The following is a 57,671-nucleotide window of genomic DNA, read 5'->3' on the forward strand; positions in this document are numbered from 1 at the left end:
TTGCTGAGGAAGCAGCTGCTTGGTCAGCTTTCACACAATCAATTGCGATAACTAGTGAAATAATCATAATCTCCATATCTTCTTTTAATACTTCAACCTTATAGCTATCTCCCCAGGTGAACCATTCCTTTTTTACATTACCAACTACTTCACCATGTTGTAACACCTGAAAATCCATATCCCACCAGTTTCCATGTACTTCAATACCTGCCGTATCAATTGTATAGTGAGCTTTAAAGAAGGAAAACTCCTTCTTTATAGTTAATACCTCTCGACCATTTACCTCAACGAAAAACTTCGGTAGAAAGCTAAACACCTTTTTCGTAATAAGTGCAACTTCTTCCCTTGTTCTATTCATAATGGAGAAAGTCTTTGGGATTTGCATAAAACTTCCCTCTACGTAATAAACATCATTCTCCTGCTGATCCTTTACCGTAAATTTGCCACTTAGACTAAACACCTTCTGTTTTATATAAAACTGCTTCATCCTACACCTCCTTTGATATAATATACTCCTAAATTGATTATATAGATATCTTTCAATTCTATTTTGTTTGATCAATTACAGTAACAAAAGATTTTGATAGGTTTTATACCTTAAATTATTTCATCAAGCTTACCTCACATCTTTCATAACCTTAATATATCTTAATTAAAACTCATATCATAATATCTACTAATTTGTTCTTCTAAATGAAGAAAATCTACATTTCTTCCTATTCTTAAGGTTTCTTTACCCTCAATATACAACAACATAATTGGTAACAAAAAAACTTGATATTTAGCTGAAAGCTCAATGCTTTTTTCACCATTTATTTCACACCTAGCTATTTATGGAAATTTACTTAACATATTATTAATTCTGATTTTAATTACCTCACAAGCTCCACAGGTGGTTCCACTAAAATAAACTACTGTAATAATATTTTTATTGATTAATTCGTCTAATTCACCTTGCGTCTTTATTAAATTCATAAATATATTCTCCTCATATATAAAAATCATATGCTATTAATCCAATTTTAATAAGAACCTCACTTACTTGCTCAATATACTCATAACCCCATTTTCCATTATTTCATTTATAAGAGAAATTAACTTTTCATTAGATATAACTTTATCTTGTTTAAACCAGTAACTCATAATACCAATCATAGCAGAAAGTATATACTCCAAAATAAAATCAAGTTCTTTTTCACTAATCTTTACCTGATACTTTAGTGCTTCTTGTAACATTGGCTTTATAGAGTTTTTTAGTTTACTTGCAAAGGCAGCATCACCATTATCTCCAAGTAGCACAGAATAATATTTATGATTTTTCTCATATAACTCCATAAAAATATCTAAGGGCATGCCTAAATTTCCTTCTAACATAGCTATTGGAGGTAGCTCATTAACATTAGGGATAATGGAAGTTTCAATTTGTTCAAGAACATCATAAATATCAATAAAGTATTCATAGAAAGTACTGCGATTATATCCAGCTTTTTGTGTTATCTCTTTTACAGTAATTTTCTCTATTCGTTTTTCACAATAAAGTGTCCAAAATGCATCAATTAAATCTTGTTTTGTTTTAGTCATAACTTTAGGGTTCTTTTTCATTTCCTACCTCGATAAATCCGACACTAAGCATTTCATTGTCGGTTGATGATTAACATTATACTGCTTACAATATTAATATACGACACGTTGTTGGATTTCACAAGGAGAGTGAGAGAATTATGATAACAATAATATGCGCAGGTTCAAGAGGAGACTTTCAGCCATACATAGCTTTGGCTCAGCAATTAAAAAAGTTAGGTAAAGATGTTAAAATTTCTGGCTCAAGTGAAGTTGAAAGCCTTGTGAGAAGTTATGGAATAGAATACTTTCCAGTTGAGGTTGATTTTGAAAAGTTAGGTGTTGACCCAAATATAATAAAGGAATCACAATCAGCGGATAATCCCCTAAAAATGCTTCTTACATTTAATAAAATGAAAAAGTATGGAATTAAAATAGCTGAAGAAACCTATGCTTCTTTGGAAGGTAGTGAATTAATTGTTTATCATCCAGGGTGTACCATGGGGTACTTTGCAGCTCAAGAAATGGGAATACCATCAGTACTGGCTACACCATTTCCTATGCACAAAACCGATGAGTATCTTTCAGTTGTTACTTATGGAAAAGCTAAGCCTACAAAGTTAAATAAAAAGATAAGCTACAAAATGGTGCAAAGTATGCTTTGGCTTGCCTCAAGTAGCACTGTGAAAGGACATTGGAAGAAGCATTTCAAAAGACTTCCAAAAGACTTTAGTAGTCCATATGAAAGAATAAGTACAGAGCATCCAGCAGTTGTATCCTGTAGTAATTTTGTATTCCCTAGACCAAAGGACTGGAATGAAAACATCCACCAAAATGGATATTGGTTTGTAGAAGAAAATATAGAATATATACCATCAAAGGAACTTTTAGATTTTCTCAGTAAAGGTGAAAAGCCAGTTTACATTGGATTTGGAAGTGTATTTAATAGCGAACAAAAAGATGAGTTAGTTAGCCTTATAATAGATGCAATGAAAAAATGCAAAAAGCGTGGAATTATTTCTGGTATGGGTAAGATAGACAACCTTCCCGATAACCTTATCGCTGTAGATAGTATTCCTCATACGTGGCTATTTAACAATGTGTCTGTTGTTTGTCATCATGGTGGAGCTGGAACAACAGCAGCAGGATTTAGAGCAGGAGTACCAAGTGTAATTATTCCATTCTCCAATGACCAATTTGCTTGGGCACATAGAGCATATGATTTAGGTGTTGGTGCAAAACCTATTTATAAAAAAGACTTAACCTCAAATAAATTAGCTGAAGGAATAAAATTTGCATTAACTAAAGAGATTGTAAATAATGCAAAGGTATTAGCCCAAAATATTGCAACAGAAAATGGAGCTATATATTGTGCCAAGGTAATTGCTAGCATGATTAATAAGTAGTTTATAAAATTTCTATCTGTCCACATTTTAAAGATATTTTACTTTTCTCAACATATTTTATTAATGTATCATTACTTATGATACGGTTCGCCATAACGGGTATAAGTGATGTTTTTTATACCAATATTTAATCTCAAAAATTCATAACTAATTTACCCGTTTAGCAACTATCATATTTTCATATCACTACAAGTTATTCTCACAATCTTTAGCTTTTAAGTCTCTCTTTGATAGGGAGAAGTCCATTATTACTTTACTACATCCTATTTTCATCAAAAATAATTTTGACCTCCAATGTAAAATATATAGATATAAATGTAAAATGCTTTCTATGATATTTTTTATTTTATCATAAGAAAGCATTTTTTACAGACTTTTCTTCACAGTCTCTTATCATATAAAGTATATTTTTCAAATATTTTTTCGTATTCTTTTTATTTTTATTGTAATACATCTAATAAAAATAAATGAATTCCTATACTCTACTCACATTTTATCTACTTTATCATATTAATTTTCAGCAGCTTAATCTCTGGGGTCTTTTATCAAAGCTATAACCTTATCACTAGAATATTCCTTGTTTATTATTTCTCATATCATTTCAATATTCTTCAAAATCATTTTCTTGCAATTTATATCTTCTAGTTTTACAACATATGATATATTAAATTACGTACACCTGAACAGGAACTCATTAGGTTCATATTATACTCTCTTTTTATATTTGCTTAATAACTAGTTACATTAATCGATCTCTGTAACCGATACTTCTTCTATTGTAGCATTTCGCATTTGTTGAAATTTATTGAAGTTATTTTCAGTAATCTTATTACCATTATATGATGCTCCTATTAATAGTTTATAATCAAAAATAGCATTATCAAAGACAACATTAACTAATTTTGCATTATTAAAGCTTACTTCTTGTAATTCAGCCCCAACAAATTTTACATTCTTCAACACTGCATCACTGAAATCAGCTTTCCGGAATGTTGATTTTGTAAAGTCGACATTCATTATATATGATGAAGAAAAATCTGCATTTATAAACTTTGCATTTTTTGCATTAACTTTATCCATTGTACATGTATGAAATGAAGAAAAAATAAAATTAGATTTATTTAAATTACAATTATAAAATTCAGCCAAGAGCATATTTGACATTTTAAGTTTTGACTCCCTGATATTTAATCCCTGAAAACTTACTCTACAAAAATCTCTAGCATCAAGTATAATTCCATCTAAATCCATATTAACAAAACATCTAGATATTAGTCTGTTTTTTGGACCTATACGTTGCCCTTGTACTCTAGCCAAAAGTTCTCCAAAAGACGTAGGAGATGGGTGAGTAATTTTTGTTCTAACATTTCCTAAATCAGCACATTTGCAAATGACTAAAAGTAGAGATTCAATTGAATTTTGTTCTTGTTTCATTTCATCTTTATAATTGGGTCTATTATGAAGTATTTCAAATGGCAACCCGTTTTTAAGAGAATATGATAATAGTCTTAATAATGTCTTATGCCACCCTTTTATTTTTTTGGTATTAATTAGTTTCATTTCACCTTCGATAAAACTAAATACATATTCATCCATTGTTGTTGAACCGCATAATTGAATCCAGTTTTTTAAGGCTTCCTTTTCATCCCAACCATAATCAGGATTTTTTTGCTTTTTTTCAATATGTCCGCTAATTATGTCTATGCCCAATATAATTCTTTTGGCAGTTAAGTATTCTCCAAAACTTTTGTGAGTAAATTCAAATGTTTTATCGTTGTTCATTTGATTATTAGATTGCCTAAAGTAAAAAGCTGTAAGCAAGCGCGTAACTCCTTTGGATGCACCTTCTTGAAATGCTAATAACAAGGATTTAAGACCACTACTGTCACAATGCTCTTCAATTTCTTTTACTGTAGTAGTCCTCCCATCACCATGCCAAGTTGCAAGTGCTATTTCCTCAAGTACTCTAACAAATTGATCATATGTAACATTCTGTAATGATCGATGAATTCCTGAGTCCCAGTCCCTATCATATACATTTTTTATTAAGTCTCCATAAATTTCATTAAGGTTGCTTTGTATTGTAAAGTCTATTTGCTTTCTTTCGTAACTTAATGCCACTAAATAGTTTAATAATGGCTGAGAAGTTATCTCATCAAGCTTATTTAATGATAATTCTTTTGGCATTTGCGTATAACCTTTACCAGTTAAACTTCCATATTTTCTCCACCATTCATGTCGCAGGTCTTTCTTCAATAATGCCTTATCATCAACATAAGTATAGCCTTCTTTATGTAAGGTATACTTTTTTTCCATTTTCTTATGTGAAATATAATATGGAAGTATATGTAGTACCTGCCTATCCTTCCTAATATTACATTGATTACTTTGTATAATTAAATCCCTTCCGGTTATAATTATTTGTAATCGCAATTGCTTCATGTTAAAGTTATACAACTTTTGTTGTACTTCTTGAATAAATTGTTGAGATGCTTCCATTCCAAATTTCCCTTGTAACGCAAGCTCATCCAATCCATCAAATATAATTAGTAACCTTTTTTCTCCATTATCAATATCCAGAGGTTTGTGCTTTAATATACCTTCATATAAAATAAATGAATTTACAGCATCAACTAAATCATCTTTTAACTCAAAATGATGTAATGGTATAAATAAGACCTGGAGATCTGATTTTGATGATTGAACAGATGCAATTTTTTTTGCAAAAGTAGATTTTCCACATCCTGGGCCCCCACAAATAACCCTTAATGCATCTTCCTTTTCACTATTTTCTATCCAATTATCAATTTCTTCTTCTAAATCAACCACTACTCTTTCATATACTTCAGTTTCTGTATAAACTAAACTTAACCTTTTATTTTGCTCTACAGCCACTTTATTTCTATAATATCCATTAAGTGGTACATAAATTTGCATTAGGCTAAATGCTTCTAAAAAAAGTGGCTCATCTAATTCCTTATTAAGTTGAGAATAATAATATGCCCAGTTTTTTTCTATTTCAGCTTGTAATGAAAAAGGTGTTGTTGTATTCTCTAAAATTGAAGAATATTCACTATAGTTTTCCCGCCATTCATTATTTAAGGCGTATACAAAATAGCTTGGGAATCTATTGCATATGGATTCCATTTCTGATTGATTAAAACCACAATTCATTAACCAATTAGAAAGCATTTCTTGAATTATCTTTACTATATTAGCTTCTTTTGGCGAATCAAAAAAAGTATTATCTATAGTTATTTCATCCTCAAATATTTCAGTAACATCTTGAATTAATATACTAGAATTAATTTGTTTTGTTTTTAATAGACTTTCATTATCTTCTATAATACTAAATAGCGCTTTTGTTACAGATTTGTATACTAATTTCCAAGCCTTTTCACCAGGTGTGGTTTCCAAGCCAATAGATGCTAGAGCATCTGCAACATCTGTAGATACTTCTGTCCAATTTTGAGTTACACCATGAATTAATCCTTTACTAAGCGTAATGAATAAGTCCTTGAACCTAATATCAACAGGTTTCTTCCAGATAGATTTGGGTTTAATCACATTAATTTTACTATTGTCAATCACTTTCCGTCCCCCTAATTATAAATAACTACTTGTTTTATTAATAAAGCCACCTTCATTTCATAATTCTACTAAAACTTATATTTGCACCACATGGTTGTAATGTTTTTTCTTTTTATCTACAAGCTTAAAACTTAATAGTGAAATCATTCTAAAGTATTCATATATGAACATTTGTTTAATACAGAATTTATATTAAATAATAAGAAATTTCTATGTATAGGTGTCTTTATACGCTTTTATCTGACTTTCATCTTAATCTTCTTAAAAGAATAAACACCTATTTCCTTCATTACACTCACGTTATAATCAATCCCACGTTCTTTTCTCGTTCTATTCCACATCATTTCGATATAATTCACATTTTTACCTTATATTACATTATAATGCATATCATTCTATAAGTATATATATCACTCTAACAATTTGCATAATCCATTTCTTTTTTACGTTTAGTAAATACTAGTATTAATTTTTAAGCAGTTTACTTGCTATTAATTTCAATATAAAATCAAAACAGCCTAGAAATAATGATACCTCTCATTTCTAAGCTATTTCCTCACTTACTTATTATACAGTTCACCTCTATTTATCCTAAACATAATCTGTATATATCCTATGTCCACCACATACTGCAGCACACCCCTCCCTCATCAGAACCTAAAAAAGGCTACCCACTAATGAGTAGCCTTCATAATTCCTATAAATTTAAAGCATCAATTAAACTATCAACCTTCTTATCACTATCAAAATCAACCTCTTCAATAAATAGTGATGTTACAGGATAATCTGCCTTTTCATACCCTATTATAGCAGCTTCTGCTTCACATGCTGGTCTTGAACTTCGTTCCTTGCATATGTCGTCATTTGCATCTACATATATTTCATAATAGTTTTTAGCTCCTATTATGTTCTTAGCACTTTCTCTATCTTCCTTAAATCTACTTACGCTTGTTACGATAGTTATATATCCTGCATCTTGGAATAGATTAGCTATTTCAGCTATTCTTCTTACATGCTCATGTACATCTTCATCTGAGAATGTAAGGTCACTTGATATTCCAAATCTAAGGTTAGTAGAATTTAGGTAGTATACCTTCTTACCAAGGTCATTTAGTCTTCTTTCTAGCTTTGATGCTATTTCGTTTTTACCTGAACCTGGTTTTCCTGTTAGCCATATAACTTTTCCTTCTTGTCCAAGAACTTCTTCTCTTTCTTCTCTTGAAACAAGTCTCTTCTTAATAGCTACGTCTTGAGTCTTAATGTCTCCAAAGTTTCTCTTTAATGTATCTTCAACAGGGTTTAGGATACCACCACCGCTGATATTATAGTCATCTATTATTACAAATCTACCCATTTCTTCGATAGTTGAGAAATCATCAAATGCTACAGGCTCCTTTGTCTTAATAGTGATTTCTGATACGTCGTTTTTCTTAACTTCTTGAGAATCCTTAAGAGTTTCAAGAGTTGCCGCATCTACTACCTTATTAATAGCTATAACTTCACATTCAACTTCTTGAGTTGCAAGCTTTAGCTTGTACTTCTTATTCTTAACAAGTGGGCTTTTACCAAGCCAGAATAGGTTAGCACTTAGGATATTTGAAACTGTTGGAACTATGTCTCCCTTAGTTACAATTTCTCCTCTTTTGTTGAAGAATTCATCTTCAAATGTTATACCAACACTTTCACCTGCATATACAGTGTCCTTTTTGTCCTTTTCTACCCAGTATTCAATGCTCTTAACTCTTGTCTTCTTAGCACTTGGGTATATAGTTACTTCATCTCCAACTGATATGCTTCCACTTTCAATCTTTCCTGCTATTATTCTTCTGCTATCAAACTTATATACGTCTTGGATTGGTAGTCTTAGTGGATTAAATTCTTTTCCAGCTGGCTTTTCAATTGAATCCATTGTTTCTATAACGCTAAGACCCTTGTACCAAGGCATTTTGTCTGATTTCTTAGTTAGGTTTTCACCATTGTATGCTGATACAGGGATATATTCCTCTGGATAGATATTTAGGTTACTTAGGAATACGTTAAAGTCTTCCTTAATTTTTTCATATCTTTCCTCTGAATAGTCTACAAGGTCCATTTTATTAACTAGTACATATACCTTCTTTATTCCTAGAAGAGATAGTATGTAGCAATGTCTCTTTGATTGCTCTTGTATTCCTTCATTAGCATCAATTAGTAGAAATGCTGCATTAGCTGATGCTGCCCCAGTTACCATGTTCTTTAGGAACTCCTTATGTCCTGGTGCATCTATTATGATGTAATCTCTTTTTTCAGTTAAAAATCTAAGTCTTGTTATATCTATTGTTATACCTTGCTTTTGCTCTTCTTCAAATGCATCAAGAAGGTATGCATACTCAAAATTCTTTCCCTTAGCTTCTGAAAGCTTCTTTACCTTTTCAATTGCTCCATCTGGAAGAGAACCTGTATCATTTAAAAGTCTTCCTATAAGAGTTGACTTACCATGGTCTACGTGTCCTACAACAACTATACTTAATTCTTCTCTTTCTGACGCCTTTACCTCTTTCATGATTATCTCCTCCTATTTTACATATATCCTTCTTTTCTAAGCTTTTCTAATGCATGTGCATTTTCGTTATCTTGAGCTCTACCACTTCTTTCTGTTTCCTTAGTGTTCTTAAGCTCTTCGATTATCTCATCTATACTAGATGCAGTTGATTCAATTTGCCCTGTACATGGTGCACATCCAAGTGATCTATATCTTTTACCATTCTTAGAGAAGTAAAGATCTATTATAGGAATATTTTCTCTCTTAATGTACTCCCAAATATCAATTTCTCTCCAACCTAGAATTGGATGAACTCTTATATGATTTCCCTTTTTAAAGTCTGTTTTAAATTGGTCCCATAGCTCTGGTGGTTGGTCTGCATAATCCCATTCACTATCACTTTTTCTTTCACTGAAAACTCTTTCCTTTGAACGTGATCCTTCTTCGTCTCTTCTAATACCAACGATTAGCCCTTCAAATCCATTGTTTTTAGTAACCTGTGTAAGACCTTCTGACTTAAGAGCCTTACAACATTCAATTCTTCCTTTATGAGGACCCATACCAGCCTTTATAGCTTCTTCATTTGTATGAACTATAAGGTTTAGGTTAAGTTCCTTAGCTACTCTATCTCTGAATTCAATCATTTCTGGTATCTTGTGCTTAGTATCTACGTGTATAAGTGGAAATGGACAGTTCCCGTAAAATGCTTTTTTAGCAAGCCATAATATAACTGTTGAGTCCTTTCCTATAGACCAAAGCATTCCTAGCTTTCCAAGCTTTTTGTAGGCCTCTCTTAGTATAAAAATACTTTCAGCCTCTAATCTATCTAAATAATCCATGTTGAAACCTCCAAACTTTCTTAATACTTATTTGATTCTTTCTTATTAACCTTTATCTTCTCTTCACTGCCATCTATAACAAAGGTCCATTCAAGTGTGTCTTTACTGTCCTTTGCATACATATATCCTGAACATCCACCAACGTCTGGCTCTAAGTAATACTTAATAGCTCCTACCTGACATTCCTTAAGACAAGCTGTACATCCCCAGCATTCTCTAGGATATTTTATATATGCTTTCTTATTTTCATCTTTATATATTAAGTTTCCAGGGCATACTTTAAGGCATTTTCCACATGACACACACTTTGATTCAATTATCTTAATGCTCATAAACCTGCCCCCTTTCAACAATATCCCTTAGTGTAATCTTTATATCTTTTCCGTCAAACACAGAGTTAACATACTTTTTATAATTTACGTCGTCTTTTTCTTTATAGCTTTGGTTTTCGCAGTAGCATCTAAGTCTCGTTTCTTTTCTCTCCTGCATATGCTTTATAAGAACCTTAGCAATTAAAAGTCTATCTATAACCTCATGTATGAAAAGAAGCTCGTGCATGTCATTGCACTTTAGATCCTTTGATAATTCAAGTAATCTTGATATTCTACTTTCAGCAATTTCAAGGCCTTCCATGTTATATCCATATCCTGAAGAAATACCACCAGCATACTCATCCATAACCTTTTGCATTGCTTCCTCTATAGAGTTTATAGAATAAACAGAATCTCCATTGAAGTACTTTTCAACTTCATTTTTCTTCTCTTCTATAATCTTAGAATCTAACTTTTCTAAAGATTTGTTTTCAATATACTTAAGTGACTCTTCTGCTACAATCTCACCTTCTACAAAGCATCCTGTAACATATTTCTTAGGTGCACCACCAGCTACATCTCCAGCTACAAATAGTCCCTTTAGTGTTGAGCGTCTATCTGTATCTACCCAGTATCCTGATAGTGAGTGTCCACCTACTATATAAGGCTCTGTTCCTTCGATTTCTATGTTATTTTCACTTGGCATTTTCTTAGAATCCATCCATCTAAGTGCCTGTGCAGGAGCCATGTTTAGGTATGCCTTGAAAAGCTGGTTTTCGCTCTCCTCACTTATACCTTCTGTTTTAAGATAGCATGGACCATTTCCATTAATGTTCTCCATTACAGTTCCATAAAGTCTTAGGTGAGTCTTATATCCATACTTTTCTAGGTACTCTTCACCCTTAGCATTTATATGTGGAGTCTTAACACCTTGAGCTACTGTTCCAGTTGGTGCTATTGTGTCCTTACATCTTAAGGCGATGAATCTCATCTCAAAGCTTGTCATTTCTGCACCTGCTCTAATCCCCATAGCAAGACCTGCTCCAGTATTAAATGGTGAATACCACATCTTGTGAGGAGATTGACCTGAATTATTAGGCTTATAAATTCCTGCTGCCCCACCAGTTGCACAAATAGTTGCCTTAGAATATATTACATAGAACTCTTCCTTATCAAGTGAGAATCCATATGCACCTATAACCTCCCCATTTTTCACAATGTAGTCAGTTATATTAATTCTCTCGATAACTCTTATGTTTTTATGTTCAAGAACCTTTCCAGCAATTAAAGGCTTAATTCCTTCTCCATTTATCTTTATACTTCTTTTACCTCTAGAAGCATACTTACCATTTTCGTCTTTTAAAATTGGAAGCCCCATTTCGTGTAGCTTGTCAGCTGATTTGTTAAGTCCCTTAGCAATTGTATATACTAAATCTTCACGAACAATTCCCTCGAATTCATCTCTTACATAATCAGTAAAGCTATCAACTGTTTGGCCTTCATTGATGTATGCATTAAGAGCGTTTACTCCTGCTGCAAGACATCCTCCCCTTTTAATGTTTGCTTTTTCCGCTATTATAATATCTTTGTTAGAGTTTTCTGCAATATTTATTGCTGCCCAGCACCCTGCAGTTCCTCCACCAATAATCAAAATATCTGTTTCTAATGTTTTTACCTCAAGCATAGTTAGGCCTCCCCGAAAATACCAAATCCCTATAGATTTAAAGTATTTATAATTCTTTCTACAGCTTCTTCTACTGTAGTATTAGTAGTGTCTATTGTAATCTCTGGGGAAACTGGAGCTTCATATGGAGAATCTAGTCCTGTGAAGTTTTTAATCTCTCCATTTCTTGCCCTTTTATAAAGATTCTTAGGGTCTCTTTTTTCACATTCGCTAAATGGGCAATTAACATAAACCTCTTTATAATCATTACCTAAAAGCTTTCTTGTTTCTTCCCTATCTTGTCTTATAGGAGATACAAATGTACAAAGTGTAATAACTCCTAAGTTAACAAGTATTTTAGAAACCTCTCCTACCCTTCTTAGGTTCTCTTTTCTATCCTCTTCAGTGAACTTTAAGTCACTATTTAAAGATAATCTAAGGTTGTCCCCATCAAGAACGTAGGTTAATTTCCCTCTTTTATGAAGTTCCTTTTCAAGGGCATTTGCTATTGTTGATTTACCTGAACCTGAAAGCCCAGTAAACCATATTACAATCCCCTTTTGATTAAGAAGACCTTCTCTTTCTCCTCTACCTATAGTAAATTCTTCTAAGTAGACATTCTCGCTCATATAATCACTCCTTAGGAATCTATACTTATTTCTTGTGTACCTTTAGTTCGAACTTTTCATCTACTCCGAATTCAGTATAGAACTCATCATTTTCCTCATCAAATTGTGAGTATTTCTCAATAAGGCTTTCAACCCCTGACTTATTTTCCTCATAGAACTCTTTAAAGCCCTTTATTTTAGAATCTAGTTTTAATCCAGCTAATTCAACAAAGAAGCTTGGTATATTTCTTGCAGGTATTGCTCCTATCTCATATCCTAGTGAAGGATTTTCGGAAAGATTTCCGTTAACAAAAATTCCGAAGTATGGAACAAGCCCCTTAGCTGCTTTTTTAGCTCTACCACAAAGTCCGATTTCACCTTTAAGATGCTGTCCACATGAGTTTGGGCAACCTGATATATAAACTCTTGGAAGTGACTTTCTTATAGACTTCTTCTCATCTTTAAATACTCTTACGATTTCATGTAAAAGATTCTTAGACTTTAGTATTCCAAGTTTACATGTTCCTGCACCAGTACATGATACTGATGTAAATATGTCCTCAGTTTCCGTTGATGGTAGTGCATTTAAGAACTTTTCAACGTCATTTGATTTAATATCTCTAACGTAGAATCCTTGAGTATTAGTAAGTCTAAGTGATACTTCATAATCTAGACCCTTGATTACATCTAGGATTTTAACTATCTCATCATATGACATGTCTCCACCATGTGGATGGATATATAAACTATAATATCCTCTTTGTTTTTGCTTAGTTATTATATTTCTATATCTACCAAACTTAATAAGAGGATGTGCATCATATCCAGTTTCATAATACTTTTCATATGACTTTTCAATTGCCTCTTCATCTTCCTTGCTAAGTACTATTTTTAGACTAGGATCTTTCTTAAACTCTTCAAGCTCAGATATATAAAGGTTTCTAAACTCTTCTTCTCCAAGTCTTTTTAGAATATGTCTTATTCTTGCCTTAGCTCTAACTTCTCTATCTCCATGCTCATCAAATATCTTTCTCATAGCTAAAATATGATAAAGTATATTTTCAGCCTCATCAAATTCACATAACAGTATAGATACATTTGGAGAGTTTCCAAGACCTCCTGCACCATATACCTTAAATCCTTTTTTCCCGCTTTTCTTCTTTGTAATAATTCCAAGATCAGAAATAGTTGCATTAACAGTATCCTTGAAATTATTAGAAACACTTACTTTGTATTTCTTAGGAAGTGTATATATAGGATCATCATTTAAAACATAATTAGTTGCTTTTAAAACGTAAGGGGTAATATCATAATCTTCATCTTTTACTACTCCAGATAGTGGTGAGATTTGAATATTTCTAGTAGATGGTCCACCAGTTCCCCTAGATGAAATACCAACACCTTCACAAAGGCTAAGTACTTTTTTTAACTCCTCAGCTGTTAAACGGTGGAATTGAAGATCTTGCCTAGTTGTAAAGTGTATTTTGTTAAATTCTAACTCCTTTAAAACATTAGCAATTCCCTCTAATTCAGTGGGTTTTATTACCCCACCATTGAATCTATATCTAATCATATACCTACCGTCATTTCTTTCAGTATATATCCCCATCAAAGACGAGTACTTCTTGAATGAATCAACATCTTCACCACTTAAACTTTTTTCAAATATATCGATAAACTCATTAACAGTAAACATATACCCCTCCCTCTTTCCTAGTAATCCTATAGGAAAAATACAAAAACTTTTTAATTAATTTACCACTATTTGTATCCAAAGTCAAGGGCTTTTGACAGATTTCGATGTAATATTTCAATATGTTTATTCCTACCTATGTAATGTGACAATATAATTAACATAATTTAAACCTATTAATTTATTGTAAAAATTCGGAAAAATTCAAATTTTCTAATTCTATCCACATTACTAACAAACTTATCCACAATGGAAAACCCCTTCCATCAATGTTTTTTAATATATTTTCACATTATCCACATAAACTTATTAACATATTATAGAATTTACACACTTTATTAACATATCCTTCTAATGAAATTGTTAAGTTTTATGTAATCTAGTGTAGGTATGTAGTCTTGCAGTGGTATATTCTCCATATAAACCGACAACACCTTCAAAAAGAGCTTCTGATATTTAAAAATACCCCTAGGGTTAGTACGACATCTAAACCACTTTACTTGCGGATGTCTTACTAACCCTAGGGGTATTTTTTAATATTGAATCTCTAGTTTTTAGCTCTATGGTTTAAATGTGGAATATACTACTTGCAGTGATACCTAGACTACATAACTAACTTGAATTAAAGGTTAACCGAAGGTTTTTAAGTTAGTTAAAAGTAATATATGAAAACGCTTTTCCTATCACTGAAGTCATAATTAAATGCTAATATGTAGAGATAGTCCCTCTGTAAGGATGTGGTTTTTCTGGCTAAAACAATAGAGCTACAAACTAGAGATTCTTATGGTAGAAAATCTCCCTAGGCTTAGAGATAAGTCGTAAAGCGCAGCGGTTTCTTAGACTTAGCTCTTAGCCTAGGGAGATTTACGAAGATTAGAAGCTCTGTGAAGTAGTCTCGTCGTTTTAGCTAGAAAAACCGCATCCTTATAGGACACCTCTCCTGCATTAATCCCTAATTACTTCCTATCCCCAATCTTCAAAGAAGGAACAGCATTTAAATTCAAACTTGATGTATATCCATTTATATAATCATAATATCCACTTGATGCAATCATTGCTGCATTATCAGTACAAAGTACATTAGATGGATATAGGAATCTTATTTCTCTTTTAGTACATTTTTTAGTTAAAAGGTCTCTAAGTGCAGTATTCGCTGCAACTCCCCCAGCAAGGCATAGAGTATCTACTCCTGTATGTTTTACTGCTCTAACTGCTTTCTCTGCTAATACTTCAACTACAGCTTGCTGAAAACTTGCAGCTACGTCTGCCTTATTAACTTCTATTGACTGCATATTCATTTTGTTTAGATAGTTAAGTACTGCTGACTTAAGCCCACTAAATGAGAAATCAAAACTATCTTCTTCAAGATAAGATCTTGGAAAATCGATAGCGAAAGGGTTTCCTTCCTTAGCTAATCTATCTATTTCTGGCCCTCCTGGATATCCAAGTCCTAGTGCTCTTGATATTTTGTCATATGCCTCTCCCGCTGCATCATCCCTTGTTCTTCCAAGTATCTCATACTTCCCATAGTCTTTAACATAAACTAGATGAGAATGTCCTCCTGATACAACTAGTGTTACAAATGGTGGACATAACTCTTTATGCTCTATATAATTAGCGCTTATATGCCCTTCTATATGATTTACACCTACAAATGGCTTTTTCATTGATAATGCCATAGCCTTTGCTGTAGAAAGTCCCACCAGTAGAGCACCAACAAGACCTGGTCCATATGTTGAGGCTATAACATCAATATCTTCATATTTTATACCAGCTTTTTCAATAGCTTCTTCTATAACATTTGAGATTGCCTCAACATGTTTTCTAGATGCTACCTCTGGAACTACTCCTCCGAATTTTTTATGAATATCTATTTGAGATAAAATAATATTAGATAAAACTTCTCTTCCATTTTTAACAACAGCTGCTGAAGTTTCATCACAACTACTTTCTATACCTAAAGTTATAATATCTTTCATAATATCGCTCCCTTAATTTTTCTTAAAGATTACCTTTACATTTTATAGCTTTTGTATTTTTACTTCAACTTTAATTGAGACAAATATGATATATTTGGTATAATTAATATAAAACTTGGCGAAAATTAGAAAAAAGAGGGGGGGATGGACATGTATATTAGTTTTAGAGATATGTTACTATTTTTCTTCTTAATATGCTTCATAGTTATAACTGTATTTTTAAGTATGGCTCTTTATAGACTTATACAAACACTAAAATCTGTACATATAGCAATCGAGGAAAATAGAGAGCACATAAATGATTCTGTTAAGTCCATATCAGGAATATGTGGAAAAGTAGAGGGTGTAAGTAGTAAAATATCCTCAAAAATAGATGATGATGAAATAAGCTCCTTCATACCTAGCTTTATACCTTACATAACAGGTGCAATATCTTTTATTGTTTCCATATTTAATGTAATTAAGTCTAATAAAGAAAGTAAATAACATACCTTGATCAAAAATTAAAGGCTATTCTAGCTAAATCTAGAACAGCCTTTATATATTAAACTATTTCTTTAAGAAACTCTTTTATTCTCTCATCTGTAGCATTTTCAAATACATCATTAAATGACCCTTCTAAAACTACTCTTCCATTATCAATTAAAAGTACCTTATCTGAAACTTCCTTTGCAAATCCTACCTCATGTGTAGCTATTATTATTGCAATATTTTCACTTACTACCTCTTTTAAAACTTGCATTATGTCTTCAACTGATTCAGAATCAAGATTATTGGTTATTCCATCGAGAAGTATAATCTTAGGATCTTTTGCTAATGCTTTTGCTATTTCTATTTTTAGTTTTTGAAGATTAGATAGTTCATGGGGATAGTGATTAATCTTACCCCTTAAACCTACTTTATCTAGATAGAAAAGTGCTTTTTCCATGGCATCTAGCCTACCCCATCCCTTTATTGTAATTAGATTCTCTAAAACATTTTCAAGGGCAGTCTTATCTTCTAAAATATTATATTCACAGAAAACAATTTCTATATTTTTCTTTATATATAACAATTCCTCCTCAGATATACCTTCGAAGCTAATAAGCTTTCCGTTAATTATCACTTCACCCTTTGTAGGAGATTCAATAAATGTTATACCCTTAAGAAGTGTAGATTTACCTGAACCACTAGTACCTAGTAAAACAGCTATTTCCCCTTTGTTTGCTTTAAAACTAATATCCTTTAGCACTTCATTATCATCATAAGTCTTTCCAACGCCTCTAAGTTCTATCATTTTTTTACCTCCTGATTCTAATATAAGTTCCACAAAGGAATGCTTACATATTTAAATTAGTTAGCTTAAAACTTCAATTTTATTCCCTACTTATACAACGTATTTCATATGATATAATTCCTTCCATTTTAACACTCCGTTATTTTCAAGTCAAATAAAAAGCAAAGCATATACCTTTATATTTAATATTTATAAAAAAGCCTACTAATAAGATAATTATTAGTAGGCCATTATTGATTTTAATATTACTTTTTCATCATGAATTTTAGTTTATTTACGAAGTTTCCTTCACTTTTAATTTTTTTAATTGATGTGAATATTTCTTCCCATTCCACAGGCATTGAAAGATTCATTTTTTCGAACTCTCCCTTTACCTTGTCGTCTATATCACATACTGCACTAAAACTCAGTTCACTTATTCTTTCAATTATCATCATTCTAAGTTCCATTAGAATTTCTTCTTTGCCTGATACCTTGTACATTGGATGTACATAGTAAAGGTAATAAATAAGAAAGCTTAGTGAAACATCTTTATTAACATTATTATCATTTAAAGCTATTTTCATATAATCAAATATAAAATTATCTTTAGTCATAAATACATCTGCTATAGCCTTGTGTTCTTCTTTATCTCTACACATCCCTATTATCTTTTCAAGATTCAAATCTCTATACTTTTTATATGACTCTTCACTTAGTTTATGTGGTTTCATATCAGGAGCTTCATATTCATATGGATCAATATCCTCTCCATCTTGAATTAACCTTTGAAGTTCTAACAAACCAGTAATGTTAATAGATGTTCTTATAGCTCTATCTTTTTTAAGCCTTGTTATAAAACTTAATATTTCATAGATCTCTTCACAGTTTTCAAAGTCTACATACTTTTCTATACCAAGCACAATATCAGATAGGACTTTGTCTGGAAGGTAGCTATAATCAAATTTATTTTCCTTCATTTCATTAATAATGAATAATGAAAACTTATAATCTTCTTTATCATCTAAATTCGCCAACATATATGCAACGGCTCTACTAAAACACTTATTAAAGTATTCCTTAGATGTATAAAATGATTCAATATATTCTTCAAAGCCTTTAGTAGTATGTCCCTTAATTTCCATGGACATTTTAAATTCTTCATATAATAAATGGTTACCTGCTTCTATAGAAGAGATTCTCTTTCTCAGTTCTACTATCCTGTCATCTTCTACCTCATCTAAAAACTCAGAAACCTTACTAACAAAACTTAATTGTATTTTTTCATTATCAATAGCTACATAAATATCTGTTAGTACTCTAGCTAGATACTCCTCATCTAAAGCTATTGTGTGCAAAAAGTCTTCTAAATCTAATTCGCTTTTAGCTATAATCGAAATACCTTTAGCTATAATATCAATAAACTTTTGAGTGAATTTACTCCACTTATATCCAAGTTCTATATTATATTTCAGAAGATATTTAAGCATTACTAAAACTCTTTCAGGAGTACAATCAAGATCTAGATATATTCCTATGTGCTCAAGTCTCTTATCATCTAACATATATTTATAAAGAGATTTTTTCTCTGCTATATTTTCAATCTCATTAACAGCTTGTTCAAAACTCTCAATTGATTTGTATCTTCCGCTAAATAATATACTTACTAAAGACTTTAAATATAGTTCTTTACACATTTCATTTATAAAAAGACTTTCCATTTCATTACATGCCCTAAATGCAAAGGACATAATAAGCTTAAAGAATTTTACATCCATTTCCGTTGTAAGCTTCTCAATAACCTTAAGCATATTCAGAATAACTACCCTTTTAGCTTCTTTACTTCCTATCTCCTCTAGGTTATCTATAGCAAGCTTAACAGTTGAATAATCTATATCTCCAATTCCGAGTCTTGATATCATATATATATTATAAATATCCTCTAGTCTCTCATCTAACTTCTTATAATCAAAATAAGTTACAAATAAAAAGAATGCTTCAAGGTTAGTTGATGGTAAAAGATAATGTCTTTGAAGAAGAGATGTAAACTTATATCTTTCCATAGATAAATCTTCGTTTTCAATATTTATTTTATATCTAATATCAATAATATTATCACTTATAGATAAACTAGCCATGCCTATGTCATTTTTATATTGTTCTATTTTAAAGCTAATATCCTCTGCAAACTCCTTTGGAAATATCATTTGAATAGATGCAATCCAAAGAAGTAGTTCCTTGGTATTTCCTCTTAGTCTCACAGCAGAGTTATAATACTGCGCTTTAAATATAGCACTTACTATTTGCCTAAAACCTACTGCATCTATACTCTTCATATACTTTGAAAGAGTTTCAAACTCAAGATTATCATATTCGCTATGTTTAAAATCATTATCTATAAATCCATTTTCGTACATAAGCTTTACTGGATAATCATTTAAACTATCTAAATATACAAACTTAATAACATATGCACCATCTAATTCTTCACTTTCAACCTTTAGAATTAGATACTTATTATCTATCTTCTTATATAGTATTCCTATATTGATACCTTTGATGAAATAATTTAAAAACAAGCTCAAAATTATAGCTGATATTTTCTTATCTACTCCCTCAGAAGTATAATCTATTCTATAATTCAAATCATCAAATAAAAAGAATTTAATTATCTTTACCATGCTATCACACCTAACTATCATAATTCTTTAAAAAATAATACTGAGTTTATTTATCGACTATATAGGAGATAAAGTTAATAAAGTTTTTGAAATTATACAAATATAATTTTTTTAAAACTTTTTTCTAAAAAACACTTGATTTTTATTTAATATAGATATATAATTAATCTTGTCTTAGGGGTATGGCTCAATTGGTAGAGTAGTGGTCTCCAAAACCATTGGTTCCGGGTTCGAGTCCTGGTGCCCCTGCCAGAAGGTAAGTAGAATGAATTCTACTTACCTTTTTTTATTTCATAATATATAATATATTACAAAACTATCAAAAATGTAATTTTACAAAAAACAAAAACTGCCCTTAAAAAGGACAGCTTTCTGTAATCATTCGATTTAATTAAACTGTTTCTAGATTGTAATATACTGGACGTGCTCCATCGTTACAGCAAACAGTTGTTGAACCGTCAGCTAGTAGTGGATCCTTGTCTCCTGTAGCTAATTCTACAACTCTTCTCTTCATTCCTAACCAAGCAGTATCTGAAAGACCTTCTGGCTTTTCACAGTTCTTTGCTATGTATTCGTCTCCTACCTTTGAGTCGACTGAAGCATTTGCTTTCGCAGTTGCTGTTTCTTGGTTAACAACTTGTATAACAGTTATCTTTATATCTTTTACTGACATAATGGATACCTCCCCATAATTAATTATGTGTGTCGTTACTTCTCATTATACCACTATATATATTAAAAGAAAACCTACTTTAATATTTATTGAATAAATTTTTAGTAAATATAGTGTATATTTGTGATTATTTCAATATTTCTTTATAAATACATAGTTTGTATTATATATGTAGTAACAACACTTAAGAAATCTACAATATTATTATATAAGTGTAAATTAACTTACGATTTTATGTAGGGTTATAAAGCTGCAAATGCAGCTTTATAACTAGCCTATATTTTTAAGTATAGCTTCTTCTATTTCAGCATGTGGTGCTGGAATAACGTGAACAGCATTGATTTCGCCTACAGATTTCGCAACTTCTACACCTGCGTCTACTGCAGCCTTAACAGCACCAACGTCTCCTCTTACTATAACAGCAACAAGTCCTGAACCAATTGACTTATATCCACATAAAGTAACGCTCGCAGCCTTTACCATAGCATCCGCTGCTTCTACTGCTGGAGTTAATCCTCTAGTTTCTATCATACCTAGCGCTTTATTTACAGACATTACAATACCTCCCTTAGCAAAAATGTATTTTTCATACTCATGCAAAATCTATTTTACCACAAATGATGAATTTAAATAAAGAAGTTTTGATTATTTTTTATTTATAAAAATGTAATTATTATAACTTATTGTATTGTTTTTCATAAATAGTTATTTTACATTCAATTCTTTTAACATCTTAACTAGTAAAATTGATAATCTAGAGTGTATTTTTCCCTTAGGAAGTATATAATGAAATTTTCTTTTATATTCCTTCGATGTTCTAATAATATCTACTTCATCTAGCTCAATAGCTTCATTTAATACAGCCTCTGATGTTAATGTTACACCAAGACCATGTTTAACTGCTTCCTTTATTGAATAATTACTTCCAAAAACCATTATTTTCTTAGGTACTATACCCTCTTCTCTAAAAAAAGTCTCTAGTTCTTGACGGGTTCCTGACCCCTCTTCTCTACTTATCCATACTGAATCTTTAAAGTCTTTTTTCTTAAATACTTGACCTTTATCTATATATCCTTTTTTAACTGCAAGTTTTAAGATATCTTCTTTAAAAGCATCATATATAAATTCATCACAATTAAAGTATCCTTCTACAAGACCAATATCAAGAATCATATCGCTTACTTTTTTGCATATGGTTCTAGTGTTATCAATAGTTATATCAAATTCGATTTTAGGATATGCCTTTGTAAATTCTCCTAAAAACTTTGGGATAAAAAATTCTCCTATAGTATAACTTGCACCTATCCTTATTATCCCCTGGAATTCTTTTTTATAACCTTCCATTTCATACTTCACTTCTCTTAATAAAGATATAATTTCCTTGGCACGCTTATAAAGAATCTTTCCTTCAGGTGTTATTATAATTTTCTTCTCTCTGTGTGACCTTTGAATTAAAACAGTGTCATACATTCTCTCTAAACTCTTTATTTGTTGACTCACTGCTGGTTGAGACATATTTATAGCCTCTGCAGCCTTTGTAAAATTATTATACTCTACTACAGCAACAAAGGTTTTAAGCTCTTCAATCATATTATCTCCTCTAATAACCATAATTTTTACTTATGGTTATTATAAAATATATTTATTTTTCTAATGGTTATATCAGTATTATAATCTAAATTGTAATCTCAATCACCTAATTTTCATATAAAGCGAGGTTTCTATTATGAATCATAAATATATACGAAGTAATTTTTTAAGTATTATACCTGGATTTTTAGCCTGCTTCACTATAGCCTTTATTAGTAATTACCTAGCTAAATTTTTACCTACCCTAGGCACCTCAATAATTGCAATATTTTTAGGAATTATATTTGGTAATACCATTTTAAACAAGAATATATTTGATAAAGGTACAAAGTTTTCTGAAGGCACTCTTCTATCAATTTCGGTAGTTTTACTTGGTTCCACACTAAATATTAATTCTATTCTTACCATCGGAACCAAGGGAGTATTTTATATTGCAATCCAAATGATAGTTACTATCTCAGCGGCAATATGGATAGGAAGAAAGATGAAGTTTAGTGATAACTTCACTCTCTTAATGGCAAGTGGTAATGGGGTTTGTGGCTCTTCAGCTATAGCTTCTACTGCACCAGCAATTGAGGCAAGTAACCTTGATAAGGGAATATCTATTACACTTGTTAATATTACTGGAACTGTTTTAATGCTACTTCTACCTATTTTTGCATATTTTATATTTAACCTTGATATTTACAGAACATCAGCACTAATCGGTGGAACACTACAGTCTGTAGGTCAAGTTGTTGCAAGTGGTAAAATGATAAGCCCTGTTGTTTCTGAACTATCTACTATATTTAAAATTGTGCGTATAATATTTTTAGTTTTTGTAGTTATGTATATATCATGGTTTAAAAATAAATCAACAAAAAGTAACTCATTAGATAATTGTGATACTACTACAAAAAATAAGCTACAAATAAAAATTCCATGGTATGTTATAGGATTTTTTATAACATGCACACTATTTACCCTTGGAGTAATTTCAAATAACCTTTCTAATGTTTTAAAATCTATTAGCTGTAACTTCGAAGTTATTGCCTTAGCTGGAATTGGCATGAGAGTTAAACTTAGTGAACTTATTTTACATGGTTTTAGATATAGCATATATGCAGCTTTAATTGGTCTTGTACAAGTTATATCAGCTTTAATCCTAATAATCATAATTCTCTAAACTATTAAAAGAGCTAGATTAAAAGTATAATAACTTTTTAATCTAACCCTTTTTTATATTATTGACTATTAAATTCTTTGGATTTTTCAAACTCTCTTTAATACATCTTGTAATTTCAATATTTTTTGTTATATGAAATTCATATTTAAATTATAAAACTTCCCACTTAGTAATTTTAAGTTTATTATTTTCAAAGGAAACATAGGCCCTTAAATATAAATCTTCTTTATTACTATCCTTAAGCTTTAAAGTAATGTATCCTTTTTTCAAATTTTCATCTACTATTTCAGCAGAATCGATATTAGGCTTATCTCCAGCTTCTCCTGCAATAACATATAGACTTCCATTTATCATCTTTGGTGAAAGGTTTTTCATAAATTCTTTAGTAGAATTTTCTGAGTAAAACCTAGCGAAATAATTTTCTATATCTTCACTTGAATTAAAGTTTTTAATAACCTTTAAATATTCTTCTCCACTAATGTTTACTACATTCTCCATGTCAAGGGAATCATCTAAGTACCAGTAAGCATTATACCCTTCCTTTAAAAATTCAAGAGTACTATTCACTTCCTCTCTAGATGCTGAAACTAATGTACTTTTACTTCCAGCATTCCAAAACACTCCAGTAATAACTATTAAAAGTACAAATAATATCATAAATAATTTTTTATAACTTTGTTTTTTTCTCACGTGTACACCTCCAAGTTATGTATATTAAAATATATGTTTGTAAACATAAAACATTCCTTTATTAATTTAAACAATTTGTTAAATGCTTTACATTATATGAGTTTGTCCATATATTAATCAAATATACATAATAGGATCACTTTTCCAAATAAACTTATTTAAAAATAAAAAAACCTAGTGGATTCTCCCCTAGGTTTATACTTTAAAATATACTAGCTGATTTAATTATTATATTTGAATATGGAGTAGCTTCTCCACATCTAATAACACCTCTGCATTTTTTAAGCATTATCTTAAGTTGCTCATTTGAAACCTTAACAACCTTTTTACCTTCAACCTCAGCTGTTATAGAGTCAAATATTTCTTTATTTTCTTCCTCTGTTTCCATAGCAATTATAACTTCATTTGTTTCTACATCACTTAGAACTGCCTTTAAAGTATCCATAAATGATGGAATCCCTTTAATAAGTGCTAAATCTATTTTCTTAGTTTCATCTGGTATAGATGTTGTAGCATCAACAATTGCTATAGTATCTGTTTGTCCAAGTTCTGCTATAAGTGAACTTATATGTGTATTAAGTACTCCTGATTTTTTCAAGGTTATTCCTCCCCATATATCTTTGTAACTTCTTCAAATGTTGGGATAGATGTTTGTGCACCCTCCTTAGTAACAACGATAGCTGATACCTTACTTGAGAACTTTACTGCCTTTTCAAGGGAAGAATATGTTAACTTCTCCTCGGATGAAAGTATTCTTGAAAGTCCTCCTATAAATGAATCCCCTGCAGCTGTTGTATCAACAGCTTCTACCTTCTGTGCAGGAACTAGGGTACTGTCTTCATTTGATACTAAAGCTGCACCTTTATCACCAAGAGTTATTATAACATATTTTACACCTTTTTTTAGAAAATACTGCGATGCACTCTTAGCACTTTCCATATCATAGGGTTTAACCCCTGTTAGAGACTGTGCCTCTGTCTCATTTGGTACTATTATATCTGTATACATCAAAAGTTCATCGGTTACTTCCCTTGCTGGTGCTGGATTTAGGATAGTCACAACACCACTTTCCTTTGAAATTTTGAAAGCCTCAAGTGTTATATCTATAGGTGTTTCAAATTGTGCTATAAGAATTTTACTTCTCTGTATAACCTCCTTAGCCCTACTAATATCATCTATTGTTATCCCCATATTCGCCCCAGGAACAACAGCTATAGAGTTATTCCCTATAGAATCTACTAATATAATAGCAACTCCAGTTGGTCTTTCAACATCCTTAAAAACCCAATCTACATTTATGTTATCTTCTTTAAGTGAATTTAGTAGAACCTCACCACTGGAGTCATCACCTATTTTCCCTATCATTGCTACATTACATCCAAGCCTACTAGCTGCTACTGCTTGATTAGCTCCCTTTCCTCCAGGGATTTTATTAAATGTGTCTGCAAGAACAGTCTCACCGAGTTTTGGCAGACTTTCGCACACTACTACTTCATCCATGTTAATACTTCCAAGCACACAAACCTTCATATTAAGTGTCCTCCTACTAAATTACTTCATCTACAAAGCCTTTTTTATTATCTCTCCATTCTTTAGTATTATAACACTACTTGTTAAAACTTCTACAAATCAAAAATACTCTGCTAATTTATATAACTGACAGAGTATTTTTCAAATATTTTTTATCCATTTTAGAAGGTCGTTATATACTTCTTCTTTATTAATCTCATGTAACATTTCATGTCTTCCATCTGTGTAAAGTGTAAATTCTACCTTGAATTCATGACTTTTATAAAAATCTATTGTTTTATTTACACCTTTGCCATAAAAGCCTATAGGATCCTTATCACCTGATAATATAAAAATCTTTAGGTTATTATTTTTTTCTTCAAAGGAACTTTCATATAGTAACCTTTGCAGATTTGTAAAAAATTCAAAAAAGAAACTACTTGGATGAATATTCCCACAGTATGGATCTTTTAAATATTCCTGTACTGCTTTTTCACTTCTTGATATCCAATCAAATTTTGTTTTAGGAGAAGATATCTTGCTATTATTATTACCGAAAACCAGCTTATCAATAATCTTTGATTTATATAACTCTCCTTTTCGCTTTGTTATTAGCCTTGTTATAATACTTCCAAACCTCAGCTTAAAATTCCCGTAAAATCCTGTTCCAGATAATATAAGCCCATCTATTAACTTAGAATTCTCTATTATAAAATCCCTTGCTAAAAATGAACCCATACTATGTCCTAGTAGAATTATTTTTGCATCGGGATAATCCTTTTTCGCCATCTCTATAGCATATTTTAGATCCTCCCTCATTCTATTCCAGCCATCTACTCCTAGGTAGCCAAGTTCTTCTTTAGATTTAGAGGTTAATCCATGTCCTCTATGAGAATGACCATATACAAAAATATTATTTGATAACAAGAACCTTGCAAATTCATCATATCTCTCGATTCTCTCTGCCATACCATGGGAAATAACAACTATTAAATTAGGTTTAACATTCTCCTCTATCCACTTATAACCTTTTACTACAACTTCATCGAAGGAATTAAATTCATAGGATATTCTCATATTGCCTCATACCTTTTCTATTAATATTTACACTTATCATTTGAATAGTTATTAACATTTATTCCTATTTTACTTGGTAGCTTTTATTTCAGTTTCCTTATCCGCTACTTTCTTATCTTCTTTTTTATCTTCCTTTGACTTAGAATCAACTTCTTTTTCCTCTACATTACTTTCATTGACACTACTTGTCTTTCTAATAATCTTAGCAGACTCAGATGCTATACTATTATCAAGCCCAATTATACCAGCTGTTAATTTATTGTGATGTCTTGTAACATAGGAATCTGAGTTACCATCTGTAACAAGCCAACCTCTCTCACGCACTAGATTAGCCTTAGTTACCTTCATGTCCCTTATATTTTTCATAGCATCCCTTGACTCAATAAGATTCTTAAGACTCTCTGATATTATAACACCACCTCTTACTTCATCTGATGATGCTGCCTTTTCTGACTGTTTCTTCTCCATCTTCTCCTTTAGCTTTTCCTCTTCTCTTTTTCTTTCTTGAATCTTAGCCTCTTGAATCTGAGCCTCTACTTCTGCTAACTTCTTATTAATTTCATCTAACTTATATTTTTTCTCCTCAGAAGACATTTTTTTATCCATTAGTTCTTCTTTTGCTTTAAGTAAATCTTCCTTAGTTTTTTCCAGTGCAGTATAAGAGGAACCCTTACTTTTATTTTGAAGCATTATACTTTTATTTTCACTATTATCATTTGTTTGTTGTGCTTTAGAAAGTGTACCCCAGTTTGTACTATTAGCTCCTTGAATATTCATACAAAATATACCTCCTAGTATAACATCTTACTATAGTTATCGATAACTTTTTAACCATCTCCAACTATTACCAATTACTAAACAAAAGTGCTGCTGACATTTTACTGTCAACAGCACTTTTGTTTAATAATATAATTTTATAGTAGGTTATCTATCTCTACAGGCTCTTCTGTATAGATAACTACTCCATCTTTATCCTTTATTTTGCTAGTGCTTTGTTTTATATCTATTGTAACAACTTGTCCAGCTTTAACTTCCTTATCAAGTGTAATAGTTAAAGTTACCCCATCTTTACTTAATACAGCTGATTTAACTGCTACAGAAGTATTGTCAACTTTTACAATAATGCTATCCTTAACATCACTAACATCTGTTTTCAGAACTTCAGTGAAGGTAATTGTTATCTTGTCAGGTGATCCCTTTTCAATTGCAGCTTTAGTTACTCCAAAGTCATCACTTAATATATCATTAATCTCTGCTATTTTCTTATTAAGTCTATTTATAAGGCTATTAATTTGATCTTCATATTCATTAACATCAACCTTCTCTAAATCAGCTTCAGCTAGTTCTACATACTTTATCCATTGTTCAGCATTTTTTACTGTATGAGCGTTGTTTGCCATACTTCCTTCTACTTTGTTAACACGTGCTGCTGCATTTACTAAAGCTTCAGCTGAGTTAATTCTTGCAGCATATTTGTTTTTAGTTGCTCCCTTTGGAAGTTTAGCATTTAAAGTTCTTGCTTCCTTTATGTACTTTTGCCACTGTCCTACATTTTTAAGTCCTAGGAAATTTTTCTTAAGAGAATTTCTTATTTGCTCAACTTTTGTATGTACTGCTTTAGTGTCTTCTTTAACCCCTGCATTAACAATTTTAACTTCATCAACTGATTGAGTAGTACCTGCTACACTTACAAGTGTCATAGCTCCTACAAGAACTGAACCAATTAACTTTTTACTCTTACTCATACCTTCCTCCTAAACCAAATGAAATTTTTATATGGTAAAAGGATTATATACTTTTACTGATATTTTTTCAATATTACCAATTTTCCAAATTATTTACTTATCCATCTTTCCCTAATAAGATATACCAGTTTACTGCCATTTTCTATAGTATTTTCTATAACTATAAAAAGTCTGCTTTCTATACTATTTATAAAAAAAAGTACTAACAATTTCTTGTTAGTACTTTTAACTAGCATAAAAACTTTATCTCATAGTAAGCAATCCTAGGTTACTTAATAAAATCTTATAATAATTCTGTTTATAAAAGGTTATCTACTTCTACAGGTATATCTGTATATATACCATTCCCATTTTTATCTTCTATACTTCCATCTTCCTTTAAAGTTACAGTAACTGCTTGTCCTGCTGTAACTGGCTTGTTTAATGTAATAGAAATAGATAATCCATCTTCACTTATTATAGCTGACTTAACTGCTACCTCTGTGTTATCTACATTAACTATAATGCTATCCTTAATATCACTTTCACTTGACTTTATAGCTTCACCAAATGTGATAGTTATCTTATCTGGAGTAGCTTTTTCGATTACAGCATCTGGTATTTCAATATCTAATCCTAATATTTCATATATATCTAGAATTCTTTTTTCTAGCCTATCTACTAAGCTATTGTATTGTGCTTCATATTGATTAATATCAACCTTTTCTAAATCTTCAATAGCTAAATCAACATATTCTCCCCATTGTGGAACATTAGCCATTACATGGGCATTCTTATCCATACTAAATTCTAATTGGTTAACACGTGCCGCAGCATTTACTAATGCCTCTGCTGTATTAATTCTTTCAGCATACTTAGTCTTTGTTGAACCATTTGGTAGTTTAGCATTAAGCGCTCTTGCTTCTTTTATGTACTTTTGCCATTGGCCTACATTCTTAAGTCCTAAATAATTTTTCTTTAGAGAACTCCTTAGATGTTCTATCTTATAGTGAACAGCTAGGCTATCTTCACGAACTCCAGCCTTAACAACCTTAACTTCACTAATTGATTGTGTTGCACTTGCTATACTCATTAGTGTCATAGCACTTAAAAGACATGCTCCTACCACCTTTTTACTTTTGTAAATCATAATTTTCCTCCTATACCAAATCATATTTAACTTTTATATAGGAAAATTATATCTTGGAAATATTACAAATGCTACTGTTATTAAATGTATTTGCCATATATTAACTTTCACAAGTAGCGATGTTACTTCCTTTTTTATCTTTACTTACCTCTATCCTAGACATTATTCTTTCACTAAGTTCTGATACATGGGATATAACCCCAACTACCTTTCCTACTGCACCAAGCTCTAGTAAAGTTTCTATAGCTTTCTCTAAGGATTCAGGGTCAAGTGTTCCAAAGCCTTCATCTATAAACATAGTGTCTATCCTAACTCCCCCGGAGGATGCCCCAATAACATCTGAAAGTCCAAGTGCTAGTGCTAGTGAAGCTTTAAAACTTTCCCCACCTGATAAACTCTTTATACTTCTTGTTTTTCCTGTATAGTTATCATATACATCAAAATCAAGTCCTTGGCTTTTTCTAGCATCGGTTATATCAACCTTTCTTTCTAGATAGTATCTTTCATTAGTCATTGCCTTAAATCTAATATTTGCCGCCTCTAGTATTTCTCCAAAGTGATGTGCTAAAACATATCTTTCAAATGTTATTTTTTTAGGGTTAAATCCATTTGCTATATTAGAAAGCTCTGATATTATGCTATATTTCTCTTCCTTACTTCCTATACCACTTGATAACTCCTCAACCATTTTTACTATCTTACTGTTATTATCACATCTTGAATATACTATCTTTTCTTCATTTTCTATTTCTTTAAGTTTCTCTTGAAGTATAGATTTTTCATTTTCAAATTCTTCAGTATCTATCTTTTCCTTACCTAGAGTCTCCTCTTCTAAAACCTTAATCTGCTCTCTAGATGTTAAAAGCTCATCTCTATATTCCTTTATATTATTATCAATTACATCAATATCCTTAGAATCAAGTAGACTTTCCTTAAAAACTTCATAGGTAAATCCTAAAGAGTTTAACTTATCATAAAAGATTTCTTCTCTAGATTTAACTTGAATCTCTGCTTCTTTAAGTTCTTCTAGTTTGTTTTCAAGGTTTTTAATGGCAGATGTTAACTCTATAGTAGCTTTCCTTTCCACTTCTCTAATTCTTCTTAAACTTTCTTCCATTGCTGATATAGACTTTTTAGTATTTTGAATAAGGATTTCAAGTTCCTTTAGAGAACTAACCTCTCCATTAATACTCTTTTCAAGGCTTTTCTTAGATTCTCTAAGTGTCTCGCATTTTGCAAAGACTTCTCTATTTTTAATTTCTAAAGACTTTATTTCCCTATCAACATCTTGAATACTTAATAAGATCTTTTCTCTATCTGAAACCTTTAAACTTTTAGCCTTTAGCAAAAGATTTTTATCCGCTAACTCCTTTTCATCCTTTTCAAGCTCTGACCTAATAGCTCCGCCTTTATTTGTTATATCCCCTTGAAGAATATCTATTTCTTCTATAGAGAAGTCATCTACACCTAAAAACTTCTTAAACCCTTCTAGTATAACCCCCTTAAGCATTTCGTCTATTTTAACTTTAACTGCAGTTACACTTTTTAGTAATTCTTCCTTATTAGCTTTAACTTTCTCAAGGTCATCCTTCAGGACTTTAAGTTCCTTCTCACTTAAAGTAGAGGCTGATACTCTTGCCTTATTTGGATGATGAATTGAGCCGCACACTAGGCATGGCTCACCTTCAACTAAAGCCTTAGCTAGTATCCCTGCACTTTCAAGCTTAATCTCTTCACTTTTTTCCTCATAGTAGTTATTTTTCTTAAGATAATTACTACTAATAATGCTATATTCCTTCGAAAGTTCTTCTTTCTTTTCAATGTTCATCTTTAAGACTTCTATTTTCTTATAGAAGTCTCGAAGCAAGTTTAAATCTTCCTTCTTTTCTTTAACTTTTCCCTCAAGGCTTAAAATATCTACTTCTACACATTTATTCTCATTTAAAAAGCTTTCAATATCTACAAGGTTAACTTCCTTTTCTTGTTTTAGTTTATAGTTCTCCCTTAGGCTATCTTCTATTGTTTTTAATATCTTTTCTTCTTCTTGAAGCCTGTATGACTTCTCTTCATATTCCTTAAATACATTAACTTGACTTTCTAAACTATGAAGTTTTTTCTCAAGGGATTTTCTCTCATCCTCTTTTGATTCCTGAAGGGTTAATTCCTTACTTAAGTCTCTTAGAGTTTTCTCCTTTTCCTCTATTAAACTTTGTGCTAAAAGTTTTTCTTCTAGCTTCCTCGTAGCAAAGTTTTTAGCACCTATTAAATTTTCCTCAAGTAATTTAGCTTCATTAGCTTTTTTAGCCATTAGGGACTTTTTCTCATAACTTAATATTTCTTCTTCTTTGGATAAAAGAGATTCTAAGGATAGCTTTAGATCTGAAATTCTTTGGATTTTATTATTTAGTTCTTTATATTTTTCTATCCTTTTAAGCTTGTCTTCTATTTCCTTAGTCTTATTAATTTTATCATCCTCAAGCTTTTTTAAGGTCTTTTTATCCTCCTCAAGAATTTCTTTAACTTCAAGTAAAATCTCTTGTATATTCATATTCTCTGATTCTACAAGGGATTTTAGCTTAAGATTATCACCTGATTCTATTTTTTGAAGTAGTGTAATTCTTCTATCTCTATACTTTTCAAGCTCCCTTCGCATTAGGATAGACTTGTCCTTTAACTTATCCTGAAAGTCCTTATAAATCTTACTTGAGAATATCTTTCTAAATATCCTCTCCTTTTCCTCGGTGCTAGATTCTATAAGCTTCTTAAATTCTCCCTGTGGAAGCATTACTATTTGTCTAAACTGTTCAACATTAAGACCTAGAAGTTCTTCTATCTTCTCTTGAACTTCATGTACCTTGTTTAAGAGTTTCTCATTTGGTAGATGTAATTCTACTGCATGGTTTCTTTTTGTCTTTCTTCCCTTCATTGTTTGGGTAGGTTCACGTCTAATAGTATAAATCTCTCCATGAAGAAGAAATTCAAGTTCAACAAATGTAACTTCCCCTCCATCTGCAAAATCGCTTTTAAGATCTTTTTGCTCCCGATCACTTCCTGAAGTCTCTCCAAACAAAGCAAAGCTTATAGCATCGAATATAGTTGTTTTTCCTGCTCCAGTAGGTCCTGTTATAAGATATATGCTGTCCATCTTTGTAAAATCTATTTCTTGAGGTTTTGCATATGGTCCAAATGCATTTATTGTAAGTTTTAGAGGCTTCATAAACTCACCTCCGCCACTGAAGATTTAATTACCTTTAACATTTCATCTTTTCTTTTATCATCTATTTCCTCATTAAACTCTAAGTAAAAATCAATAAATAATTCATCGATTCCTTTTTCCCTATAATTCCTAGCACTATCAAGACTTACATCACTTTTCCCCTTTGATACCTTTTTAAGTCCTAGAACGTTATTATACACTCCTCTAAGGGAGCCTATAGGGTCTATTAATTCACCTTCATCTAAAAGCTCTGCAAAAATATAATCATCTAGATTCTCACCCTCATAACTATCAGGATCTATTAGATCATTTAGATAGCCACGTATAACTCTTAAATCACGCTTTAAACTTAGCTTCTTAAGTGTAACTTCAACTTTACCATCTCCATCAATAGTAACTATTGATACTGACTTATCCTGCTTTGCCTCTGATACAGAGTACTTAAGAAGTGACCCTGAGTAGCGAATATTATCACTTCCTGCCCTTTGTGGTCTATGAAGATGCCCAAGTGCAGTATATGTGAAATCCTTAAATATAATAGGAGATACTATTTCAGCATTTCCTATATTTAAAGGTCTTTCCGAATCACAAACCTCCATACTAGATGCTCCTACAAATGCATGGGCTATAAGTACACTTCTTTTATCTATATTAATATTATCTATGATGCATTTAAGAGCGTCCTCATGGGACTTAACATCACTTCTCTTATATAATTTTCTAACCTCTGAGGGGTCAGTATATGGAAGAAGATAAAAATCTACTTCTCCACTTTCATCAGAAAGTGTAACCTTTTTCACATCTCCACTAAATGCCCCTTCAATATATAATCCTTCCCCCTCAAGAACTCTTTGGAGAAAGCTTAATCTTTCACTACTATCATGATTACCTGCTATAGTCATTATCTTAGTATTTGTTTCCTTAATAACCTTTGTAAAGAAATCACTTAAAACCTCTACAGCATCAGCAGGAGGAACAGACCTATCATAAAGGTCTCCTGCTATTACTAAAACATCTGGTTTTTCTTCTTTTATAAGTTCTATAAGATTATTTAGTGCAAACCTTTGATCTTCAAGCATAGAAAACTCATGTATAATCTTTCCTATGTGAAGGTCTCCTGTGTGGATTAATTTCACACTACCAACTCCTTTAACTGTACTTTAACTCTATACCCTTTCCTAGAAGATAAATGTACTTTTCCTTTACCTTTTTCCCTGTAAGCTTTTCAATAGCTAAGCTATAAAGACTTATTTGGACCCTGTATCTTTCATATATTTCATCTATATTTTCTTCTGTTACATAGTCTGTTTTGTAATCTATAAGAACTATTCCATCCTCTTCTTCAAAAAAGCAATCTATAATACCCTGAATAGCAATACTTTCATCTGAAGCAGAATATTCTTCATATACATATCCTACTGGAACTTCTATATGAAATGGCACTTCACGAAGGACCCTCTTAGCTGCTATCATTCTTCTACCTAAACTACTTTTAAAGAACTTATATACACCCTTTAGGTATATATTTTCTCCCTCCTCCCTAGTTATAAACTCTTCTTTAACTAACTTTTCTAGTCTTGCCTTTAATGAATCTAGTGTAACCTCCTCATTTAGGTCTACCTTTTGCATCATAAAATGCATAAGAGTTCCCCTTTCAGCTGAAGTTATTCTCTTTTCATCCTTTAGGAAATTAGGAGTCTTTAATACATAGCTTTGAGTAAGGTTTAAGGCATCTTCATCTACTGCATTAATTATTCTTTTAGCCTCTGTAACAGATAGCTTAGATGGCACCTTAGACAAGTATTCGTAGGTATACTTAAAGCTAAGTCTTTTATTAATCTCATCTATCTTTTCTGTTTCATAATCTGGGCTTAGACTTTGAAGGGATGATGTTACCACCTCTCCTACTTCTAAAACCTCTTTATCCTTTAATATAACCTCTCCCTTTCTTATAACATTAACCTTAAATGGGAAGTTACAAGTATGTTCATTTGATAAAACAATAGGTGCTAAAAGGTCTAGGTAACTTGATGAAGATAGTACCTTAGCCTCACTTAAACCTTCACCTTCTTTAAGACTACTCCAAGCATTTATCTTATCATCTATTTTTTTAACTGTTCCTGTTATTATTAGCTTCTCCTTAGCCCTTGTAAATGCAACATAGAGTATTCTCATCTCCTCAGACTTTAACTCTATTTGAAGCTTTGTTTTTATTGCTTCTTTTATAGTACTTTTGTATTTTATTCTTTTAGAAAGGTCTACTATATCCGGTCCAAAACCTAAATCCTGATGAAGAAGTACACTTTCTCTAAAGTCCTGTTGGTTGAACTTTTTCCCAAATCCTGAGCATATACAAACAGGAAATTCTAGTCCCTTACTTTTGTGTATACTCATAATTCTAACAACATCTTCATTTTCACTAAGTGTCTTTGCACCTGACATATCTCCGCTACTTATCCTTAATTTATCTATAAAGTTAACAAAGCTAAATATTCCCTTAAAGCTTGTAGCCATAAACTCTCTAGCTCTTTCAAATAAAACTCTTAGGTTAGCTTGCCTTTGGTGAGCCTTTGGTAGCACTCCAAGATAAGAGTAGTATCCTGTATCCTCATATAAATACCATAGGAATTCATCTATAGGAGTATTTTTCCCCTTTAACTTCCACCTGTCTATTTTTGCAAGTACATTTCTACACTTTAATCCTATATCACTTTCATTTATGGATAATGATTTTAAGCATTCATAGAAGTATCCCTTCTCTGCAAGTCTTAAATCTATCATGTCCTCAGGAGTAAATGAGAATATAGGTGATTTTAAAATAGCAAGTAGTGGAATATCTTGAAATGGATTATCTATCACTTTAAGTAGTGATATTATTGTTTTTATCTCTACAGTTTCAAAATATCCACCTCCAGTATCTGAAAAACATGGCACCCCAGCTAAGGTTAACTCCTCTTCAAATATCTCTGCAGTATTCTTGGTGCTACGAAGAAGTATTACAAAATCCTTGAACCTGGCATTTACATATTCCCTCTTACCTGTCTCATTATTTTTCTTAAGAACCTTAAATGGATTCTCTGTGTCTACCATGGATTTTATCTTCTGTGCTACATACTTTGCTTCAAGTGTAGTCTTATCTACATCATCCTCCTCAGTTTCATCCTTAATGTCCTCTATAAGACTTAGTTCAATCTTTCCTCCTGCCTCAAATCCCTCTATTTCAAAGTCTTCATAATCAGCTCCTACATTAAGCCTTTCCTTTTCTGTATATGAAAGCTCCCCAACATCCTCAGTCATTATTCTCTCGAATATATAGTTAACCCCACTTAGAACCTCATCTCTACTTCTAAAGTTCTTATATAGGAGTATTTTCTTCCCACTTAAACTACCTTCACATTCTTCACCTGTACACTCTAGATATCTATTATACTTATCTAGAAATATCTCAGGTTTTGCTTGACGGAATCTATATATACTTTGCTTAACGTCACCAACCATGAATCTGTTACCAGGATTCTCCCTTGATATAGTACTTAATATATATTCTTGAACATAGTTACTGTCTTGATATTCATCAACTAGAATCTCAGTAAACCTATCTCTATATTCATGTGCAGCCTTAGATGCTATAACTTTTCCATCCTCATATACAGTTAATATGTTTAGTGCAAAGTGCTCTATATCATTAAAGTCAATAATAGCTCTTTCTCTCTTTTTCTCTGAGAATACATCCATAAATCTTGAAACTATGGCTACTAAACTTCTCATTAAAGGGAAGCTATTATTAATCTCCTCCCTTATAGAGTTTTCATCCTTAGATAAAACTCCAATGGTCTTTTTAATACCAGCTGTAAATTCCTTTTTAAATTCAGATGCAGCTACTTTAACATACTCAACTGGACACTTACCACTTAAAGCTGGAAGTTTAACCTCTCCAAGTATCGAAGCCATATCACCAGTAGCTTCACTAGATAATACTTCAAGACATATATTAACCATATCATTAAATACACTAATATATTTCTCTGGAAATCCTTCTATCTCTAGAAGTTTAAGTATTTCCCTTGCCTCATCTAGGTAGGATTTATATGTTCTTTTTATATCTTTAATTATAATTTCTCCCCACTGTGATGAAGAAAAATCAAAATCACTATCTATTTCAAGCATATTTAGCTTGTCATTAAGCCACTTCTTAGGGAATGGAGATGATACAGAAAATCTATACACCCTATCTATTATCTCCTCTATCTTATTGTCTCCCTTACCTGAGGCATAGCTTTCAACTAGATTTAGAAATTCAAGGCTTCCCTCTTCATAGAAATAATCTAAGGTTTCCTCTACAGCTTCCTTTTTTAGAAGTTCAACTTCAGTAGTATCTCCAACTCTAAATCCAGGGTCAAGGTCTATAAGATGAATGTTATTCCTAATTATATTTAGACAAAAGGAGTGAATTGTAGTTATATTTGCTTTATTAAGAAGGACTAGCTGTCTTTGAAGAAAGTGATTTTCAGGTTCTATCTCTATTCTTTTTCCTATTGCATCCCCTATTCTCTCCTTCATTTCAGATGCTGCAGCGTTAGTAAATGTAACAACTAAAAGTGAATCTATATCACACGGATCATCCTTATCTGTTATTCTTCTTATTATTCTCTCAACTAAAACCGTTGTCTTACCACTTCCAGCAGCCGCTGCAACTAAAAGGTTAGAATCCCTAGTTTCTATAGCTAAAAGCTGTTCATCTGTCCATTTACTTCCCATCCATCTCTACCTCCTCCTTAATCTTATCTAAAGCTGCTTCCTTACTTATACTCTTAGTTATGTTATAGGAATTATCCTTAAAGCTTATATCAAACTGACAAATTGGTGAGTATTCACACCACTCACAAGGCGACTCATCCTTGTCCTTATATGGGTTTATTTCGATTTCTCCACTTAGCATCCTAGAACATAATTTACTTATGAGTCCCTTTACATAACTTCTAAGTATATTAAAGTCCTCAAGTGATACTGCATTTGAAGTAGCAGAAAACTCTCCATCCTTTTTTATACTTACAGGGACTATTTTCGACTTTGATGTAAGCGAGCTATCCATTGCAAGGGCTAGATTCATATCCTTAAGTAAAAGCCCCTCCATTCTAAACTCCTCAAGCATTTTTTCCTGTGCCTCCTTAGGTGTTATATTCCCATCAGTACTAAGAAGAGGTTCATCTAACTTGAAGTAGAATATACCTCCAGGAGCTACAGGAGTATCTTTCTTCTCATAGCTTTCTAAAATTGCATCTAAATACACTAATAGCTGCATTTGAAGTCCATAATATATATCTGATAGACTAACCTTTCGTTTAGATGACTTATAGTCAACTATTCTAATATATTTACTTCCATCTATTGTTGCTTCATCTAATCTATCTATTTTACCAACTAGTTCAACTACTTCTCCATCTTCAAGTTCAATAACAATAGGAGGAAACCTATCATGTGGCCCAAACCCCTCTTCATATCCTACCGCTTCAAACTCCCCAGCTTTAATATGCTCAGTAATAACCCAAATAGCATTTACTATAAGCCTTTTTAGGCGAATAGACAAAAACTTATACCTTGCAGATGAGTTAAGTACATACTGCGGAAGTGCCTCTAACATATTATCAACTATAACTCCTACAGCTTCTTGTATCCAATCTTTTTCAATTTCCCTTATATCCTCAGCTTCCTTTTTTATAACACCTGAAAAATCTTCTAATACCCTATGCATAAAGTTACCTATTTCAAGTGCCTTAAATCCATATTCTCTCCTTTCTTTAGCCTTTAACCCATATTTAACAAAGTAGGAGTATGGACATTTTGAGTAGGTTTCTAGTTGTGATACACTAAATCTATTACCACTATAAAGCTGCCTTATCTTATCCCTTGGAACTTTCTTAACTTGATTAGTATATAAAAGTCCTTCCAAAATGCTATTAATCTTATCTGAATAATCCTCATTTCTTTTGAACCATCTAAAAACATCTAGCCATAAAGGATCAATATATCCTGTATCATTGTACTTTCTTATTTTTAGTACTAGTGAATTAAATGTAGGACTTATTGATGTAATGTTTTCTATATCATCATCCTTTAGATCTATTAAATCACTTTCTTGTTTTATCCTTGGGAACACCTTTTTAACTCTATGGATTATAATTGATTGTCTAAGGGTTTTTCCCTCGTGATCTGAAATTGGGTAACTTAGCCTTAATTTTTCACTTGCTGAAGTTAGTGCAGAATATATTAGAAACTGCTCATTAAATGACTTTTCACGAGTATCTAAATCCATTTTAAGTCCTGCGAGTTTAATCTCACTTCTTTCAATATCATTTATAATTCCCTCATCAACAATAGGTGCTGGAAAAACTCCATCATTAACTCCAAGAATAAATAAAACCTTGGCACTTTGATTTCTCATTCTATCAACATTAGCTACACGTACACTATCAATTACAGATGGCACAGAAGCTATGCAGCATTCACTAAATCCAACAGATAAAAGCTCTACAAATTCTGAAACCTTCATAGAATCATCACCCATTATCTCCACTGTTTGATCTAGTATGTCTATAAGGATATCAAAAACCTGAGAATATTCTCTAGAAAGTAAAATATCTCCTAAATTATTAAACTCATCAATCATACTTGATATCTTACTATCTACTCCAATTGATAATAGGAAATCATAAACTGTTCTACACATATCTCTAACTGTTTTACTATTCTTAAGGCTATTATGAAAATTATTTAGTGGAGTTATAACCTTCTCTCTAGTAAGATTTATCCTCTCTAAAAGCTCATTCTCTCTTTCATTATCAGTATTATCTATTCTTATACTTGAATATGTTTCAAATGGCTTAAACCACCTTTTACCTTTAATTCCGTTTTCAACAACATAGTTTTCAAGTAAATTAATATCCTCTCCATCAATATCTATAAGTCCTGACTTTAGATATGTAAATACTCCCTCATAACTCCATCTTCGCCTTTGAACCTCTAATGCTGAAAGAAGAAGTACAACTATAGGATTCTCAGTTGCTACCTTTTTCTTATCTATATAAAGCGGAATATTATAATCAGAGAAGATCCCATCAATTAAGGACTCATACCTATCCATATTTCTCGTGGCTACTACAATGTCCCTATACCTATATCCATTTTCACGAACCATTTTAACAATGCTTTTAGCTGCACTCTTCACTTCACTATAAAGGTTTGATGCTGTAAAAACCTCTATATCCTTTGTTTCATCCTTATATCTTACAAAGGGAAACTTAAATGCATACTTTTCAAGGTGAGCAAGTTCTGTGCTATCAGAAAACCTATTGGCATAATTAGCGTCGTTAAGATTTATAGGCTTTTCGTAGGAAACCCCATTATTTGCTGCTATCCTAAGTAGGTTTTCCTCAAAATCCTTACCACTTGTAAACAGGTCCCAGTTAGTACTAGACCTTGATAAACCGTCACTTGTAATGGTTACTGTAACTCTTTTAGCCTTTTTTATAATTTCTTCTAGCACTTTTAACTGAATAGGATTCATCCCTTCAAATCCATCAACAAAAACTTCAGCACCACTTAGATAACTGCTTTCTGGAATCTTTCTAGCTAGAAGTTGAATTTCATCCTCCTCATCAACATATCCTCCATGAAGCCTTTCATTAAACTCATCTAGGATCTTTGAAATATCTTGAAGCTTTCCCTTTAAAGTCTCGCTATTAATACTCGATGCTACATCCTCTATCTCACTACTTTCAATATCAAATCTTTTAAATTCCTTTAATATATTTGATATATCAGGTATAAAGCCCATTTTTGCAGATGACTTTGAGAAAACCTTAAGAGAATCAGAAAGGGATGATAATATATTAAAAATAAGCATGCTTCTTCCACTTGAATTAATATGCCTATGTGAAAGTCCCCCAACCTCAGTGAAAATTCTATTGCCAAGTGTTCTAAAACTTAAAACCTCACCTCTAAAATCCTCATCCCTACTCACTGTATGTAAAAGCGTATTTTCACTACTAAAAGTTAAGTATTCAGGAACAAGTAGTATAAACCTGTTACCTTCCTTTTTCTCTATACCTTTTTTTATTTCATTAAAACAGTAGGTACTTTTACCGTGGCCTGACCTACCGAAAACAAATCTTAAACTCATAATACCCTCCATAAATCCATATAGGTATAACATTATCTTTACATATAATTATAATGTAAAGTACAAATTCTTACATTAACATATTAATCCTTTTAGAAAAACAAAGTACCAACCTAGATTTAAACTTATATAAAACTAGATTGGCCTTTAATTAATTTTTTATATTAAGTTATGTATATAGCTCTAAATGCTGGGTATACTTATTAATGAAACAGTTTCGCATAGTTTTATCCCCCTCAGGGCATGGAAAGTTTCCCCTTTTCCATGCCCTCCCCTTTTTCCTAATAGATTCTAAAAACTTTTTATTTAAAATGTATATAATCCTGTAAACGGGGTAAACTTATTAATGAAACAGCTTCCCATAGTTTTATCCCCCCTAGGGCATAGAAAGATCCCCCATCTTTCTATGCCCTTCCCTCTTATCTCTATTATTCTATAGCCTTATGCCTTTATAGATAATTCTTGTTTAAATCTAAGTTATATAAATCTTTGATAAGAATAAACTAGTAAAAAAGAAATTTTTGGAGGTATATCATTGGGATACTATGTTAAAGTAGAATCTAATGTAAAGGTTTATGTAGAAGATTTGAATCCCTTATGCAATAAAACAATAGTATTTTTACATGGTTGGCCAGGAAGTAGTGAATTATTTGAATATCAATTTAATAAGCTTCCTGAGAAAGGCTTTAGATGTATAGGTATTGATATGAGAGGCTTTGGTAGGTCAGATAAACCTTTTACAGGATATGACTATGATACCTTATCAAATGACGTAAGAGCTGTTATAGAAGCCCTTAGACTAAAGGATGTTACTCTCCTAGGTCACTCTACGGGAGGTAGTATAGCTATTAGATACATTGCAAAGTATGGACAAGGAGTATCAAAACTTGTTCTTTGTGCTGCTGCGGCTCCAAGCTTAATTAAGCGTCCATATTTTCCATATGGGCTTCCAAGGGAAGCTGTAGATAACATAATTAGTGAAACCTATAGTGACCGTCCTAAGATGTTAAGTGATTTTGGAGATATGTTTTTCTTCAAACACATAACTAAACCATTTTCAGATTGGTTCTTCTCATTAGGACTTAAGGCTGCAAGCTGGGCAACTGCCTCAGTTGCAAGAACTTGGATAGAGGATGAAAAATTATTCTCTGATCTTGAAAAAATACAAATTCCAACTTTAATACTTCACGGTATACACGATAAAGTATGTCGTTTTCAATTAGCGGAAGCACAGAAAAAAGCAATTAAACACTCTAAACTTATTCCCTTTGAATTTAGTGGACATGGATTATTTTATGATCAACAGGAAAAATTTAATAGGGAATTAATTAAATTTATTGAGGAATAATTTAAAGTTTCATTGTATATAGTTGGCCCTATCTCTATGCAATAGAGGTAGGGCCAATTTCTTTACATATAAAATAACATTATAAAAATTACAATTCATAATTCCACATTATAAGGGCATCCTCACCTGTATCTTGATAATAGCCCTTTCTAGTTGCAACTGAAACAAATCCAAACTTCTTATAAAGGTTTATCGCTGGAGTATTACTTACCCTAACCTCTAGAGTCATAGCAGACATTTTTGCGCCTTTACAAACTTCAATCATGTCCTTCATTATAATATTCCCAAAACCAGCCCCTCTATATTCAGGATGAACTGCAATATTAGTAATATGAGCCTCATCAAATAGTATCCACATTCCCCCATATGCAATAACCTTATCATGCACTTTTATCACCCTATAAAGTGCATTTTTATTATTTGTAAGTTCTAGGTTAAATGCATTTTTACTCCATGGAGTTGTAAAACTTAAGGCTTCTATTTCTACAACATCATCAATATCATTAACTGTCATTGTTTCTATAGTGTACTGCTCCAAGTGTTATCTACTCCTTACCATGTTTTTTCTCATATTCCCTTTCTGCCTGTGACTTTCTAATATATACTGGTCCAAATGAATATATACTATCTTCAATTCCCTTAGATAGTCTTTCTATTCCGATTAACCCTAGTGTTGCTGCCCTTGGGCTATTATTCATAGTTAGAGAAAACTCTGCTCTACTACCAATAATAGACTCTATCTTTTCTCTATGAAGGGATACCGCATCCCCTATAAAAATAATTCTTTCTTCATATTCTCTAAGACTTTCTATTAATTCATCAATATGAAGTGCATCATAATCTGTTATTCTATCAACATCATTTTTTCCTACCTTGTAAAGTGATGTATAAACATTGTCATGTAGCGCATCAACTATTGGGCACATAAGCCCATTGAAACTTCCATTTTGGTATGCAAGTGAATCAAGGCTAGAAACCCCTATAAACTTTCTTTCACTTCCTTGAACCAATCCCTTAGCTGTAGCTACTCCAATTCTAAGTCCAGTAAATGAACCAGGTCCCCCTGACACTACAACTCCATCTATGGAGTCCATATTAATTGAAAGAGTAGATAATATACTTTCAATCATAGGAAAAAGAATGGTTGAATGCTGAAGCTTATTATTAATAAAAATTTCTGATTCTATTTTTTCATCATTTACTATAGCAACAGAGGCTACAGTACTTGATGTTTCTATCGCGATAACTCTCATGTTTCCTCCTACTTAATACAAAATTCTCTGTCTGATTTTATTTCTATATCACGTGTATTTTCATCAATTCTCTTAATTACAATATCTATTGTATTCTTAGGTAAAAGCTCTTTTACAACCTCTGACCACTCAATAATACACACACCTTGGCCATAAAGGTATTCTTCAAAACCTATTTCATACATTTCATAAATATCTTCTATTCTATATACATCAAAGTGATAAAGAGGAATTCTACCACTATATTCATTAACTATAGTAAATGTAGGACTTGTTACATAATCATCAACATCTAAACCCTTTGCTATCCCTTTAGTAAAGTGAGTTTTTCCTGCACCAAGGTCCCCATTTAATGTAACAACATCTCCCACTTTAAGGCTTAAGCCTATTTTTTCTCCAAGTTCTATTGTTTCCTCTACACTATTCGTTCTTATTATCACTATTTTCACCTTCTTTTTTAGTAACTATAAAATTAATTTTAACATAAACATGTAAATTATAAAATAAAACAAAAAAGAGGCACTCGCCCCTTTTCTAATAACCAAACTTTATACTTGGTTTTAATCTCATATATACTTTAGATTTAATTTTATTTATATCAACTAATCCAACTTCAGTATATCTACTATCTTCACTATTATCCCTATTATCTCCCATAACAAAATACTTATTAGCTGGAAGTTTTACCTCATTTACCTCGATAGTCTCCTGAGGCTTTTTAATATAGTTTTCAGTTATTGCTTTTCTATTTCTATATACCACATTATTTTTTATTGATATAGTATCCCCTGGTATTCCTATGACTCTTTTTATGTAAAACTCTTTATTAGGAGCTTGAAATACAATGATATCTTCATAATCTGGGGTATCAAATACATATTTTCTTCCTATCATAAAATCATTGTTTTGAAGTGTATCATGCATTGACTCTCCATTTACTCTAAAAGGAATTACATACCTTGGAACAACTACCAATATAATAATTTGTAAAACTATAAAGAATATAATCAGCCATTTAAAATCTTTTAAAAAGTTTAGTATCTTTCCCATAATTATTCTCCCATCCCATTAAAATACTCTAATGAATATATTAAAGCAATTTTTTAAAGGTTTCAATTACTTAATAAACAAATACAAAAGTATTAACTGCACTATAATTATTATAGGAACACCTAAAGTAAACTTTATATGCTTTGTTTTATGCCTAAACATGTACATACCTAGTATTGAACCTATACTACCACCTATAATAGATAAAAGTATAAGCTTTGCCTCACTAATTCTCCACTTATGCTTTATAGACTTTCTCTTATCAATAAACATTGCTAAAAAGCTAATCATGTTAATAACAGCAATATAATAAATGAATAATTCTTTCATAGAACCTCCTATATCTTAAGTAAGTATTAACTTAAATAATTGTTTCTATCTCTTTTCTTCTAGCCAAACAGATACCTTCTATAAATTCAATCTTCTCCTTAAATGCAGGTACCTCTATACTTTTTGCACTTACAGGGCAACTTCTTATACATGCAAAACACTTAATGCATTTTTCAATATCTGTTTCTTTAGGATTTTTCTTTGATATTGCATTTGTTGGACATACCCCTATACATTTCCCGCAGCTTGTACACTTATCATTTGCCATAGGTGCAAAGGGCATAAACCCTATCCCCTCTTTATATGGATAATTACCGCTAACCTTTATGTCCCCCTTTAGAAAGTCTTTACCTTCTATCTTATTTCTTATGCACTTACCAAACTCTATGGCCTTTTCTAAATCTACTGTATCTGGCCTATTAGTAGCAATCCTTCTTGAATATGAATGCTCACCTATAAATGCCCCTGCTGCTAAAGGAACAAATCCCTTTTCTTTAAGAATATTTTTAAGTTCTAATAAAGAATCCTCATACTCTCTATTTCCATAGTTAACAACTAAAACTACAGGTGTATTCTCTCCCTTAAGTGCCCTAAACAAATCCCCTTCTATATTAGGTATTCTACCTGCGTATACTGGAGAACCTACAATAACAAGCTCATCACTTTCAAAGAAAAGACTCTGCTCCCTTGACTCTTTCCTTGTTAAGTCATATTCAATTGTTTCAATTCCAATACCACTAGCTATTGCCTTTACTGTTTTTCTAGTGTTTCCTGTTGGACTAAAATAAACTAAATTAACCTTTTTTATATTCATGCTAACATCTCCTATTGTATAGTCTAATTTAATTATTATAGGTATTTTAAGCTAATTCAACTGATATTGTATTACGGAAATGAAAATATTTTGATGTAAAGTTGAGTTCTTGCAATAATGTAGGGGTTAGCTAAATCAACTTAATGTTTAAAAGATTTATTACTCATATTTAAAATAACTTATATGTTTTCTTAATTAGACTATAAGCTGAATATAATATTATTAGAGTAAAACAAACTATAAGCGATGTAGATATAGTTATGGACACATAATCACTAACTATAAAGACCAAGCTAAGACAGATAGAAGCTATCCCGCTACTGAGCATTCCTCGTTTAATAGCTTTAACATAATCCCTAGACTTTTGACTATCCATAGTACCCTTAGCTTTTCTAACCACATCATCCTTACCTATCGAATATGAAAAGTACAAAGCATATATACCTCCAACTAAAACTAAACATTCACTGATAATCTTAAGCATCAAAATATCTCCCTTAATTACAATAAAACTTCTATAATCTTTAAAATGAATTATACTTACTACGACTAATCCTAAATTATATTTCAGCACAATTATGTAAACTTAAAAGCCCTTTAATTTTTCTAATTAAAACACTTAATATTTTATAAACTTTTAAATATCTTAAAGCTATTCTTCGATATATGTAAAATCAAATTATGTTATGTAAAAATAGTTTCATTGCAAGGATGTGTTGTCTATGGCTAAAACAATAGAGCCACAAGCTAGAGATTCTTATCAAGCAAATTTGCATATACCTAGAAGACTGCGTCAAGCATAGCGGTTTTTCAGCTAGTCGCACTTGGTATATGTAAATTTGCGCAGATTAGAAGCTCTGTGAAGAGGCCTCGTCGTTTTAGCCATAGACAACACATACTGCAAGACACCTAACCCTACATAAGAAAAAGGCTAACGATAAATTCATTAGCCTTTAAAATTTCTATTTATTAAATTTCATCTCAAGATACTCATTGTAAGTCATTTCCTTATCAATAAGTCCATCTTCAGTGAATTCTATTATTCTATTTGCTATAGTTTGTATAAACTCATGGTCATGTGATGTAAATAGTATTACACTCTTATAAGCCTTAAGTCCATCATTTAGTGCTGTAATTGTTTCAAGGTCTAAGTGGTTAGTTGGTTGGTCTAGCATAAGAACGTTTGCTCCACTTAGCATCATTCTTGAAAGCATACAACGAACCTTTTCTCCCCCTGAAAGAACCTTAGCTTCTTTAAGTGCTTCTTCACCTGAGAATAGCATTCTACCTAAGAATCCTCTTATATAGCTTTCAGTCTTATCCTCTGAGAATTGACGTAGCCAATCAACTAGGCTTAAATCAACACCATCAAAGAACTCTGAGTTATCATTTGGGAAATATGAACTCTTAATAGTGATCCCCCATTTGTAGCTACCACTATCAGGTTCCATTTCTCCTGCTAATATTTTAAATAGAGTTGTATTAGCAATTTCATTATTTCCAGCAAATGCAATTTTGTCGTCCTTTGATACTCTAAAGCTTACGTTATTAAGAACCTTAACACCATCTATTGTCTTAGATAGGTTTTCAACAACTAGTATGTCATTTCCAACTTCTCTATCAGGCTTAAGCCCTATATATGGGTATTTTCTGCTTGATGGTTGAATGTCATCAAGGGTTATCTTATCAAGTAACTTCTTTCTTGATGTTGCTTGCTTAGACTTAGATGCATTAGCACTAAAACGAGCAATAAAGTCTTGAAGTTCTTTAATCTTGTCTTCCTTCTTCTTGTTCTCGTCCTTCATCATTTGAAGAGCTAACTGACTTGATTGATACCAGAAATCATAGTTACCTACATAAACTTTAATCTTTCCAAAGTCAACGTCTGCTATTTGTGTACATACCTTATTTAGGAAGTGTCTATCATGGGATACTACTATAACAGTTCCTTCAAAGTCTCCTAGGAAATCTTCAAGCCAAGCAATTGACTTAATATCAAGATGGTTAGTAGGCTCGTCAAGAATTAGAACCCCTGGATTACCAAATAGTGCCTGTGCAAGTAGCACCTTAACCTTTTCTGACCCAGTAAGCTCTGCTACCTTCTTTTCGTGCATATCAACAGTTATACCAAGTCCTTGAAGAACTGTTGATGCTTCTGACTCTGCTTCCCATCCATTCATGTCAGCAAATTCACATTCAAGTTCTGATGCTTTTATTCCGTCTTCATCTGAAAAATCAGGCTTAGCATATAGTTCGTCCTTTTCTTTCATAATGTCATATAGACGCTTATTTCCCATTATTACAGTTTCTAAAACACTGTATTCATCATATGCATTATGCTCCTGTTTAAGTACAGAAACACGAGTATCCTTAGGTATAGAAACTTCACCTGTATTCGCTTCTATTTCTCCTGAAAGAATCTTTAGGAAAGTACTCTTTCCTGCTCCATTTGCCCCAATAACCCCATAACAGTTACCTGGAGTAAACTTTAGGTTAACATCTTCAAACAGCTTTCTACCGCCGTATCTTAAACTTACATTAGTTACAGTTATCAAATCTAATCATCCTTTACTTCATTTCATTCATTTTATTTGTGAAATCACTAAAAATTGTATCATATATTTAGAAAACTTTCATCTCTTTCTAAAAGATTATATCTTAGTCTTTCTATTGAGTCCTTTGGAAGTCCTGCTTTAGTTAATAAATAATACTCAGCTGAGCCGTAGTTTTTTCTTATATATTTTAAGGCATCCTTCATCCAATCTGGATTAACAGCTATCATTGGCTTTAACTCCCTTGCATTTGCTCCAAGTAGCTTCAACCTTTTTTCATAGTCTTTACTAAAACTTTCATACATCTTTGAAAAATTAAGGTTTGACAGTGAATAATCTCTTATTATTACTTCATCTTTAACACCTAATAGGGATAATAAAAGGGCTGTTACAATACCTGTTCTATCCTTCCCCGATGTACAGTTATACATCAAAGGAAGATTCTCCCTAAAAGACATCACATGTAGGATGCTTCCAAAGGTCTTTGCACTATTTTCTAATTGAAATATATAGCTATTACAAAACACATTCCCAAGATTCTTTCTATCAAATAAAGTAGCAAATAATAACCCTTTATGAACTTTTTTAAAAACAGGCATATGTAAATATTGAACTTTACTTGGAAGTCGATTTGGCTTTCTTTTAAATGCTGAGTTTTCCCTAAGGTCAACTGAGGTTTTTATATCTAACTTTTCAAGATAGTTTATATCATTTTTAGAGGATCTATATAATCTGTCACTTCTAAAAATCTTACCTCTTTTTACCCTTTCCCCAGCTTCTGTTTTATACCCTCCAATATCTCTAGTGTTAAAGGTAGTCTCTAAAGCAATGAACCTATCATTAACCTTTTCATCACTACTTATCATAATGAGGTTTTCATAGTCAAAGTCTTCTACGCCTCTTCCCCCGAACATAATAAGTCCCTTAACTAAAATTGCTATTGCTAAAAAAGCTAATGCAATTAAAATTATCCACATTCCACTATGCTCCTAACCTAGTATTTTTATATTTTAAGAACCATTATACTATACTAGCGATCAAAATAAAATTTCCATTTACTATCTAAAATGAATTTAGGTAGAAATCTCCTAAATTTCTACCTAAATTGGGCCTCTACAAATAAAGCTAATTTTACTATATAGTAATATCTTAAATTCTAAATCTTATATACATCTATTTCCTTTGAGAATTCCTCTGTAAGGCTTTGGAATTCTGATACACTCTTAGTAAGATTTTTTATTTCATCAGTGTATGTTGTAACACTTGAACTTACTTCCTGTGATGAAGCAGAATTTTCCTCAGCAATTGCAGCCAAAGACTCTATCTTATCATAAATATGCGATGTTGCCTCTATCTGAGAGTGAAGCCTTTCTGCTGTTTCCACTACCTTTTCTGTTACTTTTTGTATGTCTGAGTTTGCAGTACTACTTTGTTCAACTGCTGATGCAAGTGCTGTGTTTTCCTCACTTAACACCTCAAATTGGTACTGAACATCCCCTACTAGTGATTCTATCTCACCTATAAATTCTCCTAAATTGTCCTTTATTCTATGAACTGCATCACTTGATTGTTCTGCAAGCTGTCTTACTTCATCTGCAACAACTGCAAATCCTCTTCCTTGCTCTCCAGCTCTTGCTGCTTCAATAGAAGCATTTAATGCTAGTAGATTAGTTTGTGACGCTATATTATCAACAAATCCAACTATATTTGTTATTCCATTTGCTTTATCCTTAAGTGCTATACTACTATTTTTCACACCTTCAAAACTAACAAGTATATCTTGAAGTTTATTCGCAGTTTCCATAACCCTTTTAAAGCTTTCCTCTATTGTAGTAACCCCTCTTTCAAGGTCCTGTTTGTTTTCATTTTCAATATCAACAATATGCTTTATTTCTTCTATGTTGTTGTTTAAAAGAGCTACAGATCCTTCTGTCTCCTCAGCCTGCATAGTTGATGCACAAGAGAGCTGCTCAACAACACTTGATATTTCATTTGAAGTATTATCCATTCTTGTAGCTATTGAACTTAGTCCCTTACTAAAGGTATTCATTTCATCTGTAAGTCCTTTAAACCCTACAAAATCAGCTCTTACCTTCTTTTTGTAGTTTCTAAGAACATCATAAAGATCCTCAAATTCATCCCCTGTTATCATTTCTACATCTTCTGCATAGTTATTTCCTTCAAGCTTATGAATTTCTTCTCCTAAAAGGCTAAGTGGACCTTTAGCTAGAAGTTTAAATGCTATAGCAGGTGATACAAATGCACTTATAAATTCTGCGACCTTTAATAACCATCCCTCGAATAAGATTGCACTTCCAAGTGATAGGATAATAAATAAAAACAGTGAAAGAAATGATACTTTAAATCCTACACTCCTAATAAAACCGAAACTCATTATATTATTTATTTTAAAGGACTTTTTAGTATATATATCCCTACTAAATTTAACTTCTACTGACAGAAAATCACTTTTTCTCTCAATTTCTTTTACTTCTATTGTTTCATTAAAATGCTTTGCTGCACCATTTATAAGACCTAAGAAGTAATCAAACATACCTCTCTTTGATGAATAGGTAAATAAAGCTTCCCTACTTGATATAGGTTCTATATTTAGAATAGGAGGCTTTGCCCCAGGTACTTTTTTCACAACTACAACATGTACATCATACATTGATTTAAAGAATTGATAAAGTGTGTCATGCTTAAAAAAAGCTGGATAATCCTTTGCAAAGGATACTAGATTTTCTTGTCCAATACTATTCCATAATGAAGCTAAGCTAATATTTTTCTGCTTACTAATGGTATTCATCATTGTTTGTACCTTACTATCTTCAATATCCTCAAATGGAGTAAAGGCTTTATCTTTATTTATTCCTGCACTTTCAAGTGCCTTAGCTAAAACTTCTTCTCCGTACATTCTTTCAATAGACTTCATCCATGTAGATACTACAAGAGCCTTCATAAAACTCCTCCTTGCTATATTTTCTATGGCATAATTACTTTTTATGTTATATATTACTATATATAACTTTTTCATCTTTAGCAATATATCCTAAAACTAACTATATAATATATTTATCGAAACATGTACCAAAATGTTTTACTTAATTTTCATTAAGTTTTTATTAATTTATTTAACATTTTTCACTTTTATTACCGACAACTTAAATATATCTAAAATCATATAGGAATATATGATTTTCATTATATACAAGGAGGAAAATATGGGGGAATTTGACTTATATCAACTAATTGAAGCCTTATCTATTTCAATAGATATTGCGGAATCCACTATGTCAAATGATAAAGTTTTTGATAAACAGAATTTTTATGATGCTCCGAGTCTTTCTCAGCATAAGTTTTTTAACCATTCTAAAAGAACTTGCTATGTATCATTAACATTAGCACAAAGTATAAGTAAAGATAAAAAATTTCTAGAGGAAATTTATATAGCATCTATGCTTCATGATATTGGGGTTTGTAGTCAACTTAAAAAATCCCATGAGGATTTTGACTTTGTTAAGAAGCATACTGAAAGAGGATATACCTTAATGTCTAAACTTCCTTTTTCAAAAAGCGTATTTGATGCAGTTAAGTATCATCACGAAAATTACAATGGAACAGGGCCAAATCATTTAAAGGGAGATGAAATTCCAATAGAAGCTCAAATCATTAGACTTGCGGATATATTTGAGGTTCTCTATGACTACGAAAAACCTAATTTTACTCAAAGAGGAAAAATATTAAAATGGGTTACTTCAAATGAAAATATTTTATTTTCTCCTGAACTAGTTAAGATATTCTTAGATGTTCAATCTAAGGACTTTTTCTGGTGGGACTATGAAATGATAGGATTTTCTTCATATATATTTGATAATATTATTCCAAACAAAAAATATCCAATAACAATTAATGAGTTAAAATCTATTGCACTAGTTTTTGCTGACATAATAGATAATAAAAGCAATTTTACATTTAAGCATTCACAAAATCTTGCAAAATTAGTAGGTACAGTTTCCGATTATCTTGAATATGATTATGAAAAGAAAACTCGCTTGGAAATTGCAGCACTTTTACATGATATAGGTAAACTTGCTGTTCCTGAAGCAATATTAAATAAAAATAATTCTTTAACTGATATGGAATTTTCAGTTATAAAGTCCCATGCATACTATACTAGAATTATACTTGGCAAGATAAAAGGTCTTGAGGATATTATAGATATAGCATCTAATCACCATGAAAAACTTGATGGAACAGGCTACCCTCTTGGACTAAGCTCTGATGATATCTCATTTGAATCTAGAATGATGGCAATATGTGATATTTACGATGCTCTAACAAGTAAAAGACCATATAAGGATACTATGTCCACAGATGAAACATTTAAAATACTTGATAGAATGGCTGAGGAAGGTAAAGTTTGTGCAAAGGCACTTAAGATATTTGAACATTGTGTAAAAACTACTACCTAAGCTCTAAGGAACATTAAACTTTTTGTTTTCTGTTCCTTTTTTTATATTTTTTAATATTAGCACTAATCTTTTCCAAAGTAGTATCGATATATGATGTATAGAAATAATTTTAATTTTTTTTTTAGTATCATAATATTTTTCATAATAATTCTACACCATTTAATGGAGAGGTGTTCATAGCAATGAAATCTAAAAAATTAAGTAATTTAACAGATAAAGATGTCTTGGCATTTGATATATCCACAAATGATGGATTAATTATCTTATCTAAGGGCACTCTTTTAAATAAGGATTACATTGAAAAGCTAAACGACTTTGGAATTAACGAAGTTTTTATAGAGGACCCAAATAGTACAGTAATAGAGACGAAAAAACCTTCTAATGTTCATGAAGCTAGAGAATCTATTCTCCAAAATTACTGTGCAATATTTTGTGAAACTGCAAAGAATAATGGAATAACTAAAGAAAAATTAGATGAATCTGTGTCTAATATTATTTATTCTGTAATATCAAAAATAGAAGACAACACTTTAGATATACTTTACAGTGCAAATCCTTTTTTCTGTCACTATACTCACGCTCTTAATACTGCATCTCTTGCTGTATTTTTAGGTACTAAAATGAGTCTTAATGACAAGGAAATACGAGAACTTGCTACATCAGCACTTTTGCATGATATAGGTATGTATAAACTACCTCAGGATATATTAGAAAAAGGCGGGAACCTAAATGAAGGTGATGTAAATATAGTTAAAGAGCATTCACTTCATGGATACGAAACATCAAGGGCTATTAAAGATATAAGTGAAACATGTAGAAAAGCTATACTTTATCACCACGAAAGATTTGATGGGCTTGGATATCCTGAAAAAATAAGTGGAAAAGAGATACCTCTTTATTCAAGGATAATAGCTGTAGCAGATATCTTCTGTTCATTAACTACTAAAACAAGAGTTCATCCAGGATACTCACATATAGATGTTTATGAATTTATACTTGCAAGTTCTGGAGGTTATTTCGATCCTGAAATTGTAGAGGTCTTCCAAAAACATTTTGTTATATATCCTATTGGTACTAAGATTGAATTAAATAATGGCCGTAAAGGGATAGTCCTATCACAAAACCCAGGATTTCCTGATAGGCCAAATTTAAAAATTACCCATAATGATAATGGGATAGAAATTCTCCCTATGAAAGTTAGTCTACTTAGAAGAACAAACCTTAAAATAGTTAAAATATTGACTTAACAGTCATATTAAATATATACAACATAATGACTTATAAAGTCATATTACCCCAAAATTATTTTAGGCTATCCTAAATTCACCTTTAGGATAGCCACTTTTTTATTTTATCAGATAGCTAAAAATCAGAGGGAGTTGAAGCTCCCTCTGATTCAATAATTCTACTTATTAATATTTTGGTTTTATAATTGGTTCAACCTTTTTATATATTAAAAATACAACTATAGAAACTACAGCTCCCTTTAAAAGGTTAAATGGAAGTATGCTAAAAAGTACTAGTGTTTCTAAGTTAACAATTGCACTTGTTACCTTAGCTGACATTGCAACTATTGCACTTATTGGGAACTTTAGAACTACTTCATATAATGGAATAAGCACAAGATAGTTAAATAGTGATGCTACTATACTCATAACTATAGTACCTATTAATAGTGATATTACAGCACCTTTTTTAGTTCTATTCTTCTTGTAAATGTACGATGATACAAATACAAGTGAAGCACCTACTATAAAGTTAGCCATTTCACCTATTCCCGCTGTCTTAGTAATAAGTAAGTGAAGTACATTTTTAACTAATTCAATTATAATTCCTACAACTGGACCCATTGCAAAACCACCAATTAATGCTGGAATTTCACTAAGGTCTATTTTTAAAAACTCTGGAAAAATAGGTAGTTGAATTTCTATCATCATAATTATAAATGCCATTGCTGATAGAATTGAAACCTTAACAAGTTTCTCTGTTGTCATTGCTCTAGTTGAGCTTGAAGTCTTTTGCTCTTCTATTTTCATGTTACCCCTCCTAAACTATTTACAGGGCTGAAACAGCATAAAAAAGCTCCCGAGAAATCTCAGGAGCATATAATCAATAGCTATGCCATCTTCTTTCATCCAGACTTTACTGTCGGCTTCGGAATCTAACCGAATCATGCCTTATTAGGCTCGCGGGCTTTACCGCCGGTAGGGAATCACACCCTGCCCTGAAGATTATAATAATATTATACTATTTATAAAATTAATTATCAAGCGGAGTAAACTACTTTACCATCTATTATAGTCCACTTAACACTACTTCTAGCATCTAGGGGATCACCATCAAATATAGCAATGTCAGCATCCTTTCCGATTTCAATAGACCCTACCCTCTTGTCTATTCCAAGTATTTTAGCTGGATTTATAGTTATCATCTTAAGTGCCTCTTCATTACTTAACCCTTCCTTTACACATAGGGCTGCACATACATTTAAACGATTAACAGGAACCTCTGGATGATCTGTAATAATGGCAACTAGTAGTCCCTTGTCATAAAGGGCCTTAGCAGTTTCAAAGGATAGATTCTTAACCTCTGCCTTTGACCTATCTGTTAATGCAGGCCCTACAATAGTACTAAAGCCCTCTTCCTTTAAATCATCTGCAATCAAGTGCCCATCTGTACAATGATCAAGTGTAGCCTTAAGGTTAAACTCTCTAATAATTCTTATAGCTGTAAATATATCATCTGCTCTATGGGCATGTACCTTTAATGGTATTTCACCTTTAAGAAGGGGAATAAGACTTTCATATTTTATATCATAGTCTAAAAATTCACCTTTCTTTATTTGTTCTTTTTTCTCAAGATATATTTTAGCTTTTTGAAGAATTTCACGAAGCATAGCAGCTATTGCCATTCTTGTTTTAGGAGATGACCCATTTGATCCATGGTTTCTTTTAGGATTTTCTCCAAATGCCGCCTTAATCGCACTAACTTCCTTTAAAACCATCTTATCAACTCTATGGCCATAGGTTTTCATAATCGTAAAGCTTCCTGCAAGTATATTACTACTTCCTGGTCCTGTTGATACAGTTGTAATTCCTCCAGAGATTGCCTCTAAAAATGCTCTATCCATTGGATTTATAGCATCTATTGCCCTTAGATGAGGAGTTAACGGATCTGTAGATTCATTTCCATCATTCCCCCCTTCACCTATACTATCTTCAAATATACCAATATGACAATGTGCCTCTATAAGTCCTGGAGTAATAGTAAGTCCAGTTGCATCTATTGTTTCATCTGCGTCTCTTATATTTATTTCCTCAGCGATATCTGCTATTTTGCCATTTTTTATAAGGATATCACCTTTTTCAATTATCTTACTACTTACGGTAAGTATTCTCCCACCTTTAATAAGAAGTTTATTATTTTTCACTTTAATTACTCCTTTTTCTATATATTACTGCAAATATTATTTTAAATTTAGCGGGAATAGTTATATTCATATACTATTTTTCCTTTTCCTATTACATAGTGAACCTTACTCATTACATCTAGAGGGTCTCCATTTATAATAGTTATATCTGCATCTTTTCCTACTTCTATAGAACCAACTTGTCTATCTATACCAAGAATTTTTGCTGGACTTATTGTTATAGCCTCAAGAGCCTTCATATAATCCATCCCTTCCCTAACACAAAGTGCCGCGGATATAGGAAGATATTCTATTGGAGTTACAGGATGATCTGTTGAAATAGCAGTTATTATACCTTTATCAATAAACTCTCTTGCTATAAATGGACTCTTTTCTCTGGTCTCTACTTTTTTTGAAAAGCTCATTATAGGTCCAACTATAGCTGATATATTTCTTTTTTTAATTTCATCTTTAAGTTTTATTCCATCTGTAGCATGTAAAAGTTGAATCTTAATATTATATTCATCTGCTATTCTAAGAGCTGTTACAATATCGTCAGCTCTGTGAACATGAATAGATAGTGGCATAGACCCTTCTATAACAGGAAGCATTTCCTCATACATTCTATTTTCTTCAAAATATTCTCTTCTACTTAGCTTAACAACTTTCAAATTTCTATATGCCATTGATTTATTTAATGTGTCACGTAGCATATGACTTATTCCCATTTTAGTAACAGGAGCCCTACCCTTTGATGAATGTATTCTCTTAGGATTTTCTCCAAGTGCTGCCTTCATAGATGACTTTAACCTAAATATCATGTCAAATGGGTCCTCACCAAAGGTTTTTATTATACCAAATGTTCCACCGATTACATTTCCACTTCCAGGTCCTGTTGCAACTGTTGTTATTCCTGCCTCAAGTGCCCTTTTAAAGCTTTCATCATAAAAGTTTACACCATCTATCCCATTTATATAAGGAGTTATAGGAGAAGATGTTTCATTTAGATTTCCTGGGTTATCATTATTAGGCTCTTCTATTCCTATATGACTATGGGCTTCTATAAATCCAGGCAATACTACTTTCCCACTAGCATCTATTTCATTACATTTCAAATCTATGTTACTTGCTATGTCCATAATTTTTCCATCTTGAATAAACACATCAGCTGCTTCATAGACACTCCCTGCCATGGTAATTACTTTTCCGCCCCTTATAATAAGGGTATTATCTTTACTCACCAACATTTCCTCCTATATATTACTAGGCTAAATCCCTCATCGAAAGTGCTATTCTCTTTCTCTCAAGGTCTATTTCAACTACTTTTACATCAACAACATCGGAAACCTTAACTATGTC

Annotated in this window: 47 protein-coding genes, 1 tRNA gene and 1 riboswitch (2 of these 49 cut by a window edge); of the genes, 7 read left to right on the forward strand and 41 right to left on the reverse strand. The window is 31.7% G+C overall.

Going from position 1 to position 57,671, the window contains the following annotated elements; translation table 11 throughout:
- The 3 genes from CLCY_RS00260 to CLCY_RS00270 form a co-directional block, all read right to left on the reverse strand.
- On the reverse strand, positions 1 to 487 hold the 5' portion of the coding sequence (locus CLCY_RS00260; protein WP_048569133.1) for an LURP-one-related/scramblase family protein. Its footprint begins 8 nt before the window's first position; only the first 487 of its 495 coding nucleotides appear in the window; its start codon is at positions 485 to 487; its stop codon lies off the left edge, out of view.
- A 344-nt stretch (positions 488 to 831) separates the two neighbouring features.
- Entirely contained in the window at positions 832 to 975 is a 144-nt protein-coding gene (locus tag CLCY_RS13935; protein WP_242844919.1) for a thioredoxin domain-containing protein, read from the reverse strand.
- Positions 976 to 1,038: 63 nt separating this feature from the next.
- A complete protein-coding gene (locus tag CLCY_RS00270) occupies positions 1,039 to 1,602 on the reverse strand; it encodes a TetR/AcrR family transcriptional regulator (protein ID WP_048569134.1) in 564 nt (187 codons plus the stop codon).
- A gap of 119 nt (positions 1,603 to 1,721) precedes the next feature.
- Here CLCY_RS00270 and CLCY_RS00275 point away from each other — a divergent pair, with 119 nt between their 5' ends.
- A complete protein-coding gene (locus CLCY_RS00275; RefSeq protein ID WP_048569135.1) occupies positions 1,722 to 2,966 on the forward strand; it encodes a glycosyltransferase in 1,245 nt (414 codons plus the stop codon).
- 744 nt (positions 2,967 to 3,710) lie between these two features.
- On the opposite strand, the gene CLCY_RS00280 is transcribed toward CLCY_RS00275, so the two are convergent.
- The 8 genes from CLCY_RS00280 to tsaD all read right to left on the reverse strand — a co-directional run bounded on the left by CLCY_RS00280 (position 3,711) and on the right by tsaD (position 16,174).
- Complete coding sequence (locus CLCY_RS00280; protein WP_048569136.1) at positions 3,711 to 6,557, reverse strand: pentapeptide repeat-containing protein; 2,847 nt, start codon at positions 6,555 to 6,557, stop codon at positions 3,711 to 3,713.
- A gap of 697 nt (positions 6,558 to 7,254) precedes the next feature.
- On the reverse strand, positions 7,255 to 9,099 hold the full coding sequence (locus CLCY_RS00285; RefSeq protein WP_048569137.1) for a GTP-binding protein: 1,845 nt from the start codon (positions 9,097 to 9,099) through the stop codon (positions 7,255 to 7,257).
- 17 nt (positions 9,100 to 9,116) lie between these two features.
- The gene (gene cysD / locus CLCY_RS00290; RefSeq protein WP_048569138.1) at positions 9,117 to 9,917 is read right to left on the reverse strand and encodes a sulfate adenylyltransferase subunit CysD; all 801 of its coding nucleotides are present in this window, start codon (positions 9,915 to 9,917) and stop codon (positions 9,117 to 9,119) included.
- Positions 9,918 to 9,937: 20 nt separating this feature from the next.
- On the reverse strand, positions 9,938 to 10,249 hold the full coding sequence (locus CLCY_RS00295; protein WP_048569139.1) for a 4Fe-4S dicluster domain-containing protein: 312 nt from the start codon (positions 10,247 to 10,249) through the stop codon (positions 9,938 to 9,940).
- Positions 10,239 to 11,912: an adenylyl-sulfate reductase subunit alpha gene (locus CLCY_RS00300; protein WP_048569140.1), complete on the reverse strand. Its 1,674-nt coding sequence runs from the start codon at positions 11,910 to 11,912 to the stop codon at positions 10,239 to 10,241. Before CLCY_RS00300 ends, CLCY_RS00295 begins: the two co-directional genes overlap by 11 nt.
- Before the next feature lie 29 nt (positions 11,913 to 11,941).
- Positions 11,942 to 12,520, reverse strand: a complete 579-nt coding sequence (cysC, locus tag CLCY_RS00305; protein WP_048569141.1) for an adenylyl-sulfate kinase — start codon at positions 12,518 to 12,520, stop codon at positions 11,942 to 11,944.
- A 25-nt stretch (positions 12,521 to 12,545) separates the two neighbouring features.
- Positions 12,546 to 14,195, reverse strand: coding sequence for a nitrite/sulfite reductase (locus CLCY_RS00310; RefSeq protein WP_048569142.1), 1,650 nt, complete (start codon positions 14,193 to 14,195; stop codon positions 12,546 to 12,548).
- A 953-nt stretch (positions 14,196 to 15,148) separates the two neighbouring features.
- Entirely contained in the window at positions 15,149 to 16,174 is a 1,026-nt protein-coding gene (gene tsaD, locus CLCY_RS00315) for a tRNA (adenosine(37)-N6)-threonylcarbamoyltransferase complex transferase subunit TsaD (protein WP_341372090.1), read from the reverse strand.
- Between the two features lie 147 nt (positions 16,175 to 16,321).
- Here tsaD and CLCY_RS00320 point away from each other — a divergent pair, with 147 nt between their 5' ends.
- Entirely contained in the window at positions 16,322 to 16,657 is a 336-nt protein-coding gene (locus tag CLCY_RS00320) for a hypothetical protein (protein WP_048569144.1), read from the forward strand.
- Positions 16,658 to 16,715: 58 nt separating this feature from the next.
- On the opposite strand, the gene CLCY_RS00325 is transcribed toward CLCY_RS00320, so the two are convergent.
- Positions 16,716 to 17,447: an ATP-binding cassette domain-containing protein gene (locus CLCY_RS00325; protein ID WP_048569145.1), complete on the reverse strand. Its 732-nt coding sequence runs from the start codon at positions 17,445 to 17,447 to the stop codon at positions 16,716 to 16,718.
- Between the two features lie 245 nt (positions 17,448 to 17,692).
- Positions 17,693 to 20,107 carry a hypothetical protein gene (locus CLCY_RS00330; protein WP_048569146.1) on the reverse strand — a complete coding sequence of 805 codons (2,415 nt, stop codon included), beginning with the start codon at positions 20,105 to 20,107 and terminating at the stop codon, positions 17,693 to 17,695.
- 176 nt (positions 20,108 to 20,283) lie between these two features.
- On the opposite strand from CLCY_RS00330, the gene CLCY_RS00335 reads away from it, so the two are divergent.
- A tRNA-Trp gene (locus CLCY_RS00335) sits at positions 20,284 to 20,359 on the forward strand.
- 139 nt (positions 20,360 to 20,498) lie between these two features.
- Here CLCY_RS00335 and CLCY_RS00340 read toward each other — a convergent pair.
- The 3 genes from CLCY_RS00340 to CLCY_RS00350 all read right to left on the reverse strand — a co-directional run bounded on the left by CLCY_RS00340 (position 20,499) and on the right by CLCY_RS00350 (position 22,370).
- On the reverse strand, positions 20,499 to 20,780 hold the full coding sequence (locus tag CLCY_RS00340) for a TIGR04076 family protein (protein WP_048569147.1): 282 nt from the start codon (positions 20,778 to 20,780) through the stop codon (positions 20,499 to 20,501).
- 270 nt (positions 20,781 to 21,050) lie between these two features.
- A complete protein-coding gene (locus CLCY_RS00345) occupies positions 21,051 to 21,335 on the reverse strand; it encodes a BMC domain-containing protein (protein ID WP_048569148.1) in 285 nt (94 codons plus the stop codon).
- Positions 21,336 to 21,485: 150 nt separating this feature from the next.
- Positions 21,486 to 22,370 carry a LysR family transcriptional regulator gene (locus tag CLCY_RS00350; RefSeq protein ID WP_048569149.1) on the reverse strand — a complete coding sequence of 295 codons (885 nt, stop codon included), beginning with the start codon at positions 22,368 to 22,370 and terminating at the stop codon, positions 21,486 to 21,488.
- 136 nt (positions 22,371 to 22,506) lie between these two features.
- Between CLCY_RS00350 and CLCY_RS00355 the strand changes: the two genes are divergently transcribed.
- Entirely contained in the window at positions 22,507 to 23,535 is a 1,029-nt protein-coding gene (locus tag CLCY_RS00355; RefSeq protein WP_048569150.1) for a YeiH family protein, read from the forward strand.
- A gap of 150 nt (positions 23,536 to 23,685) precedes the next feature.
- On the opposite strand, the gene CLCY_RS00360 is transcribed toward CLCY_RS00355, so the two are convergent.
- From CLCY_RS00360 to addB, 11 genes are all read right to left on the reverse strand, one after another.
- Complete coding sequence (locus CLCY_RS00360; protein WP_048569151.1) at positions 23,686 to 24,225, reverse strand: DL-endopeptidase inhibitor IseA family protein; 540 nt, start codon at positions 24,223 to 24,225, stop codon at positions 23,686 to 23,688.
- A gap of 202 nt (positions 24,226 to 24,427) precedes the next feature.
- Positions 24,428 to 24,823 (reverse strand): D-ribose pyranase, encoded by a 396-nt coding sequence (rbsD, locus tag CLCY_RS00365; RefSeq protein ID WP_048569152.1) that lies wholly within the window; start codon positions 24,821 to 24,823, stop codon positions 24,428 to 24,430.
- Positions 24,824 to 24,825: 2 nt separating this feature from the next.
- On the reverse strand, positions 24,826 to 25,755 hold the full coding sequence (gene rbsK, locus CLCY_RS00370; protein ID WP_048569153.1) for a ribokinase: 930 nt from the start codon (positions 25,753 to 25,755) through the stop codon (positions 24,826 to 24,828).
- Positions 25,756 to 25,896: 141 nt separating this feature from the next.
- Positions 25,897 to 26,811 (reverse strand): alpha/beta fold hydrolase, encoded by a 915-nt coding sequence (locus CLCY_RS00375; RefSeq protein ID WP_048569154.1) that lies wholly within the window; start codon positions 26,809 to 26,811, stop codon positions 25,897 to 25,899.
- Positions 26,812 to 26,880: 69 nt separating this feature from the next.
- Positions 26,881 to 27,588, reverse strand: a complete 708-nt coding sequence (locus tag CLCY_RS00380) for a hypothetical protein (RefSeq protein WP_048569155.1) — start codon at positions 27,586 to 27,588, stop codon at positions 26,881 to 26,883.
- A 137-nt stretch (positions 27,589 to 27,725) separates the two neighbouring features.
- Positions 27,726 to 28,556: an Ig-like domain-containing domain gene (locus CLCY_RS00385; RefSeq protein WP_048569156.1), complete on the reverse strand. Its 831-nt coding sequence runs from the start codon at positions 28,554 to 28,556 to the stop codon at positions 27,726 to 27,728.
- A gap of 298 nt (positions 28,557 to 28,854) precedes the next feature.
- Positions 28,855 to 29,685, reverse strand: coding sequence for an Ig-like domain-containing domain (locus CLCY_RS00390; protein WP_048569157.1), 831 nt, complete (start codon positions 29,683 to 29,685; stop codon positions 28,855 to 28,857).
- Between the two features lie 100 nt (positions 29,686 to 29,785).
- A complete protein-coding gene (locus CLCY_RS00395) occupies positions 29,786 to 32,902 on the reverse strand; it encodes an AAA family ATPase (protein WP_048569158.1) in 3,117 nt (1,038 codons plus the stop codon).
- Positions 32,899 to 34,038: an exonuclease SbcCD subunit D gene (locus CLCY_RS00400; RefSeq protein ID WP_053083204.1), complete on the reverse strand. Its 1,140-nt coding sequence runs from the start codon at positions 34,036 to 34,038 to the stop codon at positions 32,899 to 32,901. Before CLCY_RS00400 ends, CLCY_RS00395 begins: the two co-directional genes overlap by 4 nt.
- Before the next feature lie 13 nt (positions 34,039 to 34,051).
- A complete protein-coding gene (gene addA, locus CLCY_RS00405; protein WP_048569159.1) occupies positions 34,052 to 37,660 on the reverse strand; it encodes a helicase-exonuclease AddAB subunit AddA in 3,609 nt (1,202 codons plus the stop codon).
- Positions 37,650 to 41,081: a helicase-exonuclease AddAB subunit AddB gene (gene addB / locus CLCY_RS00410; protein WP_048569160.1), complete on the reverse strand. Its 3,432-nt coding sequence runs from the start codon at positions 41,079 to 41,081 to the stop codon at positions 37,650 to 37,652. Before addB ends, addA begins: the two co-directional genes overlap by 11 nt.
- A 535-nt stretch (positions 41,082 to 41,616) precedes the next feature.
- Between addB and CLCY_RS00415 the strand changes: the two genes are divergently transcribed.
- Positions 41,617 to 42,429, forward strand: a complete 813-nt coding sequence (locus CLCY_RS00415; protein WP_048569161.1) for an alpha/beta fold hydrolase — start codon at positions 41,617 to 41,619, stop codon at positions 42,427 to 42,429.
- Positions 42,430 to 42,517: 88 nt separating this feature from the next.
- On the opposite strand, the gene rimI is transcribed toward CLCY_RS00415, so the two are convergent.
- From rimI to CLCY_RS00465, 10 genes are all read right to left on the reverse strand, one after another.
- Positions 42,518 to 42,967, reverse strand: a complete 450-nt coding sequence (gene rimI, locus CLCY_RS00420; RefSeq protein ID WP_423230482.1) for a ribosomal protein S18-alanine N-acetyltransferase — start codon at positions 42,965 to 42,967, stop codon at positions 42,518 to 42,520.
- A gap of 7 nt (positions 42,968 to 42,974) precedes the next feature.
- Positions 42,975 to 43,682, reverse strand: coding sequence for a tRNA (adenosine(37)-N6)-threonylcarbamoyltransferase complex dimerization subunit type 1 TsaB (gene tsaB, locus CLCY_RS00425; protein WP_048569162.1), 708 nt, complete (start codon positions 43,680 to 43,682; stop codon positions 42,975 to 42,977).
- Between the two features lie 8 nt (positions 43,683 to 43,690).
- Positions 43,691 to 44,122 (reverse strand): tRNA (adenosine(37)-N6)-threonylcarbamoyltransferase complex ATPase subunit type 1 TsaE, encoded by a 432-nt coding sequence (tsaE, locus tag CLCY_RS00430; protein WP_048569163.1) that lies wholly within the window; start codon positions 44,120 to 44,122, stop codon positions 43,691 to 43,693.
- Between the two features lie 94 nt (positions 44,123 to 44,216).
- Positions 44,217 to 44,732: a signal peptidase I gene (lepB, locus tag CLCY_RS00435; protein WP_048569164.1), complete on the reverse strand. Its 516-nt coding sequence runs from the start codon at positions 44,730 to 44,732 to the stop codon at positions 44,217 to 44,219.
- A 66-nt stretch (positions 44,733 to 44,798) separates the two neighbouring features.
- Entirely contained in the window at positions 44,799 to 45,062 is a 264-nt protein-coding gene (locus CLCY_RS00440) for a DUF1294 domain-containing protein (protein WP_048569165.1), read from the reverse strand.
- A gap of 31 nt (positions 45,063 to 45,093) precedes the next feature.
- Complete coding sequence (locus CLCY_RS00445; protein ID WP_048569166.1) at positions 45,094 to 45,876, reverse strand: EFR1 family ferrodoxin; 783 nt, start codon at positions 45,874 to 45,876, stop codon at positions 45,094 to 45,096.
- 169 nt (positions 45,877 to 46,045) lie between these two features.
- On the reverse strand, positions 46,046 to 46,360 hold the full coding sequence (locus tag CLCY_RS00450; protein WP_048569167.1) for a hypothetical protein: 315 nt from the start codon (positions 46,358 to 46,360) through the stop codon (positions 46,046 to 46,048).
- 478 nt (positions 46,361 to 46,838) lie between these two features.
- Complete coding sequence (locus tag CLCY_RS00455) at positions 46,839 to 48,431, reverse strand: ABC-F family ATP-binding cassette domain-containing protein (RefSeq protein WP_048569168.1); 1,593 nt, start codon at positions 48,429 to 48,431, stop codon at positions 46,839 to 46,841.
- Between the two features lie 59 nt (positions 48,432 to 48,490).
- Complete coding sequence (locus CLCY_RS00460) at positions 48,491 to 49,405, reverse strand: tyrosine-protein phosphatase (RefSeq protein WP_048569169.1); 915 nt, start codon at positions 49,403 to 49,405, stop codon at positions 48,491 to 48,493.
- Between the two features lie 179 nt (positions 49,406 to 49,584).
- Complete coding sequence (locus CLCY_RS00465) at positions 49,585 to 51,390, reverse strand: heme NO-binding domain-containing protein (RefSeq protein ID WP_048569170.1); 1,806 nt, start codon at positions 51,388 to 51,390, stop codon at positions 49,585 to 49,587.
- Positions 51,391 to 51,652: 262 nt separating this feature from the next.
- Here CLCY_RS00465 and CLCY_RS00470 point away from each other — a divergent pair, with 262 nt between their 5' ends.
- Positions 51,653 to 52,903: an HD-GYP domain-containing protein gene (locus CLCY_RS00470; RefSeq protein WP_048569171.1), complete on the forward strand. Its 1,251-nt coding sequence runs from the start codon at positions 51,653 to 51,655 to the stop codon at positions 52,901 to 52,903.
- Between the two features lie 182 nt (positions 52,904 to 53,085).
- Positions 53,086 to 54,150, forward strand: coding sequence for an HD-GYP domain-containing protein (locus CLCY_RS00475; protein WP_048569172.1), 1,065 nt, complete (start codon positions 53,086 to 53,088; stop codon positions 54,148 to 54,150).
- Positions 54,151 to 54,315: 165 nt separating this feature from the next.
- Here the strand turns inward: CLCY_RS00475 and CLCY_RS00480 are convergent, their stop codons facing one another.
- The 4 genes from CLCY_RS00480 to CLCY_RS00495 form a co-directional block, all read right to left on the reverse strand.
- Positions 54,316 to 54,939, reverse strand: a complete 624-nt coding sequence (locus tag CLCY_RS00480; RefSeq protein WP_242844920.1) for an ECF transporter S component — start codon at positions 54,937 to 54,939, stop codon at positions 54,316 to 54,318.
- 83 nt (positions 54,940 to 55,022) lie between these two features.
- Positions 55,023 to 55,139, reverse strand: a riboswitch (FMN riboswitch).
- Positions 55,140 to 55,169: 30 nt separating this feature from the next.
- A complete protein-coding gene (locus tag CLCY_RS00485) occupies positions 55,170 to 56,333 on the reverse strand; it encodes an amidohydrolase (RefSeq protein WP_048569173.1) in 1,164 nt (387 codons plus the stop codon).
- 47 nt (positions 56,334 to 56,380) lie between these two features.
- Complete coding sequence (locus CLCY_RS00490) at positions 56,381 to 57,553, reverse strand: amidohydrolase (protein ID WP_048569174.1); 1,173 nt, start codon at positions 57,551 to 57,553, stop codon at positions 56,381 to 56,383.
- A 22-nt stretch (positions 57,554 to 57,575) separates the two neighbouring features.
- On the reverse strand, positions 57,576 to 57,671 hold the end of the coding sequence (locus CLCY_RS00495) for a Tex family protein (protein WP_048569175.1). Its footprint extends 2,067 nt past the window's final position; the window shows 96 of its 2,163 coding nt (coding positions 2,068-2,163); its start codon lies beyond the right edge, outside the window; the stop codon is at positions 57,576 to 57,578.

The sequence above is a fragment of the Clostridium cylindrosporum DSM 605 genome (assembly GCF_001047375.1).
Taxonomy (GTDB): domain Bacteria; phylum Bacillota; class Clostridia; order Clostridiales; family Caloramatoraceae; genus Clostridium_AB; species Clostridium_AB cylindrosporum.

What these genes read in the sequence shown, in the direction of transcription:
- CLCY_RS13935 (WP_242844919.1), bottom strand. Translation starts at nt 975, where the DNA reads ATGAATTTAATAAAGACGCAAGGTGAATTAGACGAATTAATCAATAAA.
- CLCY_RS00270 (WP_048569134.1), bottom strand. Translation starts at nt 1,602, where the DNA reads ATGAAAAAGAACCCTAAAGTTATGACTAAAACAAAACAAGATTTAATT.
- CLCY_RS00275 (WP_048569135.1), top strand. Translation starts at nt 1,722, where the DNA reads ATGATAACAATAATATGCGCAGGTTCAAGAGGAGACTTTCAGCCATAC.
- CLCY_RS00285 (WP_048569137.1), bottom strand. Translation starts at nt 9,099, where the DNA reads ATGAAAGAGGTAAAGGCGTCAGAAAGAGAAGAATTAAGTATAGTTGTT.
- cysD (WP_048569138.1), bottom strand. Translation starts at nt 9,917, where the DNA reads ATGGATTATTTAGATAGATTAGAGGCTGAAAGTATTTTTATACTAAGA.
- CLCY_RS00295 (WP_048569139.1), bottom strand. Translation starts at nt 10,249, where the DNA reads ATGAGCATTAAGATAATTGAATCAAAGTGTGTGTCATGTGGAAAATGC.
- CLCY_RS00300 (WP_048569140.1), bottom strand. Translation starts at nt 11,912, where the DNA reads ATGCTTGAGGTAAAAACATTAGAAACAGATATTTTGATTATTGGTGGA.
- cysC (WP_048569141.1), bottom strand. Translation starts at nt 12,520, where the DNA reads ATGAGCGAGAATGTCTACTTAGAAGAATTTACTATAGGTAGAGGAGAA.
- CLCY_RS00310 (WP_048569142.1), bottom strand. Translation starts at nt 14,195, where the DNA reads ATGTTTACTGTTAATGAGTTTATCGATATATTTGAAAAAAGTTTAAGT.
- CLCY_RS00320 (WP_048569144.1), top strand. Translation starts at nt 16,322, where the DNA reads ATGTATATTAGTTTTAGAGATATGTTACTATTTTTCTTCTTAATATGC.
- CLCY_RS00325 (WP_048569145.1), bottom strand. Translation starts at nt 17,447, where the DNA reads ATGATAGAACTTAGAGGCGTTGGAAAGACTTATGATGATAATGAAGTG.
- CLCY_RS00330 (WP_048569146.1), bottom strand. Translation starts at nt 20,107, where the DNA reads ATGGTAAAGATAATTAAATTCTTTTTATTTGATGATTTGAATTATAGA.
- CLCY_RS00340 (WP_048569147.1), bottom strand. Translation starts at nt 20,780, where the DNA reads ATGTCAGTAAAAGATATAAAGATAACTGTTATACAAGTTGTTAACCAA.
- CLCY_RS00345 (WP_048569148.1), bottom strand. Translation starts at nt 21,335, where the DNA reads ATGTCTGTAAATAAAGCGCTAGGTATGATAGAAACTAGAGGATTAACT.
- CLCY_RS00350 (WP_048569149.1), bottom strand. Translation starts at nt 22,370, where the DNA reads ATGATTGAAGAGCTTAAAACCTTTGTTGCTGTAGTAGAGTATAATAAT.
- CLCY_RS00355 (WP_048569150.1), top strand. Translation starts at nt 22,507, where the DNA reads ATGAATCATAAATATATACGAAGTAATTTTTTAAGTATTATACCTGGA.
- rbsK (WP_048569153.1), bottom strand. Translation starts at nt 25,755, where the DNA reads ATGAAGGTTTGTGTGCTTGGAAGTATTAACATGGATGAAGTAGTAGTG.
- CLCY_RS00375 (WP_048569154.1), bottom strand. Translation starts at nt 26,811, where the DNA reads ATGAGAATATCCTATGAATTTAATTCCTTCGATGAAGTTGTAGTAAAA.
- CLCY_RS00380 (WP_048569155.1), bottom strand. Translation starts at nt 27,588, where the DNA reads ATGAATATTCAAGGAGCTAATAGTACAAACTGGGGTACACTTTCTAAA.
- CLCY_RS00385 (WP_048569156.1), bottom strand. Translation starts at nt 28,556, where the DNA reads ATGAGTAAGAGTAAAAAGTTAATTGGTTCAGTTCTTGTAGGAGCTATG.
- CLCY_RS00390 (WP_048569157.1), bottom strand. Translation starts at nt 29,685, where the DNA reads ATGATTTACAAAAGTAAAAAGGTGGTAGGAGCATGTCTTTTAAGTGCT.
- CLCY_RS00395 (WP_048569158.1), bottom strand. Translation starts at nt 32,902, where the DNA reads ATGAAGCCTCTAAAACTTACAATAAATGCATTTGGACCATATGCAAAA.
- addA (WP_048569159.1), bottom strand. Translation starts at nt 37,660, where the DNA reads ATGGGAAGTAAATGGACAGATGAACAGCTTTTAGCTATAGAAACTAGG.
- addB (WP_048569160.1), bottom strand. Translation starts at nt 41,081, where the DNA reads ATGAGTTTAAGATTTGTTTTCGGTAGGTCAGGCCACGGTAAAAGTACC.
- tsaB (WP_048569162.1), bottom strand. Translation starts at nt 43,682, where the DNA reads ATGAGAGTTATCGCGATAGAAACATCAAGTACTGTAGCCTCTGTTGCT.
- lepB (WP_048569164.1), bottom strand. Translation starts at nt 44,732, where the DNA reads ATGGGAAAGATACTAAACTTTTTAAAAGATTTTAAATGGCTGATTATA.
- CLCY_RS00440 (WP_048569165.1), bottom strand. Translation starts at nt 45,062, where the DNA reads ATGAAAGAATTATTCATTTATTATATTGCTGTTATTAACATGATTAGC.
- CLCY_RS00445 (WP_048569166.1), bottom strand. Translation starts at nt 45,876, where the DNA reads ATGAATATAAAAAAGGTTAATTTAGTTTATTTTAGTCCAACAGGAAAC.
- CLCY_RS00450 (WP_048569167.1), bottom strand. Translation starts at nt 46,360, where the DNA reads ATGCTTAAGATTATCAGTGAATGTTTAGTTTTAGTTGGAGGTATATAT.
- CLCY_RS00460 (WP_048569169.1), bottom strand. Translation starts at nt 49,405, where the DNA reads ATGTGGATAATTTTAATTGCATTAGCTTTTTTAGCAATAGCAATTTTA.
- CLCY_RS00465 (WP_048569170.1), bottom strand. Translation starts at nt 51,390, where the DNA reads ATGAAGGCTCTTGTAGTATCTACATGGATGAAGTCTATTGAAAGAATG.
- CLCY_RS00470 (WP_048569171.1), top strand. Translation starts at nt 51,653, where the DNA reads ATGGGGGAATTTGACTTATATCAACTAATTGAAGCCTTATCTATTTCA.
- CLCY_RS00475 (WP_048569172.1), top strand. Translation starts at nt 53,086, where the DNA reads ATGAAATCTAAAAAATTAAGTAATTTAACAGATAAAGATGTCTTGGCA.
- CLCY_RS00480 (WP_242844920.1), bottom strand. Translation starts at nt 54,939, where the DNA reads ATGAAAATAGAAGAGCAAAAGACTTCAAGCTCAACTAGAGCAATGACA.